We start from the raw sequence: 44,916 nt of genomic DNA on the forward strand, positions 1-44,916 counted from the left end.
TGACTTCCATCGGCAGCGCAAATGTGCCGGCATAGTCACCCGTCACCGTCACTGCCAGCGTGCCGGAACACATGCCGCTGGCATTGCCGCGCCTATCCTGAATGATGCGGATGGTAGGACGCTGCAAGCAAGCCTCTGGCAAGCCGTCGAGCATCCAGTCCGTGGCCGCTTGCCAGTGCAAGGTATAAACCGGGGACAGTCTGGCGACGCTAATCCGCACGTTTGCCAGTCCCATCGCGGGAAGATCGCAGCGGATCTCGGTGTGTAGCGCATTGTCGTCTGTGCTGGTTGCCAGAATGACTTGGGGTTGCTTGAGTGCGAACGCGCCGAGGTAGCTGCGTGGCAGCGAGGGAAAGCCGTGGTTGAGGGTCCAGTCGTCGGGCAGATCGATGGTGATGCGTAGCGCGACTTCGGTATCGCTGGCATCGAACGCAAATTCGATCAGGCAGTTTTCTGCGCCCAGTATTTGTCCGCGACCGGAGACTTTCAGCTTGTTGCTTTCGGTTAGGATAAGGGGATTTTCGAGCGACAATTCGTTCTGATGGGCGAGCAGCACGAGCAGGTCGGCTGGGCCGGGCAGGGCGGGATTCCCTTTGCTAAGAAACAGGCGCGACTGATTCTCGCCCGGCATCGATATGGCGCGGCGAAACGCGGCCTCGAGATTGGTCAGGGGCATGTCCCCTCTCCTTTATGGCGTAGAGTCAGTTTGATTGAACCCGGAGCGGGTCGGGGCGGAATAGACCAGGTTGCGTTTCTTGCGCTGCTCGCGGATTTGTGCGAGTAGGTCGGGCTGTTCAGCAAAAGCAGTTTGCTCGATCCATTTCCAGTCGTCGTTGATATCGAGTGTTTTTCCGCCGCTCCAGCCGCGTAGTCGCAGAGTGCAAATGGCGCAGAAATGCTTGTAGCGATATTGCTCTGCCTTGAAGTTGGTGTAAGACATAATGCATAGAGGATCGTCGCTCTGATGCAAGTGGGCGGCACCACCTGCAGGTTGCATTTCGGGTGGTGTGGTAGGGAAAGGGGCGTGGGGAAGAAATAGGCTGTGCCCCAGCTCATGCGCCAGGGTCTCCCCCATGGTGTCATTCAGCTGCGGGTGTTTCTTTGCAAACTGGGTAAGCCCCAGCTTGGCAAGTTGGGCCTGTATGCTAGTGCCGCTGCTTTCTGACGAGAATAATGCTTCCGGGAAGGTCAACGTAATCGATGCAATATTGCGCAGTTCGTAGCCGCAATCGCAAGTTTGGTCCGCCGGTGTCAAGGAAAACGGATAGGTCTTGGAGGGTTTGGGCGTATTGCACGCTGGGCACGCCTGGGGCATGGCGGCGTAACCCGAGGCGATACCTATTCCGACCCCTAGTAAACTGTCGGTAAGGTTGTGGGCGAAGTTGTAAGTGAAGATATGCAGGCCCGATGCGCCAACCGGATCGTTAGCGTGTAGTTGATTGAGGTATTCCTGCGCGACCTGGGCCTCGAACATTTGGGCGATATTGTCACATATCGTTTTATAAGCCAGGTCCGTTTTCGCTTCAGGTAGGAGGGGATCAAGGAAATCAGCGTTTTCAGTACCGATGTTGAGAAACTGAGCGACTCTATTGCGATAGTCAAGACGCTGCTCGAAAATCAGGCACATCGTATGTTTTTTTATCTGTTCAGCAATTAATTCATTTCTATATTTTTTATAGAGGTCGCCCTTATCCCGGTCCTGTATTCCGGCGATATTGATCGTAGAATTCTCTTTGCTCTTAAGTAAAAAAACCAAGTGCTCTTTAAGTGGCCCTTTACGCTGCAGCAGTTTTACCAGCGCATTTTTATAGGCAAGCTGGAAGTGTGGATCAACTTTGACCTCAAACTCATCGGGGAACGTCAGCGTGATTCCAGCCTTGCTGAAGAGTCTCTTGAGCTCATCCGAGACGTTTGGATGTAGTTGGGTGCGGTAGAATTTTCCCCCCTCGCGAAACATGTGGTTATGCACTGTCACGGTACGCATGCTACTGAAGCAATAGCTATCTAAGGTGCTGACCTCGCTATCATCATGCGCTAACCCGAGACGCAGACATATGCTGTCTTTGGAGATGACGGGACCATACATGAGAACGCGGCTATAGCCACTTTCGTCCAGTCTGGTTTGTGCGACTTTACCGTCATTGATCAAGTCTATAGGGACGAGGCGGAGCGCGCCGTTGAGTACGCTTGATAGGCCGTCAAGTTTAGCCATGCCTACTGCGTTCAGCTCGGTGGCAGGCGGCTGTTGCCCGGATAGCTGCATGAGTGGACAGCGATAGCGCTGCCCGCCGAATATAGGCGAGGTGTCTGCTCTGCGCCGGGGATGCTCGCCGCTCGTCGTATAGGCCTTATCCAATGCAGCTTTGATGGCATCAGGCAGGTTCGGGTCAGGTGAGACCGTGATGCCGGTCTGCCAGGTCCAATTTAGAACCAGGCCGCGGACCGCCTCAACATCAACGCAGTATTGATGCTCTAGGCCGCTGCAGCGCAGTAGTGGCTGGGCGTACAGTGGAATCATTGGGCCTTGTTTCCAAGGTCCCGCGAGTGCAGTTTTATAGGTCCATAAGTCCTGATAGCTCCTGAAGCCGGTATTGTCATACATCTCGGCATAGCCGGTCATGAAACAATTTCCGGCAAGTTGAAGCACCAGTTGGGAATCAGCTTTGCTGTATGGCTTGAGCGGTAGCGGCGCGGAGTCCGGATATGCCTGGCCCAGTTCTTTGGACACCTGCTGACGGAGTGTCTGAATCAGCGCATTGTTGCGCCTCCTGTATTCCTCGTTATGCCATAGGGTGTATGCATATTTCCTATTCTCAAGGGCATCCTGGTTCGGATTCCGAGTTGGGACAGGGCGGTCTGGCGTCGGGTAGGTGAGGTCATCCACATTGCCGAGCAGGACTTGGATTTTTCCAACCTCCACCTTGAAACAGGTCTCGGCATGGATGATCGAGTTATCAAGCAGAGTGATCAGCAGTTCGAGCTTGAATGGTGAGTTCGAGACAGTTAGATGTTGGCGCAAACCCAGAGACTCTTGGCCCAGCCAGAAGTCGTGCACGCCTGCATCTGGAAAATCTTCTTCGCTGAGCTCGGCATTCAGCAGTTGCAGCCCATCTTTTCCCGTTAAGCGGATTTTGTAGGAGGAGTAGGCCAGCTCGACGGTGTCTGTGGCGGAGTCGTCTTGCTGTTCTGCGTCCTCAATCAGTTCCAGGCTGGCACGTAGCGTGGTATCGGGATGTCCCGGCGCGACATAGAACGGGAGTAAGTCGGAATTCGAGCGGCTCTCATACATGCCTACGCTGATCGTGAGACGCCAGGCGTCCGCTTTCCTGTGGCTACCGGTGCCAGCATCATGGTCATTGTCTGTAGCAGGCATTATTGTCCCTTTCCTTCAAGATTGATGGAGTGCAGCAGCAGGCTAGGTCCGTCATGCCGGGCCGCCAGCAGCAGTTTGCTGCCGGCCCGTGCAATGGCGAACTCGCCCGGGATGGCTGGCGTCAGCTCGCGCACGCGCATGGGCAGGCGCATGTCGCTGCGCCCGCCATCAGCCTGCACGTCTCCATCAGCGAGTTGTAGCTGTGTCGAGTCGCCCCGGCGATATGCGAGCATGGCGCCATGCGGCGTATTGAGAATTTCCGAGATGGCTGCAGTCGGCGCCTTGTGAATTATTTCTGCACGGCCTATGGCCGGCTCATCGCGCTGCAGATCGACCATGACGACGGTGGCCCAGTCGCCGTCGCGAATGTAGTCGCGGTAGGCCAATGCTGCGCGGGTCGGCGACAATAGCGCCAAGCTGACGTCCGTAGCGCCGTCGGCGTAACGGCATACGGTGCCCCAGACCAGGCTGCCTTCCTCCGTCAGCCGACCGATGCGCAGGCAGGCGCCGCTGGCGTTCTGGTAGGCCAGAAGAAAACGGTCTTTGGGCAGTGCAAGCATGCGTGGTTCGCGTTGTGTGCCGGCACCTTTGCCGTCGTCAGTGAAGAGAGGCAGCGGCATGCTCGCGGCTTCGATGCGCTCGGCGCCTATGCGGAGCTGCATATAGCTGGTGCTTCTGCTGCCGCGTTCATCGCTGGCCAGCCACACCACCAGAGCAAGATTCGGGCGTAAGGCCAGCACCGCCAGATCACGCGCGGCGAAAGGCGTGAGCATGACAGGTTCGTCGAACGTCCAGACATTTTCATGACTACGCCGGGCCAGTACTGCATGGGGCAGTGAGCGCTGGCGTAATACGACCAATGCTCGCCCGGCCTCTAGCATAGTGACCGTGGCGGCATCTATGTCTGGCAGAGCCAGTGCAGTAATGGCATTGTTCAACTGTTCCGCCGAAACTGCGGAGAATTTCAGCCGTTCCTGATCCGCGTTGTCGATATAACTGAGTAGTGCAAGGTCGTGGCCATCATGGCTCAGGCGGAGATCGCGCGCTGTGGCTGGGACGCTATGCAGATTGCCTGCGAGAGGGAGGGTGAAGCGGGCAGCGAATAGGCGGTCCTCTCTGCGTCCGAGGACGATGGCGGTATCAGATGCGACCAGCTGAAACGCATATAGCGCGTCTGCAGCACCATCACGCAGACGTTGTTGATGAAATGGTTCGCCATTACCGCGCTGTGTATGCATGACGGCAAATGTGGTCGCATCGCTCGTGTTATAGACGCAGCAGATTGCCGCGCCTGCCGTGGTGCAAATCGCGATCGGCCCCGGCGCTGCAGAAAAATGCCACGTCGCTTGCCACTCTATGCCCGAGGCGCTAATTTGCCCTATGCGCAGCGTGCCCTGGCCGCCGGCATTGCAGGGAGTCGTGGCCACTGCCAAGCGTCCGTCCGGTAAGCGGGCCAGTGCGATGGAGTGCGCTTCTATGCCCAGCGGGGGAATAATTTGAAACGGCGGATACTGTACCGGGTATTCCAGGATGAGGATCTGGACTTCGCGTGGCGCCGTCTCCGGATAGGAGCGTATGTTGGCGGCACCGAGGACGACATGCTGATCGCCCAAGGCTAACATTGTGCCTCCCTGAATTACCCGATTCAGATGTGCACCACAGTTCCAGACAATGGCGCCGTCCGGTTCGACGATTAACCACTCGGCTTTCACTAGATCATTGAGGGCGGCTTCTGGCTGGTACAACAAGATAACGCGATCGCCTGCCGGTGCCAGTTGCAGATGATCGAAGCGGCGTCGCTGGTGTGAAAATAGCGGGTCGGGTATGAAGTGGGGTAATTGTAGTGACCGCAGCGGTATAAGTTCGTCACCGTTCAGACCTAGCGTAAAGATGAAAGCACCTTCGCGGATTTCTCCGACGAGACTGAAGCAGTCGCGTATAGCGCTGACCACGACTAAGTCACGATAACAGCAGCCTGCCAGATTGGTGGTCGCAAAGCGTAAGGGCTGGGGGTGACTAAGTGCTGGCTGATGCCTGCCATTGGGCGGGACTACAAATGCACTCGGCGGGAATGGCAGATCGCATACGCGTCCGAGTATTAATTCACCGGCTTCCAGACGCACCAAGCGGGCACTGGCTGCATCGCTCGCATGCGCGATTAACAGTATCCAGCGATCAGGGGCGAGAGGAATAATTGCACTGGGTTGTGATGGGTCTAATAGCGACTCGGCAAATTCCATGTAGGCTCCCTGAGGATAGTTATCGCTTGATTTGCGATGCGGCCTTGTGATCGCCGGACTCGGTATTGCTGACCTTTATCTTGTCGGACAGCTAGTTAGTCTCGCGATGGTGGGCAAAGCACATCAAGCTCAGACCTGCCAGTACAGTGGCTTAGGGTTCTGGTATTGCGTTAAGGCTGAATGTGTTGAACATGAAAGTGTTAGAAAGCCATCCTATCTACGGCATGTCGCCCAGCCGACACCGGCCTGCAAATATAAATTAAATAGAAGTTTGGAAACTTTATAGTTTTCACAATGACTGCGCCATAGTCCAAATAGACTAAATTTCTGCGATTGCAATGCCAGTGGTGCGAGAAGACGAAGTGGATGCGCGGAAGGTGCGGTGCAGCCAGGTATTGGCTGCCCATTTGAAATGCGGGTTGCGTGTCCTTGGTCTAGTCCAGCGTGCGGCGATAGCGCAGCATGGCCACCGTGCTGGCGGCGATGAGGAACAGGCACATGGGCCAGAGCTCGGGCCAGAGCTGGCTGAAGGTATTCCCTTTGAGCAGGATGCCGCGCACGATGCGCAGGAAGTGCGTCAGTGGCAGCACTTCGCCGATATATTGCGCCCACACGGGCATGCCGCGGAAGGGGAACATAAAGCCCGATAGCAGCATCGACGGCAGGAAGAAGAAGAACGTCATCTGCATGGCCTGCAACTGATTTTTGGCGATGGTCGAGAAGGTGAAACCGACGCCCAGATTGGCCACGATGAACACGCCTATCATCGCCAGCAGCAAGGCCGGGCTGCCTTCCATCGGCACCGCGAACAGAATGAATGCGGCACCCAGTATCACGGCGAGCTGGACGTAGCCCATCACCACATACGGCAGTATCTTGCCCACCATGACTTCGCTCGGGCGTACCGGTGTGGCCAGCAGGTTTTCCATGGTTCCCCGTTCGCGCTCGCGCGTCATCGCGAGCGAAGTCAACATCACCATCGTCATGGTCAGTATGGTGCCGACCAGACCGGGCACGATGTTGTAGCGCGATAGCCCTTCCGGATTGTAGCGCCGGTGTATGCGGATTTCGAAGGCGGGCGCGGTGCTGTTCAGGCTGCGCAGCGGACCGATCAGATCATGGCTCAGCGCTTGCTGGCCCAGCGCTACCAGTGCGGCAACGGCGTTGCCGGACGCACTGGGATCCGTCGCATCGGCCGAGACCAGCAAGGCAGGCTTTTCGCCGCGTACCAGACGGCGCGTAAAGTCGCTGGGAATAATGATGACGAATTGAATCGCGCCTTGTTCTATCAGGGTTTCTGCCTCGCGCTCGCTGGTGAGTACGCGGTCGATGCGGAAGTATCCCGTGTTCTGGATGGCCGCCAGTACGCTGCGCCCCATGGGGCCGCTGTCGGTACTGACGATGGCCGTCGGCAGCCCTTTGGGATCAGTGTTGATGGCGTAGCCGAACAGCACCAGTTGGAGTATGGGCACGCCCACGGCCATGGCAAAGGTGAGACGGTCGCGCATCATCTGCTGGAACTCTTTGATGAACACCGCAATCATGCGGGCCCAGCTAAAGCGAGTGTGGCGGCGATTCATGCGAAGTTATCCTCTGCCTGACCCACCAGCTTGACGAAGGCATCTTCCAGATTGCGTGCACCAGCATCGGCGACGATGGCGGCCGCCGTGCCTTGTGCCAGTATTTTGCCGTAAGCGATATACACCAGACTGTCGCAGCGCTCCGCTTCATCCATGTAGTGGGTGGAGACCAGTACCGTAATGCCTTGCTGCGCCAGTTGATGGATCTGGTCCCAGAAATCGCGCCGGGCCTTGGGGTCGACGCCGGCCGTGGGTTCATCCAGCAGTAGCAGGCGTGGCCGGTGGATCAGGCAGGCGGCCAGTGCCAGCCGCTGTTTCCAGCCGCCCGAAAGCGAACCGGCTAGCTGCTCCTGACGGGCCGTCAGGCCAAGCCGTTGCAGTGCTTCGGCCACCGTCTGCTGGCGTTGCGGCAGCTCGAATAGACGCGCGACAAAATCGAGGTTTTCGCGGATCGAGAGATCGTCGTATAGGCCGAACTTCTGCGTCATATAACCCACTTCGCGCTTGATGGCGATGGCGTCGGCCATGATGTCGAGACCGAGGCAACTACCCTGTCCCGCATCCGGTGTGAGCAGGCCGCAGATCATGCGGATGGTGGTGGTCTTGCCGCTGCCGTTGGGGCCGAGAAAACCGACGATGCGCCCCGTTTCCACCTGCAGCGAAATAGCGTCGACCACATTGCGGCCGCCATAGCGTTTGGTCAGCCCATGCACATCGATGGCGAGGGAAGTGGCGGTCTGCATGCTAGTTGCCCTGAACGCTAGTCGTTGCAGCCAGACGTACATCCAGTGGCTGTCCTGGTTTAAGACGGGTTGCATCCTTGAGCTGCGGGCGCGCTTCCACCATGAAGACCAGTTTGCTGCGCTGGCCATTCGAATAAATCACTGGTGGCGTGAACTCGGGCTGGGTGGCGATACGGCTGATCTGGGCAGGAATGGCGGCGCCGCAGCCATCGCAGGAAATCGTGACAGCCTGACCAGCGTGCAAAGTGCCCACGTCCTGCTCGGGCACGAAGAAGCGCGCCTTGATATTGGCTGGAGGGAGCAGCGACAGCACAGGCTGCCCGGCCTGTACGTACTCACCCACGCGGTAGTACACCTCGGCCACCAGTGCTGCCTGCATGGCGCTTTGCTGTTTCTGGCGTGTGCGCCACTGGCTTTGCTTGAGAACTTCCTGTGCCGCCTGTGCTGCTGCACGTTGCGCGGTTCGCTCATCCTGCCGGCCGGGCAACTGGGCCACCTGCACGGCGGCGGCAAGTTCCGCCACGCGGGCACGGCTTTGGGACAGCGTGGTGGCAGCGTCTTCGGCGCGCGCTTTCGAAACAAAGCCTTGCGCGGCCAGTTGCTGCTGGCGCTGCAGATCATGGCTGGCCAGCGCTTCGGCAGCGCGTGCCTGTGCCAACTGGGCCCGTGTGACGGCCAGTTCATCGCGCCGTTTGCCCGTATTGAGATTGCTGGCCTGAGCCCGTGCGCTATTCAGGCGCGCGGCCGCTTCCTGTTGTGCGATCTGTTCGCTTTCGGCATCGATGCTGAATAGCGGACTATCCTTGGCCACGTTCTGCCCCGCCAGCACGGCCACGGCCTCCACCCGTCCGGCCAGCGGGGAGGACACATACACATACTCGCCCTCGGCATAGCCCGACCAGTAGGCCGGGGTTTGCTGCGTGCAGCCCGTGAGCAGGCCAGCGAGCAGCAGGCTAGCCAGCGTGGAGGGCAGGAAGGTGGCAGGCAGTGTTTTCATGGGCTGTCTCATGGTGTGGGGCGGTGGCTGGCAGCGAGCGGTGTTGCGGGTAATGCCAGGGCAGCGAGGGCGCGGTTCACGCGGTCGGCAATCGCCGCATCGCTGAACACATCGGCATCGACGCTGGCGGCCAGCTGGGCGGGCAGGAGCTGGAACTGCATGGCGGCAGGCAGCAAGATCATGGGCGTGAGGACGGAGCCCATCAGAAAACCGAAGCGCTGCATAGGTGCAGCGGGTGGCAGTTCACCGGCCTCGGTGGCTTCTTCCAGCAGGGCCATCAACAAGCCCACGTGGCGTGGTGCATTGTGTTGCAGGAATAGGCGCGCCACTTCTTCGCCCAGCCCCGCATCGGCCCAGACCCGGCTGATCCAGTTGCCGTGCTGGCGTATCAGCCGGCCCAGCAGGCAGAGTGCGGCGCGCAGCCGTTCCAGCGCAGAACCCTGCTGGGCGGCCTGCACTGCCAGCTGCTCAAACACTTCGTCATACAGACCTTGCAGCAGCACGCTGACGTAGTTGTTCTTGCTCTGGAAGTGGTAGTGAAACATGCCGACATTGGCGCCCGCATGTTCACAGATCTGGCGCACGGACAGGCCTGCAAAGCCGTGTTGCGGGTAAAGCTCACGCCCGCTGGCGAGCAGAGTCTGGTCGATATTTTGCGAGGGACGGGCCATGAAACTAGTTATTGGTCATGTGACTAATAACTAGTCTCCGCCGAATGACGGGCCCTGTCAAGCAGTGCTCGGGCCCTCGGTATCAGTTTGGGCGATGAGATGACTGAGCCACGCTGGCGCGGTTGTGCGATTCCACACCAGCCAGACCGATTCATTGCAGACGAAGGGGCAATCGAGCGTGCGTATGCGCACCAGACCCGGTTCGGTGAGCGCTGCTTCGGGCAGGTAGGCCAGCGCTTCGCCACGCCGCACAAAGCCCAGCAGCAACTGCAGATCGTCGGCCAGATACGCGATCTGGCGCGGTAGCACATCATCGCGCCAGCCATCGGAACGCTGGCCCCGTTCCTGTCCACAGAACAGCGAACGGGTGGGGCAGGCAAACGCATGCGCCAGCACCTGCGCTACCGGTAGTTGTATCGTTCCGTCGGCATCAGGCGGGTGCTGCGCCAGCAGAGGATGGCTGGCGCTGGCCACCAGTTGCAGGGTGGTGCTGCCCAGTGCCTGGCTGTCCCAGTCGGCCGACCAGTTGGCGCCGGCACCGTCGATTACGGCACCCGTTACGATGGCCACATGCAGATCGCCGCGTGCCAGCGCGCGCAAGGCTGCTTCCTCGTACAGGGCTTGCAGGCGTACCGTCCCTTTGCAACTGGCGCGCAACTGCTTCGCAAGGCGGGGACCTTCGCGCCACAGCAGGATGGCCGGCCCGCCGATGTTTAGTTCTACACTGGCGCTGGCACCCTGTAAGTCCGCTGCGGTCTGCGCGGCCAGCGCGACCAGATGCTGGCCACGCTCGCGTAATAGCTTGCCCGCCGAATTGAGTACCAACTGGCGCGTGCTGCGGTCAAACAGTTCGCTCGACAGGCTTTGTTCCAGACGGCGCAGAGCCTTGGACACGGCGGACGGGGTCAGGTGCAGCTGTTCCGCTGCGGCCAGCAGGGAACTGTGGCGCGCCACGGCCAGAAAAACGCGCAGGTCAGACAGGTTCATTTTCCAATTGGGACATTAAAGTTGAAAATCATTTGCTTTACGTTCATGTATCGCGCTCGCTAATATGCCTACTTTTTGATCAACAGGCAAGCACGCATGACTATTCTGAATCGCCAGTGGATCTACCAGCAGGCGCCGGTGGATCTGGTCGGCCCCGAACACTACCGCTATCACGAACAGCCACTCGATACCGCGCTGGGGCGCGACGAATTGCTGATCGCAGCGCGCTACATCAGCGTCGATCCTTACATGCGTATCGGTCAGTCGGGCAAGCCTACCTATGATCCGCAGCCCCATCCGGTTGGCATCGTGCAGCAGGCCGGCGTGGTGGCACAGGTGCTGGCCTCGAACGCGGCGGGTTTCCAGCCCGGTGACTGGGTGCGTAGCTACAGCGGCTGGCAGACTCATGCCGTGCTGCATGCTTCCGCCGTGAACCGGATCGATCCGCAACTGGCGCCCGTCAGCACGGCGCTTGGTGTGCTCGGCATGCCGGGACGCACGGCGTGGTTCGGTCTGACCGAGGCAGGCAAGCCGCGTGCCGGTGAAGTGGTGGTGGTGTCCGGCGCGGCCGGTGCCGTGGGGTCGCTGGTGGTGCAGTTCGCCAAGAAGCATGGCGCGCGCGTGCTGGCGATCGCCGGTGGCACGGAGAAATGCCGCTGGCTGCAGGAACAACTGGGCGCAGACTGGGTGCTCGACTACCGCGCCTATCACGACCACGCCACGCTGGCGGCGCAGATCCGTCGGCTAACGGGCGGCGTCGATGTGTACTTCGACAATGTGGGCGGCATGGTCACCGATGCCGTGGTATCTGAAATCAAGCGGCGCGCGCGCATCGTGATCTGCGGGCAGATCAGCCAGTACAACGGCAATCTCGACGCGCCCACGCTGGGGCCGCGCTTCCTGCACCACGTGTTGTACCAGCGCGCCACCATACAGGGCATCCTCGCGCGCGATTATCTACACCGCATGGATGAAATGCTGGCCATCGTGGGGCCATGGGTACAGCGCGGCGAGATCGTGTTCGAGCAGCATGTGCTGCACGGTTTCGAGCAATTGCCACAGGCGCTCAACGCCCTGTTCACGGGTGAGCATCGCGGCAAGCTGCTGGTGGAGGTCTGATGCGCACGCGCTGCTTCGCCATGCTGGCGCTGCTATGGCCTATGCTGGGCTGGGCGGCGGATGCCAGCTACGGTCTGCATGGCATGGCACTGTTCGGGGACAAGGATGGGCTGTACGCATCGCATCTGCCGATGTTTCATGCGCCGCACGATACGCAGGTGGTGTTGCGCGTGCATTTTGCGAATGCCGAACTCGATGTAGCCGTGCGTCTGGAAGTTCAGGCGGGAACAGGCTTGTGGACGCTGGAACCGGAGCAGTTCGAACTGTCGCGGCTGGGCCCGGATGCAGCGATGCCCCTGCGGCAGTTCACGGCGCATGCCTATCAGGGCCACTTCGAGCAGGATGGAAAATTGCGCTATCCCGATGCAGCGTTAATCGTGGATGAAGTGCTGCTGTTCAGCCCCCTGCAGCATCAGCTGCAGGTTCGGCAGCAAGCGCGCTATATTCCTGTAGGCAGCTTTCTGATCAAGCTGATCGATAGCCGGCCAGACTTTGACCACATCGTTCGCCTGCGCCAGCCTGTCGCGCAGGCGGTGCAGCTTGAAAAGAACGGTGTGGAAGCGAATACAGCAGCGCTGGCGCGGCTTGTTCCTATAATCGGAACGGTCTACTACTGCAGTGCCGATCTGCGTTAAGCGCGCAGACTTGCCTTGTGGCGGCGCGCAAAGCCGATCAGGCCCAGACCAGCAAGCAGCATGGCGTAGGTTTCCGGCTCTGGTACTGGCAGTGGCGCGGTGAACTCCAGTTTGATATTTTCGACCACTTGCTGCGCACCATAGTTCTTGCTGACCACATGCAAGCGTACAGCATCGATATTGCTCCAATTGAAGTGCACGAGAACCGGGGTGGTTGCCGAGGTATTGACCGACAGGGTGTTTTTGAGCTGGCCGTTGTCGTAGCCGTAGAACTCTACTGTGCTGTCACGCCATGCAGCGGTAAGCAGCAGATTGTATAGCGTGAAATTCTTGTCGCTTCCGCTGGAGAAACTAGCATCGTCACCTTTTGAATTAAAGGCAGCATACTTGCCGGAAGCCGTGCCCCACTCATAGCCGGTGTTGGGAATCGAGTTACCTTCGATGACGCCAAAATTGGACCAGTTCAAGCCAGCATAGCGGGTATCGATGATGTGTCCATTTTCTACTGTGGGGCCGTAGTCATCGAAATCGATCGTGATTTTGCCGGCATGCGCGTTGAGGGATAAGGCTAGCAGGCCGAGCGAGAGCGAGGTCTTGAGGAAGGATGGCATGGTTTCTCCGTGTATCCGCAAAGATGCAGATGTATGATTGGATAATTGTGTTGACACAATATCATCTTAAAAATCATCGCTCCATAGTCTAAATGGACTGAATTGCAACTTTTTGATTAGGAGTAAGGGGCCGGGAAGCAATGCGATCAGGGTGAAAAATAGCTAGGGAGCGTATGGTCGTTTGTAAGCTGAACGTGCCGCTGAAAGCCTGCTTGCGGGCCAAGGACGGCGTCACCAAGGTCCAACTGTATGAGCAACAGCCGCTGCTGATGGTCTCCGAACACGCGCTGGCTCCTGCGCTGCGGCAAGGCATCGTCCAGCATCGCTTAGGTCTGTGCGGCACTGATTAGCCCAGCATTAGTGCCATCGCGATGCGGGTGATTTTTTTTTCGGCTCACCATGCGATATTTCCCTCTTCAGTGGCGGTAATGTTAGCGAGGAAAGATCGATGCTCGCCGTACTTCCGCCATTCCTGTAGACATTGCTGACATCGCTTCGGACTTCGCCACCTTTGATAGACATTTCAGGTTCAAGTCAGTCTGCATCGGCGGGGGCTATCTGCTTGGGGCGCTCATAGGGGGCATCGTCAGCATGGCCGAGGCCTATATCGATTAGATAGCGTTCTGGACCAGGCACATTGGCGCAGCCGGCGTGACAATGCAGCCTGAAAATCATCGTGTACTTGCCGGGAACTATCAATTCCTGTCCTCTTATCGAGCCTCGCGTGCGTAATGCTTCATGCAGATGTTGTCGCCCTGCGGGCGTCAGGTCGAACCAGCTACTGTCGCTGTCCTTCCACGGTTGCCAGCCTCCTGCCTGAAATTGCTGCTGCAATTGGGCCAGTAGCTCGATGGCTTCGTCGAACGGCAAAGGTTTCAGCATGGGTGAAGTAGAGATGCTAGTGACTTTGCCATGCATATAGGTAACTGCCGCGAACGTGGTTGGCGGCAGGGTAAAGCCGTGTCGGGGATCGCTGAAGCGGATAATGACGGATGGTTCGCTAACGTAAGTCCATTGCATATCCGTGGCGGCCCCACCGGAGCGCGCCTTGATCGGAAAGGTCGAGTCCTGTGCGACCTGATCGAATGTCTTGCCGACATGCGCCGAGATGATGGTCGCTTCCGGCTCGTAAAAATAGGCCCATGCGCCGTAGCCCAGTATTAGTGTCATCGCGCCGTGGATGATTTTTTTTCGGCTCACCATGTGACATTTCCTTTTGCAATGGCGGTAATGTCGGATACGATGGCTTGGCGCTCGCTGCTTTGGAGGAGCTGGTCAAACCGGTCGGCAGCTTGGCGAACAAATGTCATCCTTTGTTCCTGATCGTACAGTTTAGCGTTTCTTTTTTTCGAGAACGCTACTGTTAAAGGTCCGACATTATCACGGTGACAGCGGGCTGACAGAGTCAGCTCTATGGCTTCCGCTACACCGGAAGGAAAGCCTGTGGCCCAGGCGAACTGATTGGCATCCAAGGCTCGACGCATAGCGAAGTCGTTATAGATTACAGCTTGCAGAATGTTGACTTGTTCATGTTGCGCAAATTGAAGCACGCTGTCAGCAATCCGATTGTGCTCAACGGCCTCAAAGCCATTTTTGATTTCACTAAACGGTTTGCCGAACCTCAGTACTTCTTTATCCACGGGCCAGATTACTTGTGTGGCGATGTCTCGCCTAGCTTCCAGGCATGTCGCCAGATGCTGATACCCGCGCAACATGAAAAACCGGTGCAGCGGATAAATATCGAGGAACAAGGCCAAATTACCCAGCGCCAGTTGGCGGAACATATAGCCCGCGCCCGCGCTAGTTCCCGCTGGCATAGCACTGGCGTAAGCTAGTTCAGTATTACTGGCGTAGGCATGGCTGGTCGCCATTTGTTTGATCTCCTGCTGCGCATCGGTCACTTTCTGTGCCGAATGCAGCAGGCCACATCCCACCTGCTTGGACGCGAACGCGGCTAATCCAGCCCATTGAAAACGATGGTCGGCGAGCCAAAGCTGGGCATAGGCGCGATTGATGCGCCGATTACGCGCAATGGGGTCGGTGAGCAGTTTTCCACCGGGTGCGATCCATTCCTCGGCTTCCTTCTGGCAGCGTAGCCACACGCTAGCGCAACTGAGGATGGGTACATCGACGGTACGGAGATGCTTGCCATCGACTTCTCGTGAAGTCACTTTGCACTCTGCAATAGGTGTGACATTGCGGTGCAATGGCACAGCGTCTTGTTGATGCTCTGAAAGCGCAGCTTCTTGTGCCATGGCCTATGCTCGGTAATGATCATCAGATTGGTTGTGGCGCATCAGGTCAGTTCGACCACATGCCATGCGATCAACTGGGCACGGTCGGCGGCCGATATCGGGGTGGTACAGCTGTTCGCGTCGCTGATGCCTTCAATAGTCTTGCAGGTGAATACGAGGCGGTATGGTTGTAGTGCAAGCGGCGCGCCATCATGCTCACCCAAAAATCTGATAGCTAGCGCGTCATTCTCTTCGCTACTGGTCTGATGGGCTTGCGGCTGTGTGGGGCCGAAGTTGGTTGGTGTAGCCTCGTGACAGTCATGAAGTGTTTGGTAGCGCACCTTCTGAGCTGCCGACAGTCGGGGTAGTGGCCTGCAGCCGCAGGTGCACAGGTCGCCGCTCAGCCCGATCTGGACTCCGCGCCAGTTTTCGGCGATACGGGCACCGATACACAAAATTTTGCCGTTGGATTTACATGCTGGGCAGTAAATGGCATCGCCTTCCAGAGCAATGGCGGCACCGTTAATGCTGCCACGGCCAGACGCGGTGATCACTTTGCCGCCAGCGGTGGTGGTCGCGCCTAAGGTCAAGGTATAGCGCTTCATCTGGATGGTTTCCTGCTCTGATGAGAAGAGGCAGTGTTCCATCGCGGTGGCAGAAGGTCTTGCGATTCAACAATTTGTCTTCAATAGAACGAGAATGCTGGGTGGGAAGAGGAACATCTGGTCCAGAAACAGCGACGCCACCCGTAGGTGGCGTCGTTGAAATCTCAAGCAGCTTAGTTGCGCGGCTGCTTACACGTCGATATTGCCGGCGCGCAGAGCGTTGTTTTCGATGAAGGCACGGCGTGGTTCCACATCGTCGCCCATCAGCGTGGTGAAGATCTGGTCGGCAGCAATCGCGTCTTCGATCTGTACCTTGAGCAGACGGCGTACTTGCGGGTCCATGGTGGTTTCCCACAGCTGGTCCGGATTCATCTCGCCCAGACCTTTGTAGCGCTGTTTCGATACCACGCGCTCGGCTTCGTCACGCAGCCATTCCATGGCGTGGTGGAAGTCGGTCACACTGGATTCCTTGGTGCGCTCGCCTTCGCCGCGACGCACGTAGGCGCCTTCGCCGATCAGACCCGTGAAGGTGGCCGAAGCGGCCGCCAGTACGGCGTAATCAGCGCCGCGTACGAAGTCAGGATCAATCGCGCTGACTTTGACGTTACCGTGGTGCATACGCTCGATCCACAGCAGGTGTTTGCCGGTCAGCTCGTCCGAACGTACCGAAACTTTGACGTTTTTGTCGTTGATGTTGGCGTTCAGCGCGCTGGCCGAAGCTTCTGCCAGTTCGGCCGTATCCAGATTCAGCGTCACGCCCGTCATGATGGCGGTCAGCGCCGCGCGGTCGATCACGCGGGTCAAGCGAGTCATGATGACGTTGGCCAGATTGAACTGGCGTACCAGTTCGGCCAGCGCTTCGCCGACGATAGGATCGGCGCCTTCGCGCGGGGTCAGGGCGGCCGTGTTCAGCGCCACATTCATCATGTAGGTGGCTTCTTCGGCATCGTCCTTCAAGTAGCGTTCGTCGCGACCGGCTTTGACTTTGTACAGCGGCGGCTGGGCGATGTAGACGTGGCCACGCTCGACCAGTTCCGGCATCTGGCGATAGAACAGGGTCAGCAGCAGAGTACGGATGTGGGCGCCGTCGACGTCCGCATCGGTCATGATGATGATGCGGTGGTAGCGCAGCTTTTCAACGTTGAATTCGTCCGGGCCGATCGAGGTGCCCAGCGTGGCGATCAGGGTGGTGATCTGTTCCGACGACAGCATCTTCTCGAAGCGCGCCTTCTCCACGTTCAGCACCTTACCGCGCAGCGGCAGAATCGCTTGGAACTTACGGTCGCGGCCCTGTTTGGCCGAGCCGCCTGCGGAGTCACCCTCGACGATGTACAGTTCGCACAGGGCCGGATCTTTTTCTTGGCAGTCGGCCAGCTTGGCCGACAGGCCCAGACCATCCATCACACCTTTACGGCGGGTCAGGTCGCGTGCCTTGCGGGCTGCTTCACGGGCGCGCGCAGCTTCGACGATTTTGCCGCAGATGATTTTGGCGTCGTTCGGTTTTTCCTGCAGGTAGTCGGCCAGCGTTTTTGCCACGATCTCTTCGACCGGGCCACGCACTTCCGACGACACCAGCTTGTCCTTGGTCTGCGAGGAGAATTTCGGCTCCGGCACTTTTACGGACAGCACGCAGGTCAGGCCTTCGCGCATGTCGTCGCCGGAAATTTCGACCTTGGCTTTCTTGGCCAGTTCCTGCTCTTCGATGTATTTGTTGATCACGCGGGTCATGGCCGCGCGCAGACCGGTCAGGTGGGTACCACCGTCACGCTGCGGAATGTTATTGGTGAAGCACAGTACTTGTTCATTGTAGGCATCGTTCCACTGCATCGACACGTCCACCGAGATATTCGTGCCCTGATCGGACAGACGCTCGCCGGTAGCCTGGAACACGGTCGGGTGCAGCACCGTCTTGGCTTTGTTGATGTATTCGACGAAGCCGCGCGTGCCGCCTTCGAAAGCAAATACTTCTTCCTTGCCCGTGCGCTGGTCGGTCAGCTTGATGTTGACGCCATTGTTCAGGAAGGACAGTTCGCGGATACGCTTGGCCAGAATTTCGTAGTGGAATTCGACCACGCCGAAGATGGTTTCGTCAGCCCAGAAGTGCACGTCAGTACCGCGCTTGTCGGTTTCGCCGATCACCTTGATAGGCGAAACAGCCACGCCATCCTGCATGCTCATTTCTCGGTTCACGGGCACGCCACGGGCGAACTCCATGAAGTGCACTTTGCCGTCGCGGCGGATGGTCAGCTTCAGGGTTTTCGACAGTGCGTTCACGCACGATACACCCACGCCGTGCAGACCGCCCGAGACTTTATAGGCGTTCTGGTCGAACTTGCCGCCAGCGTGCAGCTCGGTCATCACGATCTCGGCGGCGGAGCGCTTAGGATCGTGCTTGTCGTCCATCTTCAGGCCGGTCGGTACACCGCGGCCGTTGTCGCTGATCGAGATCGAGTTGTCCGCATGGATGGTGACGACGATTTCCGAGCAGTGGCCGGCCAGCGCTTCGTCAATCGAGTTATCCAGCACTTCGAACACCAGATGGTGCAAACCGGTGCCGTCCGAGGTGTCACCGATGTACATGCCGGGACGTTTGCGCACCGCTTCCAGACCTTCGAGGATCTGGATAGAGGCGGCGCCGTATTCTTCGGTCTTGGCCGGAGCGCTTGCTGCTTGTTCTGCTGGAATGGCGGACATGTGCTGCTTTCTTTTATATCTGGACAGTAAAAAACGCGGTACGACGAACTATGCTAATCACTCAGGCTGGATCAGATCCGCATCGGCATGACGACATATTTAAAGTCGGCATTGTCGGGGATGGAAATCAGCGCGGACGAATTGGAGTCGCCCAGTGCCACATTGACCTGATCGCATTTCAGATTGTTCAGCACGTCGAGCAGGTAGCTGACGTTGAAACCGATATCGACGCTGTCGCCGCCGTAGTCGATTTCCAGTTCTTCCACAGCCTCTTCCTGATCGGCATTGGTCGAGCTGATTTTCATGCTGCCCGGGGTGATGATGCAGCGCACGCCTTTGAATTTATCGCTGGTCATGATGGCGGCACGTTGCAGCGAGCGCAGTAGCTCATCGCGGCCGATGGTGAATTCGTTCTGGTAGCCCTTAGGAATCACGCGGGTGTAGTCAGGGAACTTGCCTTCCACCAGTTTCGAAATCAGTTCGATGTCGGCGAAGCGCAGCTTGACCTGATTGGCGGCGATATCCAGTTGGACGGTCTCGTCGTTTTCTTCCAGCAGGCGCTGCAGTTCGATGATGGTCTTGCGCGGGATGATGACTTCCTGACGGGCAAAGGTCTGCTCCGTTTCCACCTGGCAGAAAGCCAGACGGTGGCCGTCGGTCGCCACGGCGATCACGTTGTTACCATCGAGCACCAGCAGCAGGCCGTTCAGGTAGTAACGGATGTCCTGCTGGGCCATGGAGAAGTGCACCATGTTGAACAGGTGCTTCAGGGTTTTCTGCGGCAGGGTCACGCTGGCGCTGTAGCTGTCGGCTTGCTGCACGGTGGGGAATTCTTCCGCGGCCAGCGTCTGCAGGGCGAAGCGCGATTTGCCCGACTGTACGGTCAGACGCTTGTTCAGCAGCGTCATGGTGACGTCGCCCGATTCCGGCAGCGCGCGCAGAATGTCGAGCAGCTTGCGCGCGGCCACGGTGGTGCCCGTCACTTCCGCGCCGGAACCGATGTCGGCGTGGGTGGTGATCTGTACTTCGGTGTCAGTGGACAGGAAGGAGACGCTCTCGCCCTCTTTGCTGATGAGGATATTGGCCAGAATCGGCATAGTGTGCCGACGCTCGACAATACCGCTCACGATCTGCAGTGGCCGGAGAAGAGTATCTCGGGTGGTTTTGACCAATTGCATAGCTTATCCTCAGGTTTAAAGATTGAATCGTAAATTTTTAACAACTTTGCCTTGTGGGCAGATTGCCTAAATCATAAAGGCAAAGCACGGCTCTTGCCACCCTCCGGCATCAGCCTTTGAGGGTTTGCTCGAGCACGTGCAGTTCGTGGTTGCATTCCGGATTTTTGGTGCGGTCCAGCGCGATCTTGCGCACGGCGTGCAGCACGGTGGTGTGGTCACGGCCACCGAACAGTTCACCGATCTCCGGCAGACTCTTCTGCGTCAGCTCCTTGGCCAGATACATGGCGATCTGGCGCGGACGGGCGATATTCGCGGGCCGGCGCTTGGAATACATGTCGGCCACTTTGATGTTGAAGAAGTCGGCCACGGTTTTCTGGATGTTTTCCACCGAAATCTGGCGGTTCTGCACCGACAGCAGATCTTTCAGCGCTTCCTTGACGATGTCGATGGTGATGTCTTTACCGTGGAAGCGCGAGTAGGCCAGAATCTTGCGCAGCGCGCCTTCCAGTTCACGCACGTTGGAGCGCAGGTGCTTGGCCACGAAGAAGGCCACGTCGTCCGAGAAGGTCACGCCTTCCTGCTTGGCTTTCTTGAGCAGAATCGCCACGCGCATTTCCAGTTCCGGCGGTTCGATCGCCACCGTCAGGCCCGAGTCGAAACGCGAGATCAGGCGGTCATCCATGCCCGTGATTTCCTTCGGATAGGTATCCGAAGTGATGATGATCTGCTTCTTGGCCGCGATCAGCGCTTCAAACGCATAGAAGAATTCTTCCTGCGTACGGCTCTTGCCGCCGAAGAATTGAATATCGTCGATCAGCAGCATGTCCAGCGAGTGGTAGTAATGCTTGAAGTCGTCGAAACCTTTGCGCTGGTAAGCCGTTACCACGTCGCGCACATACTGCTCGGCGTGGATGTAGCGGATCTTGGCACCGGGCTGGTCGGCCATCACCTGATTGCCGATTGCGTGGATCAAGTGGGTCTTACCGAGGCCCACGCCGCCGTAGAAGAACAGCGGGTTGTAGGACACGCCCGGATTATTCGCCACCTGAATCGCGGCCGCGCGGGCCAGCTGGTTGGCCTTACCGGTCACGAAGCTGTCGAAAGTGAGGTCGGTATTGATGCGGCTCTGCTCGCGGCGCGGTGCGGCCGAAGCGGGCAGCTCCGGTACCGACGGCACGGGGTCGGCCATGCGCGCGTTCCCGCTAGGCGCACCGCCATTGATATCAGGAACCGGTGCAACGGTGCTGGCCTTTTTCGGCGCGGACAGGCGCGGATCGAGCACGAACTGCACTTCCGTCGGGGCGTCCCAGTACTGGCAGGCCAGCGCCGTGATACGGCTGGCAAACTGGGTTTTCACCCAGTCCAGTTTGAAGCGGTTAGGGGCGGCCATGCGCAGCTTGCCCGCCTCGTAATCGAGGGGGATGAGCGGCTTAATCCACGCGCTGAATTGTTGCGGCGTCAGCTCCAGCTCCAGCTGGGCGGAGCACGTCTGCCAGAAATTTTCCATGAATCTTATATCTATTCTTACACTGCGCTTGACGGCTGCAGTACTACTGATCAGGGTGGGATCGAACCCGGGGTTCGTCACACGTAACGCGCTATTCTACTCTCGCCGGGCGAAGTTATCCACAGGCGCGACGCTTATTTTTCGCATCGCCGGCGGGTCTTCGGCGTCATCAGTTGTTGACAAGGGGGGGCAAAATGCTGATAATTCAGGGTTCCCCGCCCGTATTCCGTGTTTATTCACTATGACGTCAATATGGAGTAAGCGTGGATTTAGCGGGCGATGAGATGGACCCAGCTTGTGCCGGTATCGGTGGCATAGGTGCGCGAAGTGTCATTGGCACCAAAAACTGACGGGGCCACAACCCGATTTTGCATTTTTTTCTGCTTTAAGCGAGACCAACATGAAACGTACTTACCAACCTTCCGTCGTGCGCCGCAAGCGTACCCACGGCTTCCGCGCTCGTATGGCTACCCGTGGTGGCCGTGATGTGCTCAACGCACGTCGCGCAAAAGGCCGCAAGCGTCTGGCTGTATAAGCCACCGCTTGTTAGCTGATCGCATGGACAGCTGTTTGCAAAACGGCTCGACAGGCGAAGGTTCACACGACTTCGCGCGCGTTCGGCGCATCGTTAAAACGGATGAATTTTCATCCGTTTTTCGTTTGCGCCCTACGCAAAAAAGCGCCCACTTTGTGCTCTACACCCATCCGAGTGCGCTGCCTCATGCGCGCCTAGGCGTGGTCGTGGCCAAACGGTTTGCGCCGCGCGCAGTAACGCGTAACACCATCAAACGGGTCACGCGCGAACTGTTCCGTCAGACTGGCCTGCCGGCGATTGATTGTCTGGTGCGTTTATCCAGACCGGTCAACAGCAAGGACGGTCCTGCCACCTCGGCGACGTTAAAAGCGGCGCTGCGGGTGGAATTGTCACGTCTGTTCGCTCAGGCCAGAACGGCAGCGGCGCGTGCGCCCAAGCCTGCCTTGTCTTCGGCGCCACCGCCTCCATCTGCCGCATCATGAAAAAACTGCTACGTTTCCTGGTGCGCGGCTACCAGCTGGCGATCAGCCCGCTGCTGCCGCCTTCGTGCCGCTTCTATCCGAGCTGCTCGAACTACGCACTGGAAGCGCTGCAAGTGCATGGTGCTGCGCGGGGTAGCTGGCTAGCGGCCAAGCGCATCTGCCGTTGCCATCCGTGGAATCCCGGTGGCCACGATCCGGTGCCGCCGGCCGATAGTAAAAAATCGAATTCTTCAACGACCGCTTGCGGTTGCAACCACTCCTGATAAATACCGTAATGGATATCAATAAACGTACCATCCTGTGGATCGTGTTTGCCGTGTCGATGATTGTTCTGTGGAACAATTGGCAAGTATCGAACGGCCATCCATCGATGTTTGCACCGCCGCCGCCGCAAACGGCCAAGGCGCCGGAAGCGAAGAAAGCCGAATTGCCGGCCGCGGCGGCAGCCACCGTGCCTGCTGCGAGCGCTGCCGGTGCAACTGCGGGCGCCCCTGCGGCCGCTGAACCGTTCAAGAGCGAACGCGTCACCATTACTACCGACCTGTTCCGCGTTGACGTGGATACGCTGGGCGGTACTATCCGCCGTCTGGAACTGCTGAAGTTCAAGGACGGTATCGATGAAACCAAAAATCAGGTGCTGTTCGATGTGGACGGCGCTACCGGCAAGACCTATCTGGCTGAAACCGGCCTGATCGGCGCGCCCGGCCTGCCGACTCACCAGACCGGCTTCGTGGCCAAGCCTGGTCCGCGCATGCTGAACGACGCTAACCAGATCCAACTGGTGCTGGAAGCGGAAGCGGGCGGCGTCAAGCTGACCAAGACCTTCACCTTCAAGCGCGGCGATTACGTGATCGATGTACGTCACGACATCACCAACGTGGGCACGGCGCCGATCAAGCCTGAACTGTATCTGCAACTGGTACACGACGGTAACAAACCGGCTGGCGACTCGTATTTCAACAGCAGCTACACCGGTCCTACCCTGTACACGGAAGCGGACAAATACCACAAGCTGCAGTTCGAAAAACTGGAAAAAGCTGCGGCTGAAGCGGCCAAGACGGGCAAGGACGTGGTGCAGGACCACCCGACCAAGGCGGACAATGGCTGGTTTGCGATTTCCCAGCACTTCTTCGTCTCGGCCTTCGTACCGCAGGACAAGCTGGCCCGTACCATCTTCACCCGCAAAGTGACGACCAACCAGTACGCTATCGGCGTGACCCAACCGCTGGGTACGCTGGCACCGGGCGCCACCATCAGCAACGACGCGCGTCTGTATTCGGGCCCGCAAGTTGAAAAACTGCTGGAACAAGTCACCCCGGGTCTGGAACTGGTGAAAGACTATGGCTGGCTGACCATCATCGCCAAGCCTATCTTCTGGGTCATGGACCAACTGCACAAAGCACTGGGCAACTGGGGCTGGACCATTATCGCCTTCACCATCCTGATCAAGCTGGCCTTCTTCCCGCTGTCGGCTGCCGGCTACCGCAGCATGGCCAAGATGAAAGTGCTGACGCCTAAGATGCAGGCCATCCGCGAGCGCCACAAAGGCGATCCGGCCAAGATGAATCAGGCCACCATGGAACTGTACAAGGCCGAGAAGATCAACCCGCTGGGCGGCTGTCTGCCTATCCTCGTGCAGATGCCGGTGTTCATCGCGCTGTACTGGGTGCTGCAGGCGTCGGTGGAAATCCGTGGCGCCGCATGGCTGGGCTGGATCACCAATCTGGCTGCACCGGATCCGTTCTATGTGCTGCCAGTGCTGTACGCGATCACCATGTACATCACCACCAAGCTGAACCCAGCGCCGGCTGATCCGATGCAGGCCAAGATGATGCTGTTCATGCCGCTGGCATTCTCGGTGATGTTCTTCTTCTTCCCGTCCGGTCTGGTACTGTACTGGGTCGTCAACAACATCCTGTCGATCGCTCAGCAGTACGTGATCACGAAGAAATTCGCTGCACCGGAAGCTGCTAACAGCTAAACCGCACCGAAGTTTGTTGCACAAAAGCCCGTGTTGATCGCGGGCTTTTTTTTACTTGGTTACAATCCCATCATGAATATCGATTCTTCCCCAATCGCCGCGATTGCCACCGCCCCCGGACGCGGCGGCATTGGTGTGGTGCGCGCTTCCGGCAAAAACCTGCAAGGGCTGGTGACGGCGCTGTTCGGCGCTACCCAACTGCAGCCGCGCCACGCCAGTTATCTGCCGTTCCGTCAGGCTGATGGCAGCATCATCGATCAGGGCATCGCCATCTTCTTCCCCGGCCCGAACTCTTACACGGGCGAGGATGTGCTGGAACTGCAGGGCCACGGTGGCCCCATCGTGCTGCAGCTGCTGCTGGCACGGGTGCTGGAAGCGGGCGCTGAACTGGGCTTGCGGCTGGCCGAGCCGGGCGAGTTCACCCGCCGCGCCTACCTCAACGACAAGCTCGATCTGGCTCAGGCTGAAGCGGTGGCCGATCTGATCGATGCGTCGACAGAAGCGGCGGCCAAGTCGGCTTCGCAGTCGCTGTCCGGTGCGTTCTCGAAAACCGTGAATGCGCTGGTGGATGGCGTGACGGGCTTGCGCATGCTGGTGGAAGCCACGCTCGACTTCCCTGAAGAAGAAATCGATTTTCTGGAAAAATCCGATGCGCGTGGCCAGCTCAAGGCCATCGTGGAATCGCTCGATCAGGTGTTCCGTCAGGCGGCGCAAGGCGCGCTGCTACGCGAGGGCCTGAACGTGGTGCTGGTGGGCCAGCCGAATGTGGGCAAGTCCTCGCTGCTGAATGCGCTGGCCGGCAATGATGTGGCGATTGTTACGCCTATCGCCGGTACGACTCGCGACAAGGTCACGGAAACCATACAGATCGAAGGCATCCCGCTCAACATCATCGATACAGCCGGCATCCGCACGGTGGATGACAGCATCGATGTGGTGGAACGCATCGGCATCGAACGCACGTGGGCAGAAGTGGGCAAGGCCGATGTGATCCTGCATCTGCTCGATGCTGATCAGGGGCCTACGCGCGCTGATGAAAACATTATGGCGGCCTTCCCGCCTGAAGTGCCCGTGCTGCGTGTGTGGAACAAGATCGACCTGTCCGGCCACAAGCCTTCCGTCGACGAGATGGCCGATGCCGTGCACGTGTATCTGTCGGCGCACGAGAATCTCGGCATTGACCTGCTGCGCGCGGAACTGCTGCGTATCGCCGGCTGGCAGCAGACGGGCGAATCGCTGTATCTGGCGCGCGAACGCCATCTGATCGCGCTGAAAAACGCCGGTGCCCATCTGGCGCGCGCGGGTGAACACGCGGCGCAGAATGATCAGTCGCTCGATCTGTTCGCGGAAGAACTGCGGCTGGCGCAAGCTCAGCTATCGAGCATTACGGGTGAATTCTCGTCCGACGATCTGCTGGGCGTGATCTTCAGCCGCTTCTGCATCGGCAAGTAAGCAGTCGGCTCAGGCTGTGTGCGCTCAGGTTGATTCTGCTTCGGCTGCCAGCACATGCAGTTCGACGCGATCGCGGCCATTGCGCTTGGCCTGGTACAAACAGCTATCGGCCGCCGCCAGCAGGCTGGCCGCATCGGTCAGATGTTCGCGGTGGAAGCTGGCTACGCCTATGCTGAGTGTGACGTGGGGACGCGTGGCAGCCGGTGCATGCGGCAGTTGCAGGCTGGCCACGCGGGCGCGGATGGCCTCCGCGTGCTGGGCTGCCTGCTCGGCGCTGGTGTCGGGCAGTACGGCGGCAAATTCTTCGCCGCCATAGCGCGCCGCCAGATCGGCCGGGCGCTGCAACATGCCGGCAAAGGCCTCGGCCACGGTCGTCAGGCAGGCGTCACCCTGCTGGTGGCCGAAGTGGTCGTTATAAGCTTTGAAGGAATCGATATCCATCAGCAGCAATGAGAGCTGGCCGCTGTTGCGCTGGGCGCGGCGCAGTTCGCGGTCCAGTGCCACGTCGAAGTGGCGCCGGTTGGCGATGCCCGTCAGCCCATCCACATACGATTGCGCGCGCAGCGCTTCGGCTTGTCCGCGCAACTGCTTTTCCTTGTCCACCGTGATGCTGATATCGCTCACTTCGATCAGGCAGTAATGCTGCTTGCCTTCGGTGAACGGGGTGACGGCGACGGCCTGATCGATGCGTTCGCCGCCCCAGGTGCCACTCGCATACAGCGGGAAGGGCGCGCGCTGGCTAGCCGGCGAGAGCCGTTGCGGCAGCTTGCTCTGCATGGCGCTGTGCACCAGTTGCTCGAGCCGCTGGCCGGCCAGTTCCGGGAACACTTCAAACAGGGGGCGACCCAGTACGCGGCTGGCCGACAGGCCGGAGTGGCTGGCCAGCCACTGGTTCCACACCACCACACGCAAGTCGGGATCGAGCACCATCAGTCCCATGCTGGCCAGCGCCAGTATGCGGGTGGACAAGTGGGCGTGGCCGCTGGCGGCGGCCGGTGTGGCGATGGTGCTGTCGGTCATGCGGATTTCCTTGCTGGGCATGGATGATGACCGATTATAAGCGCTACTCGCTCCCTGCAGGCGTGTAAGCCAGCCGCGCATCCTGGCGCAACAGTTGCGTCATCATGTCGGCCGGAATCGGACGGCTGAAGTAATAGCCCTGGATCAGATCGCAGTCATGTTCGGCCAGATAGGCCAGCTGCTCGGCCGATTCCACCCCTTCCGCTACCACCTTGAGTTTCAGGCTGTGTGCCATGGCGATGATGGCGCGCACGACGGCGGCATCGTCGGCGTTGTGGGGCAGTTCGCGGATGAAGGCGATATCGATTTTCAGCGTATCGACGGGGAAGCGGCGCAGATAGGCCAGGCTGGAATAGCCGGTGCCGAAATCGTCGATGGCGATGCGCACCCCCATGGTCCATAGCGTGGACAGGGTGGCGGCTGTGCGCGCCAGATCTTCCATCAGCGCCGTTTCCGTCACTTCCAGCGAGAGCAGGGCGGGATCAATCTGGTGGCGCTGCAGCGCTGCCGCCACCGTGTCGACCAGCGTGCTGTCACTGAACTGCGGGCTGGCCACATTCACGGCCACCGGCAGAGGGCCGGCTTCATCCTGCGCCCAGCAGGCAATCTGGCGGCACGCCTGCTCGATCACCCAGGCGCCCACTTCGCGGATCATGCCGGTCTGCTCGAGCAAGGGGATGAATTCGGCCGGCGACACGATGCCATGGCCGGGGCGGTTCCAGCGCAGCAGCGCTTCCGTGCCCACCATGCGCCCCGTGCGCAGATGGACTTTGGGCTGGTAGTACAGTTCGAATTCGTCGCTGGCGCAGGCGTGGCGCAAGGCTTGCTCGAGCTGGTAGCGGTGTTGGGCTTGTTCGTTCATGGCATAGGTGAAATAGCTGCACTGATTGCTGCCGGCCTGCTTGGCCTGATGCAAAGCGATGTTGGCGTAGCGGATCAGGGTGGCGGCGTCGACGGCATCGTCCGGATAGAGTGCCACGCCCATGCTGACGCTGAGCGCGCGGCGGCCGTCCGGCAGGGGGAAGGGTTCATGCAGGGCCGCCTGGATCAGGGCGACGATGCGGGCGCTGTCGCTGCTGTGCTCGAGTGCTGGCAGCAGCAGGGCGAATTCGTCATTGCCGAAGCGGGCCAGGCTGGCGCGCGGCGGTGCCAGCCGGTTCAGGCGCTGGGCCAGCAGGCGTAGCACGCCATCGCCGGCCGGATAGCCCTGGGTATCGTTGAGCGTAGTAAAGCCGTCGAGATCGATCAGCAGCAGCGCGCTCGGATGGGGCTGGGCGGCTGCCAGTTGGGTGGCCAGCGACTGCGAGAACAGTTGGCGGTTGGGCAGGCCCGTCAGGCTGTCATAGCTGGCCATGCGCAAGCCATAGGCGCGCGTATCGTTGTACAGCAGCCGCACTTCCAGCAGATTGCGCACGCGGCTCAGCAATTCGCCCGGATCATAAGGTTTGGTCAGAAAGTCCTTGGCACCGGCTTCCAGTGCGGCCAGCTTACTGTCGTGCTGGGCCGAGAGCACCAGCACGGGCAGGTACTGGTCGGCTTCGATCTGGTACAGCGCTTCCAGTACCTGAAAACCATCCATGACCGGCATGTGCAAGTCCAGTACGATCAGGTCGTAGGCATTGCGGCGGTGCAGTTCGGCCACGCCGGCAGCGTCGCAGGTGGCGGTCACATCGGTATAGCCTGCGCTGGCGAGCAACTGGCTCAGGATCTGGTTGCTGAGCTGCTGATCGTCAACCAGCAGGATACGGGCGCGGTGGAGTAGGGCAGCAGCGATCATGACAATGAACTTTGGGGATAGACCTGGGCAATGGCGTCCAGCAGCAACTGGTCATTGACGGGTTTTTGCAGATAAGCCAGCGGTAATTGATGCAGGGCACGGAACTGCTCCTGCGGTTTGGGGTGGCCGCTGATCAGAATCACGCCCATTTCCGGCGCCAGCGTGGCCAGCCGTGCTTGCACGTCGAGCCCGGTCTGCTCCGGCATGTGCACGTCGAGGATCACGCAGCAGGCATGGTGTTCGTTGAGGGTTTGCAGGAAGGCTGCACCGCTGGGAAAGGCACGCGCACTGAGCCCGGCCGAGCGCAACAGGCGCACCAGCGCGCGGCAGATGGCGGCATCGTCATCAACGACGGCTATCCAGGGTGATTTCGTTTCCATGGGGCCACATTAGCGCTGTGCTGATGGGCTGCCTATGGGACTTTGGGCCTATGCCCGTGGCGGACTAGCTATGGCGTACCCGGTCTACCATGCGCACCAGTGCGGCCAGCGAACGTACTTCCATCTTGGCCATCACGCGGGCGCGGTGCACCTTGATGGTCTTTTCGGCCGCGCCCAGCGTGGCGGCCACCTGCTTGTTCAGCAAGCCTTCGATGATCAGGTCCAGCACTTCGGTCTCGCGCGGCGTCAGCGTGGCCAGGCGCTGGCGGATCGCGCCGAGTTCCTGATCCGTGTCGCGTGCGCGCCGGTTGCTGGCGCAGGCATGGGCCACGGCCGTGAGCAGGCGTTCGGCATCGACCGGCTTGGTGAGGAAATCGACGGCACCGAGCTTCATGGCGCGCACGCCTGATTCGATATCGCCATGGCCGGTGAGGAAGATCACCGGCAGCAGGCTGGCGCGCTCGCTCAGGGCTTGCTGCAGCGCCAGCCCGCTCATTTCCGGCATGGCCAGATCGAGGATCAAACAGCCCTCGGCCTGGGCGTCTACGCTGGCCAGAAATGCGCTGGCGCTGGCAAAGCCCTGCACGGCATAGCCGGCCGAGTTGAGCAGCCGGCTCAGCGCCTTGAGGATGGCCGGCTGGTCATCCACCAGATAGATTTGCAGGCCCGTGTTCATGGCTGGCTGACCTCGGCCAGCGGCAGGCGCAGGTGGAAGGTGGCGCCGCCATGGCCATTGTTTTCCGCCCACAGCCGGCCGCCGTGCGCATCCACGATGCTGCGGCAGATCGACAACCCCAGCCCCATGCCACGGGCCTTGGTGGTGTAGAACGGCGTGAAGATCTGTTCCAGCGCGTCAGCAGGTATGCCGCCGCCGCTGTCGCTGATGCTCAGTTGTAGCGTGTGGCCTACGTGGGCGCTGCGCAGCTCGATGATGTTGCTGTGTTCCAGCCGCTGGCTCTGGGCATCGCAGGCATTCATCAGCAGGTTGAGCAGCACCTGCTGCAACTGCACGGGATCGGCTTCCAGGGTCAGCGTTTCGGCACACAGTTCGGTGCGCAGAGTCAGGCGCTGGTGGATCAGGTCGTTGCTGATCAGGTGCAGCACGCTATCGATCAGGCTGTGTGCGCTGATGCGCTGGCGTTGCGCATCATGTTTGCCGAACAGGGCACGCAAGCGCGCAATGATGGCGCCGGCGCGCTGGTCTTCCGTGACGATGTCGTTGAGGATTTCGCGCACTTCCGCCAGATCGGGCGCCGGCTGGCCGAGGAAGCGCTGGGCTGCCTGGGCGTTGCTGAGGATGGCCGTGAGTGGCTGGTTCAGTTCGTGGGCCAGCGCGCCGGACAGTTCGCCCAGCATGGCGACACGCGCCAGATGGGTCACTTCTTTCTGCTTCTGCTGCAGATCGAGTTCGGCCTGCTTGCGGCTGGTGATGTCGAGCGAGACGCCGCGTACCAGCGTGGGGCGCTGGTGGCGGTCGAATTCCACGCTGCCGTGCGAGCTGATCCAGCGCTGGCAGCCGCTCGGCAGTTCGATGCGGAACTCCATATCGTAGCGCGTGGCGCCGAACAGTGTGCTGTCCAGCGTGCGCTGCACATGCTGGCGGTCGGCCGGATGCACGCGCGCCAGCAGATCTTCCAGCGTGAGCGCTGTGCTGTCGTTAAAGCCGAACAGTTCGCTCCAGGCTTGCGACACCCAGATGTGCTGCTGGCGCAGGTCGCGCGTCCAGATACCCAGGTGGGCGGCGCGTGCGGCCAGTGCCAGCCGCTGCTCGCTTTCGGAACTGTCGGCGCGGGCCCGCTGCAGGTCGCGCGCGGCGATCTGCAAGGCCTGCGCCAGTTCGCGCGCTTCGCGGAAGTACAGCCGTGGCAGCGGCAGCGGTACGGCTTGTCCCACCGCCAGGGCTGGCGCGATCAGGGCCTGAATCGAGCGGGTGACGCGGCGTGCCAGCCACAGCGCACAACTGATGCCCAGTGCCAGCGTGATCACGCTGAGCGTAATCAGCCAGAACAGGCTGTGGCGCAGTGGCGCCGTCAGTTCGTCGTGGGGAATACAGAGTATCGAGGTCCAGCCAGTCTGCTCCGAGCGCTGGTACACGAACAGCGAGCGGCGCCCCTCCAGCGTGTAGGATTCGAACATGGATTCGTTCACGCGTGACAGTGGCTGGCGCAGTTCGGCCGGCAATTGCTGGCCGGCCAGCTTGGCCATGTCATGGCTGCGGGTGATGATGCGGTATTGCTGGTCGACGATGCCGGCGCGCCAGCTATCGGGCGTCGGCTGTTCGAAGAGCAGTGGCTGCAGGGTGGCTGGGGTGACTGTCGCATTCAGGCTCATGACTACTTTGCCGTTCTCCACTACGGGCACGGCAATGGTGACTATGGGCTGGCCTGCCAGCGGGCCTATGAAAATGCCGGACACCCCGGGCAAACCCGTATTGCGCGTACGCTGCAGTAGTGGCGAGTCCCTCAGTTGTGCCAGCGGACTGCCGTAGGGGCGCAGTGAGGACAGCAGGATGCGTCCGTCTAGATCGATAAGCAATATGCTATCAACATGCAACTTATCAACCACGGCACTGATGCGCGCATGGAAGGCGCGCAAGTCGCGTTGTTGTAGCAGGTGGGAGCCGGCCAGTACCTGCAGGGCTAACTGGGTGCTGCGCACTTCGCGGTCGGCAGCGGTGCTGATATGGCGTGCATGGTTGAGCGTATTGTCGATCAGCCGGGCTTCCTCCTTACGGTAGAAATTGATCATTAACACAGCCAGGACCAGCACGATGGGCACGATGCACGCAGCCACCAGCAGCGTCAGTATGCGGCGTACACTAGGCGGAGTGGCAGGCTGGGCAAGGCGATCGGTCATCGGGCGGGCGGAGGGGGAGCAGGCGCTGATGATTGTATTGAAGATTACCGAGGGTCACAACTTAACATATGCAAGCGTGGTGCGGGCGCCGCACTATCGATTCCGGCTTTTTAATAAAAAAATATTTCTTCATTCGGACAGGACTGTTTCATGTGCGCAAACGCCCGATTCTGCAACGGCGCTGGCACAGACAGCGGGTATGAACCTGCTATGATGGCTCGCTTGAGAATTCTCATGCACGTGTTATTCCGCTGAAGTAATCTTGCAACGTTGACCTGAGCACGGCCCTGGAAAGGAGGCGATCGTGGATCCGATACAAGAGAGCGTACAGGATGACAATACCGGCGTGCCGCCTGCCGTGGCCACGTCGCCGGCGCCGTTGCGCGCGCGCCAGTCGCTGCCGCCCAAAGGGGCGTGCTGGTATTGCGACAAACCGCTGGATAATGTGCGCCGCTTCTGCGACAAGGAGTGCGCCGACGCGTTCGACGAGGAAAAGGAATATACCCGCTAGGGTTGCAGTGCATCGGCCGGCAGCAGCGCCAGCGCGGCTTCGTAATCAAACTGCAGCACCTGTTCCCGCAGCGCCTGATAGCAGGCCGCTCCGAGCGTATGGCTGAGCGCATCGGCCGACTGTTCCACCAGATCGACGGCCGCACCGTCACCGATATCGAGCAGGCCGGCCAGATGCTGTACCAGCGCCATCGACGTCGGCATATGGCTGGCAGCGTAGGGCGCGGGCGGACCCGGCAGATCTTCCTGCTGCAACACCACTTCTATCTGCACCAGCAAGGCTTGCAGCGCTGCTTCCAGTGCGCTGAGCAGGCTGTCGTTGCCGGCGCTTTCGAGCGCATGGGCCAGCCGCGCGACCTGGCGGGCGCCTATCATGCCGGCCGCGCCCTTGAGCGTGTGGGCGATGCGCGCTGCCACCACCTGATCGCCGGCCGCATGGGCGGCGCGGGCTTCGGCAGGCGCATCCTGATAGCGCTGGCGGAAGCGCCGCAGGATTTGCTGGTACAGCGCACGGTCGCCCATCAGTTGCTGCAGGCCGGTGCCGGTATCGAGGATGTCGGTGTCGGGAGTGGTCATGGCAGGGTCAGTGCTTGCACGGGCGCGGTGGGTTGATTGTCATTTTATGCCAGATTTCAATTTGATAGCAGGCTAGTGTGGGCCCCGGCTCAGGTTAGAATGGCGCTTGCCCGGGCGATGCCCGGTTTTTACTGGATAGACTGCTTTGAAACCACACCACCACGCGCGTGTACAGCGCGCCAAATTTGCCCTGCCGAGCATGGTGACGCTGATGTCGATCGCCTGTGGCTTCGGCAGCATCGTGATTTCCGTCGATAACGCCCGCATCGGCGCGGCGCAGGACTACCGTCTGGCGGCCATATTGCTGGTGCTGGCTGGCGTGTTCGATGCGCTCGACGGTCTGGTGGCGCGCGCCACCAACACCACCTCCGAATTCGGCATGCAGCTCGATTCGATCGCCGATGTGATGAACTTCGGCTGCGCGCCCGGCCTGCTGCTGTACTGCTACGGCTTTGTGCAACTGGGCGCAGAGCAGCCCACGCTGCTGCGGCTGGGCGGCATCGCCAGCTTCTTCTTTGTTGCCTGCGGCGCCTTGCGGCTGGCCCGTTTCAATGTGAATGTGGGACGCACCGATCCGCGCTATTTCGTTGGTATGCCGATCACGGCCGGTGCGGCCTGTGTGGCGGCAGTGGTGGTGGCCTGGCCGCAGCCGCCGGTGACGGCGCTGCATGGCGGCCTGATCGTGGCGCTGCTGTTTGCGGTGGGCAGCCTGATGGTGTCCACCGTACGCTTCCCTAGCTCCAAGCAGAAAAAGAGCCCGCTGGCGCTGGTGTTACTGGTCTTGAATCTGGGCTTGCTGGCCTGGTTGCAGGCACTGTATTTCGCCCTGTTCTTCGCTGTCTACATCGTCTTCACGCTGGCGCTGAATCTGGCGTGGCAGCAGGGCTGGCGCGGCATCGCGCCGCCCCAGATTTTCCACGACTGATCAGGCGACTTCGTGGCCCCTGGCCGCGCGCAGGATGGTGAACCACTGGCTGCGGCTCAGGCTGAACCGGGTGGCTTGCACAGCTTCCGCGATGGCGCTGATGCGGCCTGTGCCCGTCAGCGGGATAGGGCGCGACGGCAGCTGCATAATCCACGCAAACACCACGCTGGCGAATGGTTGCTGCAGTTCGGCAGCCACCTGCTCGATGGCGGCGCGCACGCGCTGACCGGCAGCATCGTTGTTGCTGAACAGACGGCCGCCAGCCAGCGGCGACCAGATCATCGGTGCCACGCCGAGATCCTGCAGACCGTCGAAAGTTTGGTCGAACATCGGGTCGACGTGCAGCGGCGAGAATTCCACCTGGTTGGTGCTCAGCGTAATGCGCCGGTTCAGGCACTCGAACTGGTGACGGCTGAAGTTGGAGACGCCGAAGTGGCGCACCTTGCCGGCCTGGCGCAACGCATGGAAGGTGTCGGCGATGACATCAAAATCCATCAGCGGATCAGGGCGGTGGATCAGTAATAGATCAAGATGGTCGGTGCCCAGATTGCGCAGCGACTGCTCGACCGATGCGCTGATGTGGCTGGCGCTGGTGTCGTAATGCTGGATGGTGTGGGCCGGGCGGGCCGCATTCACCAGCTTGATGCCGCATTTGCTGACCAGCTGCATGCGCTGGCGCAGGCCCGGCTGCATGGCCAGCGCTTCGCCAAACAGCGCTTCCACGCCATAATCACCGTAGATGTCGGCGTGGTCGAAGCTGCTTACGCCCAGTTCCAGACACTGTTCGATCAAGCGCAGGCGCTGCTGCGCGGTGAGCTGCCATTCCTGCATGCGCCACATGCCGGCGACGATGCGGGACAGTGTCAGGCCATCGCGACGCGTCAGGCTGGCAGGGCAGGACAGTGGGTGTGGCTGGGCAGAAGACATGGCGGACCTGGTTAGAAATTGTCAGGCGGCCATTATACCGAGTGGCTGTAACTTTATTACATCGCGGGCTGGATACTTGTCATTGCGGCTAAGCCGCAGCAGTTTGCCTGTATGATCGGGTGATCAGCAAAGCTAGAGGGGGAGTGCAGGTAGTGGGGATTATGTCGTTGTTCAAGCGCTGGCTGGGCGCCGCGCCGCAGTCTGCCGCGCCGGTTGCGCTGGCAGCACCAGTGCCGCTACGGCCGCTCGATGCCATCCCTGTGGTGGTGCGCGCCGAGATCATCGACCAGCGCCATCGCCTGTGCGGCTACCGCTTCCATGCCGTGGCACGCCAGCACGGCACACCGTTGGCCGAAAGCGCCATGGTGGCAGCGCTGCAGGAAGCCCGGGTGCCCGAGTTCGCGGCCCAGCGGCTAGCCCTGATCCCCCTCTCGCTCGATGCCGTAACCTTTGGCCGCCATTTGCCCTTGCTGGCGCCGCACACCCTGTTCCTGCTGGACCGGCGCCATAGCGAGCTGCCGGTTGAGCAACTGGCTGGCCGCATGGCGGCGCTGCGTGCATCGGGCGCCCAGCTGGCCTTGCGCGGCGTGTCGCTGGCGCCGGAAGAAGCGCCTTTGCTGGCACAGTGCGACATGGTGCTGCTGTACCTGAATGAGCATAGCCTGCCGGCCTTCCAGGCCCTGATCAAGCAGCTGCGCCAGCGTTATTCGGCGCTCAAACTGTGTGTGGACGGACTGGAATCGTGGAATGAGCAGCGCATGTGCCTGTCGTGGGGCTGCGATTATTTCATGGGGCCATTCCTGACCACGCGCGACGAGGCCGATAGCAGCGCCAAAGTCGACCAGAGCCGCATGACCTCGATCGAGCTGCTCAACCTGCTGCGCACGGAAGCGGAACTGCCGGCCCTGCTCGATGTGGTCAAGCGCGACCCCGGCATGACTTACCAGCTACTGCAATGGGCCAATGCGCCGGCCAACGGGCTAGGCACGCAGGTGACCAGTCTGCAGCAGGCGTTCCTGGTGCTGGGCCGCAATCAGCTCTATCGTGCGCTGACGGTGTCGATGTTCCGCCTCGGCGCTAGCAAGCATCAGGAGCGCGATGAATCGCTGCTGGAAGTGGCGCTGACGCGCGCCCGTTTTCTGGAGACTTGCAGCCATCTGCCGGCTGCCCAGCGCGATGAGCTGTTCCTGGTCGGGATGCTGTCGCTATTCGATGTGCTGCTTGGCGTGCCTATGGCCCAGTTGGTGGGGAGTATGCAGCTATCGCCCGAAGTACGCGAGGTGCTGCTGGAGAATCGCGGACCTTACGGGCCGTATCTGATGCTGGCGCTGCTGTTCGAGCGCGACAAGGTGGAGCGCGCGCTGGAACTGGCAGGCCGCATGGGGCTGGATGTGGACCGGCTCACGCAGGTCGGTCCGGCCGCCTTCCTGTGGGCACAGGAAGCGCTGCATTACACAGCTGCGGCCAACTGAGTCAGGCAGGTATTACTTCATCCACAGACGCAGCGAATCCCACGCACGGCCGAAGATGGAAGCCTGATCCACGGTTTCCAGTGCCACCACGGGCAGTTCCAGCAGCGGCTTGCCGTCGACCATCATCTTCAGCGTGCCGACGCGGCTGTTTTCGGCCAGCGGGGCCACTAGCGGATCTTTGCGTTCCAGCAGCGGTTTCATTTTGGCGGCCACGCCTTTTGGTACCGTCACCAGCACGTCGTTGGTGAAGCCTATCTTCACGCTGCTATGCGAACCCTTCCAGATTTCTGGCGTCGCAATGGCCTGACCCTTGGAGTACAGCTTGACCGTATCGAAGTTCTGGAAGCCCCAGTTCAGCAGCTTTTGGCTTTCCTGCGTACGCGACTGGTCGGACGAAGTACCCAGCACGACCGAAATCAGGCGGCGTTCGTTGGCGCCGTTGGGACGGTGGGCCGAAGCGATCATGCAGTAGCCGGCCGCTTCCGTGTGGCCCGTCTTCATGCCGTCCACGGTAGGATCGAGCCACAGCAGGCGGTTGCGGTTAGGCTGGGTGATCTTGTTGTAGGTGAAGCTTTTCACCGAATCGATCTTGTAGAACTCGGGGAAGTCCTGAATCACGCGCTTGGCCAGTACCGACAGATCCTGCGCGGTGGAATAGTTTTCCGGACTAGGCAGGCCGTGCGGATTGGCGAAGTGGGTATTGGTCAGGCCCATGCGCTGGGCTTCCTTGTTCATCAGCACCACGAAAGCGCTTTCATCGCCGGCGACGGCTTCGGCCAGTGCGACAGCCGCATCGTTACCGGATTGCACCATCAGGCCGTACAGCAGGTCGTTGATGCTGACCGGGGTGGCCGGATCGATGAACATCTTCGAGCTGGACGAATCCACTTTCCAGGCCTTGGTCGAGACGTTGACCATCTGCTTGAGGTCTATCTTCTTGTCGCGCAGCGCGCCGAAGGTGACATAGGCCGTCATGATCTTGGTCAGCGAGGCCGGTTCGATGCGGGCGTTAGGGTCTTGCGAAGCGATGATCTGGCCGCTGGTGGCGTCCAGCAGCAGCCACGAACGGGCGGCGATGGTCGGTGGCGGCAGGGTTTGCGCAACGGCGTTGGTCAGCATCAGGACACTGGTAGCGAGTGCCGCAATAATTTTCTTCATGGATGTCGGTCAGCTTATACGGTTAAAGGCGCCTACCCGCAGCGGGTAGTGCGCCGGTCAGACGGGAGCAGGAATTATAGAGCTTCAATCGGCGCTTGCGGCGTCCGTTTCAGCTGCGTCTGGCAGATTCGGGCGGTGCCACAGTTGCGTGACCCAGCTCTTGATGTGCTGGAGCTTGCGGTGGAAGAAGTGGTCGGCACCGGGAATCACGATCACGGGGATGTCCTGCGGGCGCAGCCAGTCCAGCACATCGATCAGCGGAATGGTGTCATCGTTTTCGCCGTGGATCAGGATGGTGTCGGCTGGCACGCTGGCCATTTCCCATTTGCCCGCTGCGCTGCCCACCAGTACCAGCCGCTCGGCCGGCGTGCCTTGCGCCGCCAGCTGGTGGGCCAGATGCGATTGCACGAAAGTGCCGAAGGAGAAGCCGGACAGGGCCACCGGCAGGCCAGGATAGCGCTCGGTCATCCATTTATGCAGGATGGCCATGTCCTCCATCTCGCCTTTGCCGTGGTCGTGCACGCCTTCGGAAGCGCCCACGCCGCGGAAGTTGATGCGTGCCGCCACATAGCCCAGATTGACAAAGGTGCGCGCCAGCGTGACGGCCACTTTATTGTCCATGGTGCCGCCATACAGCGGGTGCGGGTGGGCCACCAGCGCGATGCCGCGCGGCGTGTCTTTCGGGAAGTCCAGTATGCCTTCCATCTGGCCGGCGCCGCCGGTCAGGGTAAATTTTTCGATCTTGATCATGGGTGTTTACAGTTTGAGACGCTCGACAACTTTGCCTTGTACCAGATGGCTGTCGATGATTTCATCGATATCGCTGTTATCGACATAGGTGTACCAGGTGCCTTCGGGGTAGACCACCAGCACCGGGCCCTGTTCGCAGCGGTCCAGGCAACCGGCCTGATTGATGCGCACCTTGCCGGCGCCGTTCAGGTTGAGTTCCTTGCAGCGCTGTTTGGCGTGCTTCTGGGCCGCCGCCGCGCCGTGTTCGCCGCAACTGGCGCGGCCATCGTCGCGCTGGTTCATGCAGAAGAACACATGGTGTTTGAAGTACGGAGTGTCGCTCATGGCGGTATCGGATCCGGAAAACTAAGGTGGCGCTATGATACCTCAGGGGCCGCCCGACGGTGCACGGGCAGCCACAGGAACCACAGCGCGGCCAGTGGCCACAGCAGGGTGAGGAACTGGGCCGCACCATTAAAGTTGAGGAATTTGCCCTGCACCCAGGATTGCAGGGTGACCACGAAATACGGGTTGGACGGCGTGGTGTTGATGATCACCAGACTCAATAGCAGGGTGGTCAGGGCCAGCCGGCGCTGTGCCAGATGGGGGGCAAACGCCAGGCCGGCCAGCATGATGGTGCCGATCAGAAAGCCGCCTTCGGCGCCGGGCGTGACCCAGACAAACGCGTTTTCGGGCGAGAACAGCAGCGCCGTGGCCAGCGCCTTGACGATCACGGCGCTGGCGATCAGGCCGCCTACAAGCAGGCCGCGCGGGGCCGGTTTGCGCAGCAGGCATAGCAGTGTGAGCGCGGCGCCTACCATGCCGCAGGCCGTGATGATGGTTTCCGACAGCCAGTACTGTTCCACCGTCAGCACGCTGTCGGGGCGCAGATACTGGGCCAGATCGATGTCGGTATCGAGCAGTTGCGACAGCCATTCCGACAGGATGGGCAGCAACTGGCCCAGCCCGAACAGAAAACTTTGCGGATAGATCTGCGCCAGCGGCCACAGGGCCAGCAGCACCAGCCCGTGGCTGGCATGGGGCGCGAACCAGCTTTTGCGCAGGCGCTGTAGCTCGCTCTGGTCGAGCAGGCGGCGCACGGTCAGCACACCGACGACGGCGCCCAGCATGCAGCCCACGCTATTGGTATAGAAATCCAGATTCGATGAGACCCGGCTGGGCAGATAGGTCTGCACGCCTTCCATCAGGCCGGACAGCAGCAGCCCGCTGGCGCTGGCCAGCAGCAGGGCCAGCCAGCCCTGCAGGCGCGGGTAGAGCGCATACACGATCAGGGTACCGAGCGGCATGTAGCCAACCACGTTGATGATGGCATCGAACTTGGTCCAGTAGCGCGGCATGTCCGTGTGTTCGAGGAAGATCAGCGGCGACAGGCCCTGATTGTGCCAGCCCGTGAACGGGAACCAGCTGGCGTAGACGATCAGTAGCACGTAGACCAGGAGCGCGCCGCGGGTGAACGGCGAGGTCTTGCTGACGGGGCTGTGCTGTTCCACGCGGCGACCCCGGGCCTTACGGTTGCGGCACGCTGGCCAGCCAGACCAGCAGATCGGCGGCCAGCGCGTCGCTGGCTTCGGCCAGTGCCTGAGCGCCGCCGGCGGCATCCGGCGTAGGCGCGGCCACGCTGCGCTGGAAGGTACGCTGGTCGAGCAGACGGTGATTGCGGAACAGCGAGGCGCGCACGTTGAGGATGCCCTGGCTGCTCTTGGCCGTGTCGAAGCTCTGGGTGAACTCGTTGACTTCCATGCGCAGCACGGTAGGGCTGGTGATGGCGTCGGTGGTGGACAGCACTTTTACGCCTGCCTGGGCGAAATTGGCACGCAGGCGCTGGCCCAGTAGCTGAAACGGCGTCGCGGCCCACTGGTTGTAGGCATACGGGCGAGCCTGACGTGCATCGGCATACAGCAGGCGGTACTGCATATGTTCCGTATCGAGCGCCGTCGGGCCGGTAATGTCGGCCACGATCAGGGTGCCGATCTGGCTGCTGGTGCTGGGTGCCGGCAGCGGACCGAAGTCATAGCGTGCCGTGGCCGGCGGCGTGCTGGCACAGCCGCCCAGCAGCAGGGCGCAGGTGGCAAGGGCAAACAGGTGGCGGAGCTGGACTGTCATCGCGGTCTTCCTTATTTGGCACTGGCAGAGAAGCCGGCTTCACCGGGGCCGGGCGGGGTGCCGGGCGCGCCGAAGATCAGGCTTTGCGGGCGGTCGTTAATCTTGTTCATGGTCTTGCGCAGCGCACGCATGGAAGCGCGCGTGTCGTCCGACAGCGAATTTACCTGCGGTAGCGTATCGAGTTCCAGTCCGCCGGCCACCGCTTCTACCGAACCGGCGATGCGTTCGGTGCTATCGGTCAGGCGGGCGATGGGGCCATTCGGTGCCTGCAGTTGCTGCACCATCTGGTCGGCATCGCCAGCCAGCCGGTGGAAGCTTTTCAGCGTTTGCTGGGTCTGTTCCGCCAGCTGTGGCAGGCGTTCCAGCGTCGGCTGCAGCTGTTCCGGCAGGGCGCGATAGGCTTGCGCGGTGGCGCTGATTTCGCTGAAGGTGTTGAGGATGGCGCGCTGATTCTGCTCGCTGAGCAGATGGTTCAGGCGCTGGGTGGCGATTTCGGTCTGGTCGAGGATGGCCTTGCCGCGTTTTTCCAGCACATCGAACAGGCCGGGGCGCAGCGGCACGCGGGCCGGCGTATCGGCATTGGTGGCCAGCCGCGGCGAGCCCACGCTGTCGTCATCGAGCTGGATGAAAGCGATGCCCGTCACGCCCTGATAGCCTAGTGTGGCGAAGGTGGTGCTGGTGATAGGCGCATCCTTGTTGATGTTGAGCGTGACGAGTATCTGGCCCGTGACATTCGGATCGAAGGTGATGCTGGCGACCTTGCCCACCTGCAGACCGCGGTAGCGCACCGGGGCTTGCGGATTCAGGCCCGGTATCGGGCGGGTGGTGGCCAGCACATAGGGCGCGCGCTCGACGCGGTCGCGGTTGAACCAGAGGCCGAACAGGATGGCTGCAATCAGCAGCGTAATCGTGAAGAAGCCGGTAGTGAGGGCATGGGATCGGTTTTCCATCATTGCTCCTGAGGTTTTTTCTCGTTCAGTGCTTCCAGTGCGCGGCGGCCGCGATCTCCGAGGAAGAATTCATGAACGAAGGGGTGATCGACCTGTAGCACTTCCTCGAGGGTGCCGAGGGCAATCACATGTTTTTCCGCCAGCACGGCAATGCGGGTGGAGAGGGCGAACAGGGTATCGAGATCGTGCGTCACCATCACGACGGTGAGGCCGAGTTCGCGGTGCAGCGATTTAATCAGGCTCACAAAGGCTTCCGACAGGTCGGGGTCCAGACCGGCGGTAGGTTCGTCGAGGAATAGCAGCTTGGGTTCCAGCGCGAGTGCACGCGCCAGCGCGACCCGCTTGACCATGCCGCCGGACAGGTCGGACGGCATCTTGTTGGCATGCTCGGGGCCCAAGCCCACCATATTCATCTTCAGCAGCACTGCATCAACGATCAGGTCTTCGGGCAGGGCATGCAGCTCGCGCATGGGCTGGGCGATGTTTTCCAGCACCGTCAGGGCCGAGTATAGCGCGCCTTGCTGGAACAACATGCCCCAGTGGTTGCGCAACTTTTGCAACTGGCCAGCGTCAATTTCGCTGATGTCTTCGCCAAATACCCGCACGCAGCCGCGCGCTGGCGTTTCCAGCCCCAGCATCTGGCGCAGCAGTGTGGTCTTGCCGGTACCGGAACCACCCACGATGGAGAGGATTTCGCCCTGCCGAATTTCCAGATTCAGATCCTGATGCACCACGGTGCGACCGTACTTGGTCCACAGTCCGGTGATTTCCACGATAGGCACGCTGCCGTCCAGCGTCAGTTCGCCATCGCCGCGGCTACCGCCGCAACTGCGTTCGGGGACCAGTGCCGGATTTGCCATCAGAAGAACCCCACACCGCTAAACACGATGGCGAATACGGCATCGGCCAGTATCACCACGGTAATCGCCGTCACCACCGAGGTGGTGGTGCCGTGCCCCAGACTCTCGGTATTCGGTTTGATGCGTAGACCGAAGTGGCAGGACACCAGCGCGATCAGCATGCCGAAGACGGTACCTTTGCCCAGACCTATCATGTAGTTCGCCAGCGGCACGGCATCGGGCAGCTTGGTGATGAAGTATTCGGGCGACAGATTCAGTTCCACCCGCGCCGATACCATGCCGCCTATGAGTGCCATGGTATCGGTCCAGATCACCAGCAAGGGCATGGAAACCGCCAGTGCCAGCACTTTCGGCAGCACCAGCCGGAAGCCGTGCGAAATGCCCATCACCAGCATGGCGTCCAGTTCTTCCGTCACGCGCATTACACCCAGTTGCGCGGTAATCGAAGAGCCGGAGCGGCCTGCTACCAGAATCGCGGCCAGCAGCGGCCCCAGTTCGCGGATCACGCTCATGCCGAGCAGGTTGACCAGATAGATGTCGCCGCCAAAGGCGCGTAGCTGTTGGGCGGACAGGTAGGACAGTACCACCCCGATCAGGAATCCCACCAGCGCAGTAATGCCGAGTGCCTGAAAACCAGCATGGAAAATATTTGCGGAGATTTCCTTCCATGGCCCTTTCATGGGCGCACGGACAAAGCGTCCGGCGTCGATCACCACTTGCCCGACCAGCCGCATAAAGCTGATCAGGTGGATGACGAACTCCATCATCATGAAGCCCAGCTTCATGATCCATGTCAGTCGTTGCGGACGGGTGGCGGGTAGTTCCAGCTTGCCGGTGGCTTCCAGCCGGGTGAAGAACTCTTCCTGTGCGGGAGCTAGCTGCAACTGGGCGGGGCGGGTCTTGCCCCAGGCGTTCCAGAATAGCTGGGCGCCGATGTGGTCCATGCTCTCGATGGCGCGCAGATCCCACTGCGGGCTTTTGTCTTTGAGTGCGAGCAGTTGCTGCTTGATGGTGGCCATGGCCTTGCCCTGCGCCAGAGCGTGCACTTGCCACGTACCGCCCGCCGTGACCGTGGGGTCGGCGGCAGTCGCTTGTGAGAGTGTCAGGATAGGCTCTTTAGCAATGGGCATGGTGTCAGTTTAAGGGACTTTCGCCTTGACCGCTACCTATCCATGCTCGGCGTTGCAGGACAGTACCTAGGCGGCCAGATGGCGCGCCTGGCGTGATGGTGCCGCGGTTTCGGCTCCAGCAGCGCCCCCTTTGAGGCGCGAGCCGGATTCGTTACGGCCCGCATAGTCGCTGGCCAGCAGGGCATCGGCCTCGGTTTTAGCCATGCCGCGCGTCTGCAGCCAGCGCGATACCATGGCGGCCAGACGGTCGAGCGCAATCCGGTGGGTGGCGTCGGTATTCGCGTACAGCCAGTCCGAGAAGGCCATGAACTGGCCGAAAGCATCGTCGCCCAGCAGCACCGGCAGGGTGTTGCCGAAGCGGCCGGAGTTGGCCACCAGATCCCAGTAGCGCGCGAAACGCACCAGCCGCTGCATGGTGGCGAAGTCGATATCGCGGTTGGCCAGGATGGTGTAGGGCGCGTACGGCTCGAAGGTCAGCCCATATTCCTGCGTGTGGCGGATGATGGGGGTGCCGCGCAGGCGTTTCAGGATGCCGAACTGGATTTCGTGGGGATTCAGTGCCCACAGCTTATTAAAGCCTTCGGCAAAGCTGGCGACGGTTTCACCGGGCAGACCGGCAATCAGGTCCACGTGCATGTGCGCATGGGAGTGCTGCGTCAGCCAGCGGATATTGTCGGCAGCCTTCTGGTTATCCTGTTTGCGGCTCACCAGCGTTTGCACGGCAGGGTTAAAGCTCTGGATGCCGATTTCGAACTGCAGGGCGCCAGCAGGGAATTTGCTGATGCCCTCTTTTAGTGTATCGGGCAGGTGATCGGGTACCAGCTCGAAGTGGGCGTACACGGGATCGTCCGGGTGCGCTTCCAGCTTATCGAGGAAGAACTGCATGATCTTCAGGCTGGTCTTGATATTCAGATTGAAGGTGCGGTCAACGAATTTGAACAGCCGCGCGCCGCGTGCATGGAGTGACTCCATCTCGGCGAGAAAATCATCGAGCGGGAACGGCCATGCCGTCTTGTCCAGCGCGGACAGGCAGAACTCGCACTTGAACGGACAGCCACGCGAGGCTTCTACATAGATGGTGCGGTTCTTGATGTCGCTGTCGCTATATAGAGAGTAGGGCAGCTTGATCTGGTCCATATGTGGCTGCACGCCAGCATGGATCTTCATCAGTGGCTTGGGACCGTGCAGGATCTCGCCGCACAGCTTGGGGAAGGTCACATCGCCCCAACCGGTAATCACATAGTCCGCCAGCTTGACGATCTCTTGCTCGTTCGATTCATGCGAAACTTCCGGTCCGCCGAGTACCACCACCACGTCCGGCGCTACCCGCTTCAGCATGGCGACCACGCGGGCTGTCTCTTCCACGTTCCATATATAGATGCCGAAGCCGACGATGCGCGGCGCATGCGCCAATATGCGTTCGACGATCTCGGTGGTCTTGGCGCCAATGACGAATTCCTGCAGCTTGGTCTGCTCCTGCAGTTCGCCCATATTGGCGAGCAGGTAACGCAATCCCAGCGATGCGTGGGTATAGCGAGCATTTAGAGTGGTGAGCAGGATAGTCATGGTGCGGCAAAGTAAACGGGCAAAGGCGGTATTTTACTCTTGTCAGGCGAGGGTTCCCTTGCTATAGTTCGCCCCCTCGCAAAACACGGCGCTCAGCGCTGAGTTAAGAGAGTTGAAAAGTAAGACTTGACGGAATGTTTGAAACGCCTCATAATCTTGCCTCTTCGCTGATGAACACAACGCTTCTCAGCAAGCAGTACCGAATAAGTTCTTTAAAAATTCACAGTCGATAAGTGTGGACGTTTGATGAAAGTGCACACGAAGCTAGTCTTCGTGATACTTAAAAAATATCAAATGTTCACAAGAAATAAATGAAATAGGACGCTTTGTAA

Annotated in this window: 41 protein-coding genes and 1 pseudogene (1 of these 42 cut by a window edge); 11 read left to right on the forward strand and 31 right to left on the reverse strand. The window is 60.3% G+C overall.

Annotated features, from left to right (window positions below; all coding sequences use genetic code 11):
* The 8 genes and pseudogenes from GM655_RS20040 to GM655_RS20075 form a co-directional block, all read right to left on the reverse strand.
* Nucleotides 1–676: the start of a hypothetical protein gene (locus GM655_RS20040; RefSeq protein ID WP_155436446.1), read on the reverse strand. The gene continues 6,371 nt to the left of window position 1, outside the view; 676 of the gene's 7,047 nt are visible here — the first part of the coding sequence; it begins with the start codon at nt 674–676; its stop codon lies off the left edge, out of view.
* Between the two features lie 12 nt (nt 677–688).
* Nucleotides 689–3,373, reverse strand: a complete 2,685-nt coding sequence (locus GM655_RS20045) for a zinc metalloprotease (RefSeq protein ID WP_155436447.1) — start codon at nt 3,371–3,373, stop codon at nt 689–691.
* Entirely contained in the window at nt 3,373–5,613 is a 2,241-nt protein-coding gene (locus tag GM655_RS20050; RefSeq protein WP_155436448.1) for a hypothetical protein, read from the reverse strand. Before GM655_RS20050 ends, GM655_RS20045 begins: the two co-directional genes overlap by 1 nt.
* 434 nt (nt 5,614–6,047) lie before the next feature.
* Nucleotides 6,048–7,193: an ABC transporter permease gene (locus tag GM655_RS20055; RefSeq protein ID WP_155436449.1), complete on the reverse strand. Its 1,146-nt coding sequence runs from the start codon at nt 7,191–7,193 to the stop codon at nt 6,048–6,050.
* Between the two features lie 68 nt (nt 7,194–7,261).
* Nucleotides 7,262–7,936, reverse strand: a pseudogene (locus GM655_RS20060) (ABC transporter ATP-binding protein); the annotation flags it as partial.
* A 1-nt stretch (nt 7,937) separates the two neighbouring features.
* Nucleotides 7,938–8,933 carry an HlyD family secretion protein gene (locus GM655_RS20065; protein ID WP_196308812.1) on the reverse strand — a complete coding sequence of 332 codons (996 nt, stop codon included), beginning with the start codon at nt 8,931–8,933 and terminating at the stop codon, nt 7,938–7,940.
* Nucleotides 8,934–8,941: 8 nt separating this feature from the next.
* Entirely contained in the window at nt 8,942–9,604 is a 663-nt protein-coding gene (locus GM655_RS20070; protein ID WP_155436452.1) for a TetR/AcrR family transcriptional regulator, read from the reverse strand.
* A gap of 57 nt (nt 9,605–9,661) precedes the next feature.
* Complete coding sequence (locus GM655_RS20075; RefSeq protein WP_155436453.1) at nt 9,662–10,591, reverse strand: LysR family transcriptional regulator; 930 nt, start codon at nt 10,589–10,591, stop codon at nt 9,662–9,664.
* A gap of 96 nt (nt 10,592–10,687) precedes the next feature.
* Here GM655_RS20075 and GM655_RS20080 point away from each other — a divergent pair, with 96 nt between their 5' ends.
* Nucleotides 10,688–11,710, forward strand: coding sequence for an NADP-dependent oxidoreductase (locus tag GM655_RS20080; protein ID WP_155436454.1), 1,023 nt, complete (start codon nt 10,688–10,690; stop codon nt 11,708–11,710).
* Nucleotides 11,710–12,345 carry a hypothetical protein gene (locus tag GM655_RS20085; RefSeq protein WP_155436455.1) on the forward strand — a complete coding sequence of 212 codons (636 nt, stop codon included), beginning with the start codon at nt 11,710–11,712 and terminating at the stop codon, nt 12,343–12,345. The genes GM655_RS20080 and GM655_RS20085 overlap by 1 nt, the downstream gene beginning before the upstream one ends.
* Here the strand turns inward: GM655_RS20085 and GM655_RS23080 are convergent.
* On the reverse strand, nt 12,342–12,956 hold the full coding sequence (locus GM655_RS23080) for a PEP-CTERM sorting domain-containing protein (protein WP_229632663.1): 615 nt from the start codon (nt 12,954–12,956) through the stop codon (nt 12,342–12,344). The two genes, GM655_RS20085 and GM655_RS23080, sit on opposite strands and share 4 nt — an antisense overlap.
* 173 nt (nt 12,957–13,129) lie before the next feature.
* Here GM655_RS23080 and GM655_RS20095 point away from each other — a divergent pair, with 173 nt between their 5' ends.
* Entirely contained in the window at nt 13,130–13,306 is a 177-nt protein-coding gene (locus tag GM655_RS20095) for a hypothetical protein (RefSeq protein ID WP_155436456.1), read from the forward strand.
* A 184-nt stretch (nt 13,307–13,490) separates the two neighbouring features.
* On the opposite strand, the gene GM655_RS20100 is transcribed toward GM655_RS20095, so the two are convergent.
* The 6 genes from GM655_RS20100 to dnaA form a co-directional block, all read right to left on the reverse strand.
* Entirely contained in the window at nt 13,491–14,159 is a 669-nt protein-coding gene (locus tag GM655_RS20100; protein ID WP_155436457.1) for a hypothetical protein, read from the reverse strand.
* Nucleotides 14,153–15,211 carry a DUF2515 family protein gene (locus GM655_RS20105; protein WP_155436458.1) on the reverse strand — a complete coding sequence of 353 codons (1,059 nt, stop codon included), beginning with the start codon at nt 15,209–15,211 and terminating at the stop codon, nt 14,153–14,155. Before GM655_RS20105 ends, GM655_RS20100 begins: the two co-directional genes overlap by 7 nt.
* 41 nt (nt 15,212–15,252) lie before the next feature.
* Nucleotides 15,253–15,795: a PAAR domain-containing protein gene (locus GM655_RS20110; protein WP_196308813.1), complete on the reverse strand. Its 543-nt coding sequence runs from the start codon at nt 15,793–15,795 to the stop codon at nt 15,253–15,255.
* 189 nt (nt 15,796–15,984) lie between these two features.
* Nucleotides 15,985–18,489 (reverse strand): DNA topoisomerase (ATP-hydrolyzing) subunit B, encoded by a 2,505-nt coding sequence (gene gyrB / locus GM655_RS20115; protein WP_155436460.1) that lies wholly within the window; start codon nt 18,487–18,489, stop codon nt 15,985–15,987.
* Between the two features lie 71 nt (nt 18,490–18,560).
* Nucleotides 18,561–19,667, reverse strand: a complete 1,107-nt coding sequence (gene dnaN / locus GM655_RS20120) for a DNA polymerase III subunit beta (protein ID WP_155436461.1) — start codon at nt 19,665–19,667, stop codon at nt 18,561–18,563.
* A 109-nt stretch (nt 19,668–19,776) separates the two neighbouring features.
* Nucleotides 19,777–21,174: a chromosomal replication initiator protein DnaA gene (gene dnaA / locus GM655_RS20125; protein WP_155436462.1), complete on the reverse strand. Its 1,398-nt coding sequence runs from the start codon at nt 21,172–21,174 to the stop codon at nt 19,777–19,779.
* A 400-nt stretch (nt 21,175–21,574) separates the two neighbouring features.
* Here dnaA and rpmH point away from each other — a divergent pair, with 400 nt between their 5' ends.
* The 5 genes from rpmH (at nt 21,575) to mnmE (ending at nt 25,624) form a co-directional block, all read left to right on the forward strand.
* Entirely contained in the window at nt 21,575–21,709 is a 135-nt protein-coding gene (gene rpmH, locus GM655_RS20130) for a 50S ribosomal protein L34 (RefSeq protein ID WP_010401996.1), read from the forward strand.
* A 23-nt stretch (nt 21,710–21,732) separates the two neighbouring features.
* Entirely contained in the window at nt 21,733–22,191 is a 459-nt protein-coding gene (rnpA, locus tag GM655_RS20135) for a ribonuclease P protein component (protein ID WP_155436463.1), read from the forward strand.
* Nucleotides 22,188–22,454, forward strand: coding sequence for a membrane protein insertion efficiency factor YidD (gene yidD, locus GM655_RS20140; protein ID WP_155436464.1), 267 nt, complete (start codon nt 22,188–22,190; stop codon nt 22,452–22,454). Before rnpA ends, yidD begins: the two co-directional genes overlap by 4 nt.
* 11 nt (nt 22,455–22,465) lie before the next feature.
* Complete coding sequence (yidC, locus tag GM655_RS20145; protein ID WP_155436465.1) at nt 22,466–24,172, forward strand: membrane protein insertase YidC; 1,707 nt, start codon at nt 22,466–22,468, stop codon at nt 24,170–24,172.
* A 72-nt stretch (nt 24,173–24,244) separates the two neighbouring features.
* Complete coding sequence (gene mnmE / locus GM655_RS20150) at nt 24,245–25,624, forward strand: tRNA uridine-5-carboxymethylaminomethyl(34) synthesis GTPase MnmE (protein WP_155436466.1); 1,380 nt, start codon at nt 24,245–24,247, stop codon at nt 25,622–25,624.
* 24 nt (nt 25,625–25,648) lie between these two features.
* Here mnmE and GM655_RS20155 read toward each other — a convergent pair whose 3' ends face one another.
* From GM655_RS20155 to GM655_RS20175, 5 genes are all read right to left on the reverse strand, one after another.
* On the reverse strand, nt 25,649–26,644 hold the full coding sequence (locus GM655_RS20155) for a GGDEF domain-containing protein (protein WP_155436467.1): 996 nt from the start codon (nt 26,642–26,644) through the stop codon (nt 25,649–25,651).
* A gap of 43 nt (nt 26,645–26,687) precedes the next feature.
* Nucleotides 26,688–28,421 (reverse strand): putative bifunctional diguanylate cyclase/phosphodiesterase, encoded by a 1,734-nt coding sequence (locus tag GM655_RS20160; RefSeq protein ID WP_155436468.1) that lies wholly within the window; start codon nt 28,419–28,421, stop codon nt 26,688–26,690.
* Nucleotides 28,418–28,801 (reverse strand): response regulator transcription factor, encoded by a 384-nt coding sequence (locus GM655_RS20165; RefSeq protein ID WP_155436469.1) that lies wholly within the window; start codon nt 28,799–28,801, stop codon nt 28,418–28,420. The genes GM655_RS20160 and GM655_RS20165 overlap by 4 nt, the downstream gene beginning before the upstream one ends.
* Before the next feature lie 64 nt (nt 28,802–28,865).
* A complete protein-coding gene (locus GM655_RS20170; protein WP_155436470.1) occupies nt 28,866–29,477 on the reverse strand; it encodes a response regulator transcription factor in 612 nt (203 codons plus the stop codon).
* Complete coding sequence (locus GM655_RS20175; RefSeq protein WP_155436471.1) at nt 29,474–31,657, reverse strand: sensor histidine kinase; 2,184 nt, start codon at nt 31,655–31,657, stop codon at nt 29,474–29,476. Before GM655_RS20175 ends, GM655_RS20170 begins: the two co-directional genes overlap by 4 nt.
* Nucleotides 31,658–31,961: 304 nt before the next feature.
* Here GM655_RS20175 and GM655_RS20180 point away from each other — a divergent pair, with 304 nt between their 5' ends.
* The gene (locus GM655_RS20180; RefSeq protein ID WP_155436472.1) at nt 31,962–32,168 is read left to right on the forward strand and encodes a hypothetical protein; all 207 of its coding nucleotides are present in this window, start codon (nt 31,962–31,964) and stop codon (nt 32,166–32,168) included.
* Here the strand turns inward: GM655_RS20180 and GM655_RS20185 are convergent.
* Nucleotides 32,165–32,743: an Hpt domain-containing protein gene (locus GM655_RS20185; RefSeq protein WP_155436473.1), complete on the reverse strand. Its 579-nt coding sequence runs from the start codon at nt 32,741–32,743 to the stop codon at nt 32,165–32,167. The genes GM655_RS20180 and GM655_RS20185 overlap by 4 nt on opposite strands.
* A gap of 145 nt (nt 32,744–32,888) precedes the next feature.
* Here GM655_RS20185 and pssA point away from each other — a divergent pair, with 145 nt between their 5' ends.
* Nucleotides 32,889–33,668, forward strand: a complete 780-nt coding sequence (pssA, locus tag GM655_RS20190) for a CDP-diacylglycerol--serine O-phosphatidyltransferase (RefSeq protein ID WP_371866906.1) — start codon at nt 32,889–32,891, stop codon at nt 33,666–33,668.
* Here pssA and GM655_RS20195 read toward each other — a convergent pair whose 3' ends face one another.
* Nucleotides 33,669–34,595 (reverse strand): aldo/keto reductase, encoded by a 927-nt coding sequence (locus GM655_RS20195; protein WP_155436474.1) that lies wholly within the window; start codon nt 34,593–34,595, stop codon nt 33,669–33,671. It abuts the gene before it with no gap.
* Between the two features lie 161 nt (nt 34,596–34,756).
* Between GM655_RS20195 and GM655_RS20200 the strand changes: the two genes are divergently transcribed.
* Entirely contained in the window at nt 34,757–36,067 is a 1,311-nt protein-coding gene (locus GM655_RS20200) for an EAL and HDOD domain-containing protein (RefSeq protein WP_155436475.1), read from the forward strand.
* Nucleotides 36,068–36,079: 12 nt separating this feature from the next.
* Here GM655_RS20200 and GM655_RS20205 read toward each other — a convergent pair whose 3' ends face one another.
* The 9 genes from GM655_RS20205 to GM655_RS20245 form a co-directional block, all read right to left on the reverse strand.
* Nucleotides 36,080–37,225 carry a D-alanyl-D-alanine carboxypeptidase family protein gene (locus GM655_RS20205; protein WP_155436476.1) on the reverse strand — a complete coding sequence of 382 codons (1,146 nt, stop codon included), beginning with the start codon at nt 37,223–37,225 and terminating at the stop codon, nt 36,080–36,082.
* 84 nt (nt 37,226–37,309) lie between these two features.
* On the reverse strand, nt 37,310–37,975 hold the full coding sequence (locus GM655_RS20210; RefSeq protein WP_155436477.1) for an alpha/beta hydrolase: 666 nt from the start codon (nt 37,973–37,975) through the stop codon (nt 37,310–37,312).
* Nucleotides 37,976–37,981: 6 nt separating this feature from the next.
* On the reverse strand, nt 37,982–38,299 hold the full coding sequence (locus GM655_RS20215; RefSeq protein ID WP_155436478.1) for a (2Fe-2S) ferredoxin domain-containing protein: 318 nt from the start codon (nt 38,297–38,299) through the stop codon (nt 37,982–37,984).
* Nucleotides 38,300–38,331: 32 nt separating this feature from the next.
* On the reverse strand, nt 38,332–39,465 hold the full coding sequence (locus tag GM655_RS20220; protein ID WP_371866907.1) for a VanZ family protein: 1,134 nt from the start codon (nt 39,463–39,465) through the stop codon (nt 38,332–38,334).
* A 16-nt stretch (nt 39,466–39,481) separates the two neighbouring features.
* Nucleotides 39,482–40,078, reverse strand: coding sequence for an ABC-type transport auxiliary lipoprotein family protein (locus GM655_RS20225; protein WP_155436480.1), 597 nt, complete (start codon nt 40,076–40,078; stop codon nt 39,482–39,484).
* 11 nt (nt 40,079–40,089) lie between these two features.
* Nucleotides 40,090–41,028 (reverse strand): MlaD family protein, encoded by a 939-nt coding sequence (locus tag GM655_RS20230; RefSeq protein ID WP_155436481.1) that lies wholly within the window; start codon nt 41,026–41,028, stop codon nt 40,090–40,092.
* Nucleotides 41,028–41,888, reverse strand: a complete 861-nt coding sequence (locus tag GM655_RS20235) for an ABC transporter ATP-binding protein (RefSeq protein WP_155436482.1) — start codon at nt 41,886–41,888, stop codon at nt 41,028–41,030. The genes GM655_RS20230 and GM655_RS20235 overlap by 1 nt, the downstream gene beginning before the upstream one ends.
* The gene (locus tag GM655_RS20240) at nt 41,888–43,018 is read right to left on the reverse strand and encodes an MlaE family ABC transporter permease (RefSeq protein ID WP_155436483.1); all 1,131 of its coding nucleotides are present in this window, start codon (nt 43,016–43,018) and stop codon (nt 41,888–41,890) included. The genes GM655_RS20235 and GM655_RS20240 overlap by 1 nt, the downstream gene beginning before the upstream one ends.
* A 66-nt stretch (nt 43,019–43,084) precedes the next feature.
* A complete protein-coding gene (locus GM655_RS20245) occupies nt 43,085–44,584 on the reverse strand; it encodes a B12-binding domain-containing radical SAM protein (RefSeq protein WP_155436484.1) in 1,500 nt (499 codons plus the stop codon).
* Nucleotides 44,585–44,916 lie beyond the last annotated feature (332 nt).

The sequence above is a fragment of the Pseudoduganella danionis genome, assembly GCF_009720775.1.
Lineage (GTDB): Bacteria > Pseudomonadota > Gammaproteobacteria > Burkholderiales > Burkholderiaceae_D > Rugamonas > Rugamonas danionis.

Bases quoted from the DNA above. Each gene is read 5' to 3' on its own strand.
- GM655_RS20045 (WP_155436447.1), bottom strand. From the start codon at position 3,373: ATGCCTGCTACAGACAATGACCATGATGCTGGCACCGGTAGCCACAGG.
- GM655_RS20050 (WP_155436448.1), bottom strand. From the start codon at position 5,613: ATGGAATTTGCCGAGTCGCTATTAGACCCATCACAACCCAGTGCAATT.
- GM655_RS20055 (WP_155436449.1), bottom strand. From the start codon at position 7,193: ATGAATCGCCGCCACACTCGCTTTAGCTGGGCCCGCATGATTGCGGTG.
- GM655_RS20065 (WP_196308812.1), bottom strand. From the start codon at position 8,933: ATGAAAACACTGCCTGCCACCTTCCTGCCCTCCACGCTGGCTAGCCTG.
- GM655_RS20070 (WP_155436452.1), bottom strand. From the start codon at position 9,604: ATGGCCCGTCCCTCGCAAAATATCGACCAGACTCTGCTCGCCAGCGGG.
- GM655_RS20075 (WP_155436453.1), bottom strand. From the start codon at position 10,591: ATGAACCTGTCTGACCTGCGCGTTTTTCTGGCCGTGGCGCGCCACAGT.
- GM655_RS20080 (WP_155436454.1), top strand. From the start codon at position 10,688: ATGACTATTCTGAATCGCCAGTGGATCTACCAGCAGGCGCCGGTGGAT.
- GM655_RS20085 (WP_155436455.1), top strand. From the start codon at position 11,710: ATGCGCACGCGCTGCTTCGCCATGCTGGCGCTGCTATGGCCTATGCTG.
- GM655_RS23080 (WP_229632663.1), bottom strand. From the start codon at position 12,956: ATGCCATCCTTCCTCAAGACCTCGCTCTCGCTCGGCCTGCTAGCCTTA.
- GM655_RS20095 (WP_155436456.1), top strand. From the start codon at position 13,130: ATGGTCGTTTGTAAGCTGAACGTGCCGCTGAAAGCCTGCTTGCGGGCC.
- GM655_RS20100 (WP_155436457.1), bottom strand. From the start codon at position 14,159: ATGGTGAGCCGAAAAAAAATCATCCACGGCGCGATGACACTAATACTG.
- GM655_RS20105 (WP_155436458.1), bottom strand. From the start codon at position 15,211: ATGGCACAAGAAGCTGCGCTTTCAGAGCATCAACAAGACGCTGTGCCA.
- GM655_RS20110 (WP_196308813.1), bottom strand. From the start codon at position 15,795: ATGAAGCGCTATACCTTGACCTTAGGCGCGACCACCACCGCTGGCGGC.
- gyrB (WP_155436460.1), bottom strand. From the start codon at position 18,489: ATGTCCGCCATTCCAGCAGAACAAGCAGCAAGCGCTCCGGCCAAGACC.
- dnaN (WP_155436461.1), bottom strand. From the start codon at position 19,667: ATGCAATTGGTCAAAACCACCCGAGATACTCTTCTCCGGCCACTGCAG.
- dnaA (WP_155436462.1), bottom strand. From the start codon at position 21,174: ATGGAAAATTTCTGGCAGACGTGCTCCGCCCAGCTGGAGCTGGAGCTG.
- rpmH (WP_010401996.1), top strand. From the start codon at position 21,575: ATGAAACGTACTTACCAACCTTCCGTCGTGCGCCGCAAGCGTACCCAC.
- rnpA (WP_155436463.1), top strand. From the start codon at position 21,733: ATGGACAGCTGTTTGCAAAACGGCTCGACAGGCGAAGGTTCACACGAC.
- yidD (WP_155436464.1), top strand. From the start codon at position 22,188: ATGAAAAAACTGCTACGTTTCCTGGTGCGCGGCTACCAGCTGGCGATC.
- yidC (WP_155436465.1), top strand. From the start codon at position 22,466: ATGGATATCAATAAACGTACCATCCTGTGGATCGTGTTTGCCGTGTCG.
- mnmE (WP_155436466.1), top strand. From the start codon at position 24,245: ATGAATATCGATTCTTCCCCAATCGCCGCGATTGCCACCGCCCCCGGA.
- GM655_RS20155 (WP_155436467.1), bottom strand. From the start codon at position 26,644: ATGACCGACAGCACCATCGCCACACCGGCCGCCGCCAGCGGCCACGCC.
- GM655_RS20160 (WP_155436468.1), bottom strand. From the start codon at position 28,421: ATGATCGCTGCTGCCCTACTCCACCGCGCCCGTATCCTGCTGGTTGAC.
- GM655_RS20165 (WP_155436469.1), bottom strand. From the start codon at position 28,801: ATGGAAACGAAATCACCCTGGATAGCCGTCGTTGATGACGATGCCGCC.
- GM655_RS20170 (WP_155436470.1), bottom strand. From the start codon at position 29,477: ATGAACACGGGCCTGCAAATCTATCTGGTGGATGACCAGCCGGCCATC.
- GM655_RS20175 (WP_155436471.1), bottom strand. From the start codon at position 31,657: ATGACCGATCGCCTTGCCCAGCCTGCCACTCCGCCTAGTGTACGCCGC.
- GM655_RS20185 (WP_155436473.1), bottom strand. From the start codon at position 32,743: ATGACCACTCCCGACACCGACATCCTCGATACCGGCACCGGCCTGCAG.
- GM655_RS20195 (WP_155436474.1), bottom strand. From the start codon at position 34,595: ATGTCTTCTGCCCAGCCACACCCACTGTCCTGCCCTGCCAGCCTGACG.
- GM655_RS20200 (WP_155436475.1), top strand. From the start codon at position 34,757: ATGTCGTTGTTCAAGCGCTGGCTGGGCGCCGCGCCGCAGTCTGCCGCG.
- GM655_RS20205 (WP_155436476.1), bottom strand. From the start codon at position 37,225: ATGAAGAAAATTATTGCGGCACTCGCTACCAGTGTCCTGATGCTGACC.
- GM655_RS20210 (WP_155436477.1), bottom strand. From the start codon at position 37,975: ATGATCAAGATCGAAAAATTTACCCTGACCGGCGGCGCCGGCCAGATG.
- GM655_RS20215 (WP_155436478.1), bottom strand. From the start codon at position 38,299: ATGAGCGACACTCCGTACTTCAAACACCATGTGTTCTTCTGCATGAAC.
- GM655_RS20225 (WP_155436480.1), bottom strand. From the start codon at position 40,078: ATGACAGTCCAGCTCCGCCACCTGTTTGCCCTTGCCACCTGCGCCCTG.
- GM655_RS20230 (WP_155436481.1), bottom strand. From the start codon at position 41,028: ATGGAAAACCGATCCCATGCCCTCACTACCGGCTTCTTCACGATTACG.
- GM655_RS20235 (WP_155436482.1), bottom strand. From the start codon at position 41,888: ATGGCAAATCCGGCACTGGTCCCCGAACGCAGTTGCGGCGGTAGCCGC.
- GM655_RS20240 (WP_155436483.1), bottom strand. From the start codon at position 43,018: ATGCCCATTGCTAAAGAGCCTATCCTGACACTCTCACAAGCGACTGCC.
- GM655_RS20245 (WP_155436484.1), bottom strand. From the start codon at position 44,584: ATGACTATCCTGCTCACCACTCTAAATGCTCGCTATACCCACGCATCG.